Below are 55,966 nucleotides of genomic sequence, written 5' to 3'. Positions count from 1 at the left end.
CCGCGCGGGCCCCGGCTTGCATGAAACTGCCGGATCACGGGTTGCGAAGGCGCGGAAATATGGTATCCGGGCGGTGTGGAGAGGTGGCCGAGCGGTCGAAGGCGCTCCCCTGCTAAGGGAGTATACCGGAAACGGTATCGAGGGTTCGAATCCCTTCCTCTCCGCCAGAACCAATCTAAGTCATTGATTTCACTTTACACTCTCTAGCGCAAGGGTTTCGCAATCGCCGCGTGGTACACAAAGGTGGTACACATGGTGTTGCGTACGGCTCGTCCCCGGAAGCATCCGAAGAGCGGTGTCTACTGTCTTCGCGGCCGCGTCCCGGGCGATCTCGTCGGCTTGGTCGGACGGACGCTGGAGAAGCAGTCGCTGCGGAGAAAAGACGTCGGCGAAGCCCGGGTGAGACTTCCGAGGCCGATGGCCGAGCTCGCCGATCGATGGTCGAATCTTCGCCAGGGGCTCGTTCGTCCAAGCTACGAGCAGATGAACGCTTAATGCTCGGATTTCTTTCAGACCTACTGCGGGAAGTTCGAGGGTGGGCAGTGGTCACCGTTTTGGGACGACGCCTTCGGAGCGATTGCCGGCCAATTCGTTGAGAAGCCTGACGATGCAGGCGCACTTCGGGAATTCCGCCCGAATTGCGGTCAACAGATCGACGCGTACTTCCTCAGCCGCGGAATTCGGATCGCTCCGGAGACGCAAGGGGCCGTCGATCTTCGGATCGCAAGAGTGATTGTCGATGCGATTGGGGTCCGGACGACAGGTGTCGTCGAGAATGACTGCGCGACCGGTCCGACCGAAGCCGAGTAGCAGCGTCTCGCAGCAGCCACGGGCGCGACTTGAGGGCCGACTGGGCCCTGGACTTCAACACACAGCGGCCGCACTGCTCGCTCGGCTACCTAACCCCCGACTGACTTCGCCGGGACCATCGCTGCAACCGGCTCCGACGCTTCGCTATTGCAAGGATCTGCACCTACGCCGCTTGCTCCACCAGCGCCCTACGGCGCAACACAAAGCCTGATCGGGCAGAGCGGCTCGAAAGCCTGCCCATCCACGACGTTCAGGCTGCATCCGGGCTCATTCGACGAGTGTCACCGCGGCGACCGAGATGATGTCGCGGCCGCCATTCGCGGTGCAGTTCGAGGCAAGCGAGGAATTGCCGCTGAGATCGATCGTGTTCGCGACGATCTGGGTGCATCCGTTGGCGCCCGAAGAATTGCCGCGATACTTGATGTCCGAGCCAGGCAGATAGATCGCTCCGTCGAGGACCGAATCCGATGTCCCGGCGATGGTGTGACCGAGATCGAGCTGGTCGCGGCCTCCGAAGAAAAGAAGACCGGCGTAAGGTCCCGAGGTCGGCGCCGCGAGGTCGAGCGAGGCGTTGCCGGTGAACTTGACCTCCGCTCCGGCGGTGAGGAAGAAGGTCACGCCTTCCCCCGTCACCTTCGCGGAATCGCCGTTCACCGTGAGGGTGCCCCCCTCGATGATGTAAAGGCCCGGGTCGAAATGCGTGTCACCCTTGATCTGCAGCCCGCTGCAGAAGCGCATGGCGGTGATTCCACTCGGATGATTCTCGCCCGGGGTGAGGGTCGTCAGGTTCTTGGTGTTGCCGACATTCTTGCCGATGCAGGTGCCCTGCACCGCAGGCTCCACCACGTCGCGGTAGGGGTCGGCGATGAGAGGCGCATTCTCCTTGGGAGCGGCGCATTCATTGAGGGTCAGCGCGCTGGTCGTCGCTGCCTCGCCCACCGTCACGACGCAGCCCGTTTCGACGGCCGCATCGCCGCCCATGGCGAAGGCGTCGGCGGCGTTCGAGTTGGAGGCGATGTCGCAGCCGTCGAGCGCGACGGAGGTCGAGCCCGAGGCCGTCACGGCGCCCGAACTCGTCGTGTCGAGCGCGAGAATGCAGGCTTTCGACGCTTCGCTGATCTTGGCGACCGCCCGGCCGCTGAAGGTCAGGGGATCGGATGAGATGATGGCTGAAAACAGACGGGGCTGGTCGATGGTCATTTTCACCTCGACCATGCCGGCAATGCCCTGGTTCGGTCCGCTCGTCGGCGGATCGTTGACGATGAAGGCGTCGTTGGTGCCCGTATAACCGCTCTCGCTCGCCACGAAGAGCGCGGCGTTGCGCATGGTCTGGTAGGAAGCGCCGGAGCGTTTGCGCACGGCGGCGGCATGCGCGCCGACATCGGCGGCATGCTGAATCAGGCGTTGCTTGTAGTACCATATGCCGGTTTCCGCTCCGAAACCGAGGCCGATCACCGCAACCGGCAGAACGATGCCGGCGATGATGCTGACCGAGCCCTGACGGTCGGCGGCAAGACTTTTGAGCCACGCCGGAATGGTGGCTTCGTTGTTCGCCCTCATTGCGACAATGCCTGGACCGCAACCGGTCCGAGAATGACCACGAACAGGACCGGCAGGAAGAACACGATCATCGGGACGGTGAGCTTCGGCGGCAGGGCTGCCGCCTTCTTCTCGGCTTCCGCCATGCGCATGTCGCGGGTTTCCTGAGCGAGAACGCGCATCGCCTGGCCGACCGGCGTGCCATAGCGCTCGGCCTGGATAAGAGCCGTGACGACCGCCCGCACACCCTCGACATCGGTGCGCGCGCCGAGATTTTCGAGCGCCTTGCGCCGATCCTGCAGATAGGAGAGCTCGGCGGTCGTCAGATTGAGCTCTTCGGCGAGTTCGACCGACTGGACGGCGATTTCCCCCGAGACCTTGCGGAACGCTGCCTCGACGCTCATCCCCGCCTCGACGCAGATCAGCATCAGGTCAAGCGCCTCGGGCCAGGCGCGCCGGATCGAGGTCTGGCGCTTCTGAACCCGGTTCTTCATCGCAACGACCGGTACGAAATAGCCGAGCGCCCCGCAGAAGATCACCGATACCAGCACGATCGACGGCGGCTGGCCGGCGACGAGCGAAAGATACAACGGGCCGGCGATCATCATCGTCGCGGCGGAGATGACACGGGCGGCGAGAAACTTCACCACCTGGCCGCTGCCGCGATAGCCGGCCTGCTGCAGAAGGCGCGCCATGGTCGCATCATCCGCCTTGGCACCGAGATTGAGCTGCTTGACGATCAACTGATAGAGCCGCTTCGGAGGGGCTCGCGTCAGCGCATCCCGGCGATCCAGGAGGGCCGCGCGTTCGCGGCGACGGATGCCATCGGTCTCCTCCGCGATCTGGCGCATGCGCGCGGCGAGGCGATCGGACCCCAGATAAGGCCAGGCGACCACGACGATCGCAAGCGCGACGCTCGCTCCGGCGATAAGCTGCGTCACCAGTTCGGTGTCGAAGGGAAAGCCGTTCATCGGGTCCACCTAGAAGTCGAAACTGATCATCTTGCGCATCACCAGCACACCGAAGGTCATCCAGACGCCGCAGCCGGCAAGAAGGATGTTGCCGGTGGTCTCGGTGAACAGCAGACCGATGAAATCGGGGCTGGTGAAATAGGTGATCGCGCAGACGAAGAACGGAAGCGCTGCGATGATCGCGCCGGAGGTCTTCGCTTCCTGGCTCATCGCACGGATCTTAGCTTCCATCTGCTTGCGGTCGCGCAGAACCTTGGAAAGATTGGCGAGAACCTCCGAGAGATTGCCGCCCGTGCGCGACTGGATCGCGATGACGATGGCGAAGAAATTGACCTCGGGCATCTGCATGCGCTCGCTCATGCGCTCTACGGCCTCGGCGATGGGAAGCCCGATCGTCTGATCCTCGATCACGAGCTTGAACTCGCCGCGCACCGGCTCCGGCGCTTCGGAGGCGATCATCTTCAGGCAGTCGACCAGCGGAAGCCCGGACTTGATGCCGCGCACGATGACGTCGACGGCTCCAGGAAAAGCGTTGGAGAACTGCTTGCGGCGGCGGCTGCAGCGAAAGTTCACGAAGAGATGCGGCAGGAGCAGGCCGCCGGCGAGCCCGAAACCGGTGGCGACAAGCAGGCTGAAGCCGAAGAAGACAAAGAGCTGACCGCTGAAAAGCCCGACGAGCAGGCAGACGATCACGTAGGTCCGCTTGCTCCAGCTGATGTCCGCCTGGCGCATCCGCCGAACGAGGGTCGGGCGCGCCGACTTCTTCTTCGTCTGCGCCTTCTGTTTTTCCTCGATCTCGCGAAGGGTTTCGTCGATCGAGCGCTTGCGCCGGCCGCCTTCTCGCTTTTCGGGGACCAGTACTGCGGTAGAACTCTCTGCGATGGACGCAAAGCGCATCTGATAGGGGTTCTGGCGCCGCAACGCCGGAGCGATCGCAATCAGCACTCCAGCGACGGAAAACGCCCCGAGAAGGAAGACGACAAGTTGCTGTGGCAGATCGGGAAGCAGCGTCATCAGGCCGCCATGTCCTTCGGCGCGGCGGCGTCGAGCGCGGCGGCGAGGCGCTTTTCCTCGCCATAATAGCGGGCCCGCTCCCAGAAGGCGGGACGCCCGACTCCAGTCGAGCGATGTTCGCCGAGCACCTTGCCGTCCGGCCCCTCGCCCGACATGTCGTAGACGAAGAGGTCCTGGGTGGTGATGACGTCGCCCTCCATGCCGAGGACTTCGGTGATGTGGGTGATGCGGCGCGAACCATCGCGCAGCCGCGTCGCCTGGATGATGACGTCGACCGAGCCGACGATGATCTCGCGCACGGTGGCCGCCGGCAGGGTGAAGCCGCCCATCGCGATCATCGACTCCATGCGCTTCAGGCATTCGCGTGGGCTGTTGGCGTGGATCGTGCCCATCGAACCGTCATGGCCGGTATTCATGGCCTGGAGGAGGTCGAACACCTCCGGGCCGCGCACCTCGCCGACGATGATGCGCTCGGGACGCATGCGTAGACAGTTCTTGACGAGGGCGCGCATGGTGATCTCGCCCTCACCCTCCAGATTGGGCGGACGCGTTTCGAGGCTCACGACATGGCGCTGCTGAAGCTGCAACTCGGCGGAATCCTCGCAGGTGATGATGCGCTCTTCCGGGTCGATATAGCGGGTCAGGCAGTTCAGAAGCGTCGTCTTGCCCGAGCCGGTGCCGCCCGAGATGACGACGTTGCAACGCACCCGGCCGATGATCTTGAGGATCTCCGCCCCTTCCGGCGAGATCGCGCCGAACTGGACGAGCTGATCGAGGGTCAGCTTGTCCTTCTTGAACTTGCGGATCGTCAGCGTCGGTCCGTGGATCGCGAGCGGCGGTGCGATCACGTTGACGCGGCTGCCGTCTTCCAGACGCGCGTCGCAGATCGGGCTCGACTCGTCGACGCGGCGCCCGACTTTCGAGACGATGCGCTGGCACACGTTGAGAAGCTGCTCGTTGGAATGAAAGGCGATGTCGGTTTCCTGGACGCGACCGCCGACTTCGATGAAGATCGGGTCGCAGCCATTGACCATGATGTCGGCAATGTCGTCGCGGGCGAGAAGCTGCTCGAGCGGCCCATAACCCAGCACATCGTCGCAGATCTCGCCGACGAGGCGCTCCTGCTCGGGCACCGAAATCTGGATCTTGCGCGCCCCGATGATGGCGTTGACGACCTGGATGATCTCCTCGCGCGCCTCGCCGGGATCCATTTCCGAAATCAGCGAGACGTCGATCGCATCGATCAGCGCGTCGAAGACCTGGCGCTTGACCTCGTGATGCCGGTCGAGTTCGTCCTTCGGGCCTTCTCGCTTCGGCCGGGAGATCTCGGCGGGCGGTTGGGGCCTGACCTCGGCCGAAGGCTGAACTGCGATTTCGTCCAGGGCGACATCGGAGGGGACTTCGTCGTCATGCTTCTTGCCGAACATCGAACCTCCCCTCTCCTTCCTGGCCCTCACACCCGCGTCCCGGGCGTTTCGTGAATGATCCGAGGAGTTTAGGAGACGGAATTTTCGGCGCCGTGAAAGCGATGGAGCAAAGTTTAATCAACTTGCCGAAAAAGCGGCGTAACGGCGGACAGGCAGGCTTCTGGCGCCCTCACCCGGTCGGCACACGCCGCGAAACGCCGAGCGTGATCACGTCGTCCATGACGATCGGAACGACGGAACTGAACGGATAGGTCACATCGAGCGTGCGGAAGACCAACGTGCCTTCGCTCTCGGTCCCGACGCTCACCTCAAGGAGGCTCGCATCGCCTCCCTCGAATGCGCCGCGGATCTGACTTTCCACCATCGCGTCACTCAAGGCGGGATCGATGAGGAGGGCACGGCTCGCCACCCCTGCGGCATAGGCGATGTTGTTGCGCGTCTGGAAGGCGCGGCCGAATTCGAAGACACCGAAGAAGACGAGCATCAGGGGCAGGCAGACCATTGCGAACTCGACCGCCGTCGCGCCCCTGCGATCGCGGAGAAAGCTGCGCGAACCGCTCATCGGATCTGCACCACGACCTGCGCGCCGACGTCCATCTGTGGCAGCAGATAGCCCGTATAGCCTTTGGAGGCTTCCAGGCGGTAGAGGATCGAGGTGGGCTGGCCGCCGGCGCAGGTCGCGTTGATCGCGACCTCGGTATCCGGTGCCTCGGCGCAGACGCCGTAGCGTCGCACCGACAACGCCACCTCCCCTGTCTGCGGCGTGGCTTCCGACGCCGCCACCGCGAGTTCGGGGGCCGCGGTCAGGCGAACGGCCTCGTACAGCCCCGCTTCGGCCGGGTCCTCGATGGCGAGTTGCGCCGCCGAACGCAGCATCTGGTCGAGCGCCATCTTCTCGAACAGCATGAAGCCCACATCTACCATGCCGAGAACGGCGACGACGAACACCGGCATGACGAGGCCGAACTCCAAAGCCGCGACGCCGCGGTCGCATTCGGCGAAACCGCGGACCGTCCTGGCGCTCTTTTCACACGCTGGACGCAACGCCGGAAACCGTAGCAAGCCGTAGCGAGGCGGAACTACCATTTCAGGAAGCGGGACAGCGTGGTCCGCCCCTTCCCGGCGGGCGCGGCCTTTGCTTCGAACAAGTGGCTCGCCAGATCCGAGACGGCGCGGGCCGGCACCGCACGGGCCGAGATCTCGGACAGCATCTGGCCATTGTTGGCCGCCTTTCCGAAGAGGCTTGGATCGAACGGAATCGTGGCGACCGGCTCGCATCCGGTCGCCTTGGCGAAATCGGCGAGCTTGATTTCCGGACGCTTGGAGACGCCGGTCTGGCTGAGCACGAGATGCGGCTTGCGATCGTTCTGGCGGATGGAATTCAAGACATTGAGGATATTCTTGACGTTGCGCATGTTGGCAAGGTCCGGCATCGCCGTGACGACGATCTCGTCGGCATCCGCCAGAAGGCTCTGCAGCCAGGGAGCCCACAGATGCGGAAGATCGAGGACCGTCACGCCGGCGCTTGCCCGGGCGGTATCGATGAGCTTTTCCAGCCCGTTCGCCGGAATCTCCATTTCGTCCGAAAGGTTCAGCGAGGGCGTCAGGATGTTGAGCCGCTCGCCCTGCTTGGCGACGATTCGCTCCAGAAGCACGTCATCGAGGCGGTCGGGATCGCGCAATGCGTCGAGAATGCTCTTCGAAGCCTCGATGTTGAAGTCGAGGCCGCAGGTTCCGAAAGGCAGATCGAAATCCAGAAGCAGCGTTTCACTCTTGTGGTCTTCGGCGATCGACCAGGCAGTGTTGTGGGCGATGGTGGAGGAGCCGACGCCGCCGCGTGCGCCGAAGAATGCCCAGATCTTGCCTTGCGCCGGGGCCTGCGGATCGCGGTAAAGCCGCGCGACGCCGGCGATCAGCCCCATCGCATCGACGGGCATCGGCAGATATTCGCTTACCCCATGGTCGATCAGGCTGCGATAAAGATGGATGTCGTTGCGTCGGCCGATGACGATGACCTTGGTACGACGCAGGCAGACCTCGGCGAGGTCGGCGAGTTCGCGCAGCAGATCGTCCCCCTCCGCCAGGGTCTCGACAATCAAGAGATCCGGCGTGCGGGATTTGCGGAAGGTGGCGATGGCAGCCGGCAGGCCGCCGTTCTCGACCACCGCCCGCGCCCGGCGCATGCGGCGATCCGACAGCGCCGCCCTGGCGCTCCTTTCGAATTCCGGGGTGGCGTGGAACAGCGCGATGTCGAGGCGAGGCAGCGGCGGCGGCGCGCTCGCGCCATTCGGCATCGCTGCAGCGTCCGACTGCGGCTGTGTGACCGTTCCGCCCTCGTCCTCCAGCATCAGCGAGTCCTCCCCATCATCGCGCCGGACCCGTGAGGCGCGACTTCAACGACATCGCGCTCGCCCTTGCGGTGCACCGTGACGGTGGTCCTCTGCTCTTCGCGGCGCGGCTCGGACCGTGGTTGGGGCGTGATACTGTGGTCGGCAGCCGAACGCAGTGCCAGGGTCAACGTGCCGGACGCCTGGGCCGCCGTCACGATCTCGACTTCGGCGAGATCGAGGGCAAGCGTCGCGGTCTGGCCGAGAACGCTCGTCTGCGGTTCCTTCGCATCGATGGTGTTCTGGCTCTGATCGATCGCCATGACGGAAATGTTCTGCAGAATGACCGCGCTTCGCGGCTGCGGCATGCCGCCGTTCTCGGCGGGCGGTGTCACGGTATGGACGACGTCCACACGGTCGTTGGGGAGCACGAAACCGCCGGCCGTCGACTCGGCCGAAATGCGAACGGCAACGGCCCGTTTTCCGGGCGGCAGAAGCGCCGACATCAATCCGCTCGCCCGCGTCGTGAGCTGGCTTTCGATGATCGGATCGTTGGTGGTCAGGGGACCACGGGTGAGAGCACCGCTCAGGCTGGCGATCGCTTCCGGCCGTTCGCTGCGTCTGACGAAATTCGAGGCCACTGCATTGGCCGGCCAGGGCGACCATCGCAGATTACCCTCGCTCAAGCCGGTTCCGGGGGCAATGTCGCCGGCGGCCACCAGAACGTCGACCGTTTCGGCGGGCGTCGGGGCGGGCGAAACGATGACGGGCTCGGGCTCCGTCGCCGTCGTCATCCAGACCGCCACGCCGCCCGACCCGACTGCCGCCGCCAGGATCAAATACCGGATCACGCGAACACTCAGCCTTTCATCTCTCGAATTGACACGCCATATCGATTTGCCGTTTTCTTTCCTTTACTGGGAATTCGGCAATTGTAACGAAGGAGTTGCACGATCCGTTTCTTGCTGCAGACACTCGAGACATCGCATCAGCCGATCCAATTCTTCATGCGACAATCAAGATTCGGACGCCACTCCGCCATGAGGGCGCCCCCTCCTATTCAGCGGGGACGGCAGCCGGAGCAGAAGCGGGCGCGGCCACTGGCAGCGCACCGCGCCGATATCGCTTCTGGGCGTTCAGCGCGGCCTGCCCGTCCATCCGGATGACGGTGTTGTATCGGTAGGCCGCCTGGGGGTCGGCGACATGCATCCGCAAATTCGTTGCCACCGCCTGGCCGGCCGTCGGCGAGATCGTGTCGCGCTGGCTGACATATTCCGTGCAGCCGCCCAGCCAGAGGCAGGCGGCGACTACGAGCAGAGGAGGGTGCAGATGGGTCATCACCGCCTCACTCGTCGAAATCGAGGAAATGGCCGTAGGGCGCTTGCGAATGGGCCCCCGAGGTCGCACCGACCGGACGGCGATCAAGGGGAAGGTTGTCGACTTCCGTCACCCCGAGGCCGAACAACTCGATGTCGTTGGATGGCCGCGTGGCGTCGAGGGGCGAGGAGAGCATCGCGACGTCGGCCACCGGCTGGACCAGACGGGGCGTCACGACAATCACGAGATCGGTCTCCTGCTTCTGGAAACTGGTCGATCGAAACAGCGCGCCGAGGATCGGAATATTGCCGATCCAGGGCATCTGCTCGATCGTCTTGGCATTGACCGTCTGCAGCAGGCCGGCCATGGCGAAGCTCTGGCCGTCGCGAAGCTCGATCACCGCTTCCGCCTTGCGGGAGGTGAAGCCCGGATTGCCGTTGACGACGACCGAACCGTCGATTTCGCTGACTTCCGTCATGATCTTCAGGTTCACCAGCCCATCGTCGAGGACGGTCGGCAGAAACTCAAGGCGCACGCCATAGGGGCGATAATCGGTCTGCGTGGCGGTCGAACCGTTGGCCGCCGAAAAGGCCGCCTGGATCGGCACTTCGCCGCCGGCATGAAAACTCGCTGTTTCGCCGCTGATCGTCGTGAGGTTCGGTTGCGCCAGCCGGCGCGCAAGACCCTTTTTCTCCAGAGCGTTGATCACGACGTCGATCTGGATGCCGGCGCTCTGCAGAACCTGTGCGACCAGAGAACCGAACGGCGTGCCCTGCGAATTGCGGCCGCCATCATTGACCAGATAGCTGGTCGGCTCCCCGTCCTCATTGGCGTTCAGCAACAACCGCGAGCCGCTCACGCCGATCCCGCGGGCGCCGACACCTCTCAGATTGACGCCGAGATCCCGCCCCGCCGACCGACGCGCTTCAAGGACGCGCACCTCCAGAGACACCTGCTGGGCACTGCTGACGGCAAGGGCATTGATGACCGGCTCGTCGGAGTATTGCTGTGCCACCTCGACGACCCGCGCGACGTCCGGGGCACTCTTCACCGTTCCGGAAAGATGGATCCGGTTGTTGAAGTTGCGCACATGGACCGTCGCGCTCGGCACCGCAGCGCGGACCGCCTCCGACACTTCGCTCATGTCCAGGCGAACACGTGTATCGACCACCCCGAGGAGGCGGTCGGAGCCGTCATAGATCGAGATATTCGTCACGCCGGTCGCGACGGCCTGGATGTAGAACGTGCGGTCGGAAAGAGGCACGACATCGGCGATCCCCACATCGCCGACCACCAGATTGGCAAAGGGTCTCGTGGTGGTAATCGTCAGCGTCGAACTCGGACGTACGGTGACGTTCGTGACATTGCCGCTGCCGATCGCAATCGTGCGCTGCTGGGCCGAAGCGGGCGGCGTCGGGACAAATGCAAGGATGAAGGTCGCGACCAGCATTGCCACGAGCCGGCATACCGAAACACCAGACCGTCTGGGCTGGTGCTCCGATTTCTGCAGTGTCGTTGGCCTTGGCCAGGTCATATGAAGCCGTTCCCCAAGGGACCTCGTTTCGCGCTTCGCAGAGACTCGTCCCGATTCCCGCGCCAATGCGGCAGGAAGCCCGACACTGGGGGAACCGCATTAAGCCTTGGTAAATTCGTCGCGATTTCAATTTGTTATAGAAGTATAGCGTGCTCCGCCGCCACGCGATCACGCATCAGCGCCGGGCTAGCGCATTCGGCGGTAAGAAACCGAACCGTCTGCCAGCGTCACCCGCTCAAAGCGTGCGGCGTCCGATGAGGGAGCGCCGGTCAAACTATTGAGCGTACCCTCCCCGCCCTCGGCGATCTCTGGCGCGGCGACGCGTCTTGCCGCCTTTCCGGAGACGGGCGGACGGGTCTCGGCTGGTTTCGCCTCGGCCAGGTCGGAAATGGCGATGAGCACGCGCATGTAGCTTTCGTCGGCATGCGCGCTCTGGCTCTCGATCGCCCTCACACCGTCTTCGAGACCGGTCCTCAACTCGCCGAGCCCGGAGGATATTCCCGCCAGTTTCTCGTCGGTCTCGTCGAGGCGCTCGGCGATGGTCTTGCTGGTCCGATCGCTGGCCGCCTCGATCTGCTCGTTCAGCCGCGCTTCGCTGCCACGCATGCGCAGCAATTCCTCATGCATCTCGGTCAGCATCGCCACCGGCTGCTTGACGAAGAAGAAGCCGGCCGCAAGGCTCAAGGTTGTCGCGAGCAGGGCCCCATTCGCCACCAGGGCGATCGCCGGCCAACGCGAAGGCCCCGACACGGGTTCATCACCCGTGACCGGACTGGCCGTGATGCCGTCGTCGTCTTCCTTGTCGGCCATCTCGACCGCTGACGGATCATCGGGCGCAGCCATGAACGGCTTCAAGGTCGCAGGCGTATCCTCCACGTCACTCGCGAGCTTCGGTTGCGCGGATGGAGACAGGGGCGGAGCTTCGATTGTTTCAGCGCAGAGCGCTTCAAAGGGAAGCTCGATCAGACGGTTGAGAGGATCATGGCCAAGGCGGATCACCGGCCTGCGTTCATTGACCAGGACCATCAGTTTGACTCCTTGGCCGAATTAGCGCGGCGCGCCTGCAAGATCTTGATATTGTTGGAGATGACCGAGCTCAACGGGGCGAGTTGCCGGGCCGTCTCGAGATGACGGGAGGCATTCTGCAGATCACCCCGCAACAAATGTGAATAGCCGACATTATTGTGGACCTGCGCACTGCGCGGCCTGAGCCTGAAAAGCTGTCCATAGGCCGCGTCAGCCGTCCTGAAACGGCCGAGCTGATCGGCTGCGGCGGCATAACCGAGCCATGCCTCGGCATTGTCGGGTGCACGGCGGGCGAGCCCTTCGTAGAGACGGTAGGCGTCCTCGTATTGCCCGGATCGGAAAGCCGACTTGGCGTCCGTCATCGCATCGCCGGACCCAGCGGCCGCCTGCGGGAAGCCGAACAGATTGTCCGTTTCGTTCTCCCCACGGTTCGACTGGCAAGCCGCAAGGAAGATCATTGTCAGAATGATGATACTGGACGCAGTTTTCCGCATGAAGACAGATGACCGACTCAAGCACAGTGTTTTTATGGTTAAGATGCTGTCGGAAACTTCTCTTCAAAACGTAAATATCCGCTGAAAAATCAGGCAATAAGCCCAGCTGGCGCGCAGAACAGGCGCGACATGGCGTCGCGCAGCCCGGTTGCTCCGACGAGCCTGATCCAGAAAGGCAATCACCTTCTGCCCCGCTGCATGCGCGATTGTGCCGAAGCAACAGAGGCTTGATGCAAAGGCGTCACCTCGGCCGGCATATGCCGTTTCAACGCTGAGCTGCTCCAAGTATTTTCAGGCGAACGAGGTGCCCCGGGGATTCTCGAACAGCGGGATAAGGGGATTGTCTGCCTGACGCCGGCCAGGGTGGCCATGCTCGCAGGCATGCCCTGAACGGGCGCCAGCCGCGACACGATCGACGACATGTCAATCAGCTTGGAATTCTCCATGCTGAAACACCAACGGGCGACGATCCGCCAGCGCTTCGGTCGGTCGGACGGTGACGCCATCGCATATCCCATCAAGGCGCATTGCCATGTGGGAAAAGGGCCCACGGTCGGCCCACCTGCGATGCCATACAATCATGCATTAAATTGCTCAGTTTGTATACACAAACTCCGATTTGGCGGCTTTCGAGCGCGACATAATGCAGCTTTCTTCACTTGGCACACATCCTGCTCTTCGGTTCGGGGACACCCGTCGGCCCGCCCGACACCCCGAAAGCTGAAGGAGAAAAGACTTGGAACGACGTCGATTTCTCGCCGGTGCCGCGATCGCCGCATCGGCCCCGCTTGCCGCTCCCGCCATCGCCAGGGCCCAGGAGAGCTTTTCCTGGAAAATGACCAACGCCTATGGGCCCGGATCGCCCTACTACGTCGAGGGGCCGGGCAGTCCGACGGATTTCTGCAAGAAGGTTGAGGCACTTTCCGGCGGGCGGTTGAAGATCCAGCATTTCGCCGCCGGCGAGCTGATCCCGGCGTTGGAAGGTTTCGACGCGGTACAGAACGGCATCGTGGAGATGAACGCCGCCAATGCCTATTTCTGGGCAGGCAAATTGCCCGCCGCGCAATATTTCACGACCGTCCCCTTCGGCATGGACGTGAAAGGCACCAATGCCTGGCTCTATAATGGCGGGGGCATCGAGCTGTGGCACGAGCTCTACGAACCGCTCGGCATGCTGGCCTTCCCGATGGGCAATACCGGTGTTCAGATGACCGGCTGGTTCCGCAAGGAAATCAACTCCATCGAAGATTTCAATGGCCTGAACATGCGCATTCCCGGCCTTGCCGGAAAAGTCTACGCCAAGCTTGGCGTCAATGTGCAGCTCCTGCCAGGCGGCGAGATCTTCCCGGCGCTGGAGCGCGGCGTCATCGACGCGGCCGAGTTCGTCGGCCCCTTCCAGGACCGCCGCCTTGGTCTGCAGAAGGCCGCGAAATACTATTATACGACCGGCTGGCACGAGCCGAACAACGTCACGGAACTGCTGATCAACAAGGCGGCGTGGGACAGCTTGCCCACCGACCTTCAGGAAATCGTCAAGATCGCGGCCATGGCCTGCAATGTCGAGAGCAATGCCTGGTGTGACGCGACCAACGCCGAGGCGATGGACGATCTAGTGACGAACTTCGATGTGAAGGCCATGCCGCTGCCGGACGAGATCGTGGCAAAGCTCCGTGAGCTGACGGCCGAGACGCTCGAGGAAGGGGCCGCCGCCGACGAGAAGACACGGAAGGTGCACGACGCCTATTTCGCCTTCAAGGAGCAGTATGGCGATTGGGCCGGCATCTCGGCGGAGCCTCTCCTGCCGGTGCTCTACAAGTCCTGACACCGGTGCCCTTGCTCTTGAAGATCGCGAACGGAGCCGATGGCTTCGTTCGCATCGTGGGTCAGCTCGTCGCCTGGACGGGCCTCGCCATGGTGCTGGTCATCGCCTTCAACGTGATCGCTCGCTACGGATTTTCGTTCGGTGCGGTGGCGATGCAGGAGGCCGAATGGCATCTGATGGCCATCGGGGCGCTGTTTGGCGTTCCTTATGCCCTGAACCGGGGCGAGGAGGTGCGGGTCGACATTCTGTACGGCTCGTTTCCGCCGCGTCTGAAGCGCGCGGTCGACGCCTTCGGCACGTTGTGCCTCGCCCTCGCCGCCGCCCTCATCGCATGGCTCGCCCTCGGCTTTGTCTCGCAATCCTACATGCTGGGGGAAGGCTCGGCCGATCCCGGCGGACTGCCCGCACGCTGGCTCTTGAAGGCGTGCATTCCCGCCGCATTCGCGCTTCTCGCCCTCCAGGCCTTCGCGCGTTTCATCTTCGACGTCGCCGCGCTCACGGGCCACAGGCCGGCATCCGTCTCTGGGGAAGGCTGATCGATGCCGGTCAATGAAATGCTCGCGCTTGCGATGATCGGAGCGTTCTTTGTGCTGCTCCTCGGCGGCCTGCCGGTGCCGATCTGTCTCGCCATCACCGGCTTCGGCTTCGGCTACATGGGGTTCGGCGGTCTGTTGTTCGGGCTCCTTCCCGCCCGCATCTTCGGCGTCGTCACCAATTACACCCTGCTCGCCCTGCCGCTCTTCATCTTCATGGGCATCATGCTCGAACGCTCGAAGATGGCCGAAGATCTGCTCGACGTCATCGGGCTCGCCATGGGGGGCCTCAAGGGCGGCATGGCGCTGGCGATCATTCTCGTCGGCGTTCTCATGGGTGCGGCCTCCGGCGTCGTCGGGGCGACGGTCGTGACGGTCGGGCTGATTGCGCTCAATCCCTTGATCAGTCGCGGCTATGACAAGGGCGTCGCCGCCGGCGTCATATGCGCCTCGGGAACCCTCGGCCAGATCATCCCGCCGAGCCTCGTTCTCATCCTCCTGGCCGACATCCTCGGTGAATCCGTTGGAACGCTGTTTGCCGCGGCGCTCATTCCCGGTCTCGTTCTCGCCGGGCTCTTCGTTCTTTACGTGATCGGTCTTGGCTTCCTTTTGCCCGGCCGCGTCCCCGCGATCCCCCTGCACGAGCGTCAGGCCGTCTCCGGCAGGACGCTGGCCTTCAAGCTTCTGACCGTCGTGGTCCCGCCCCTTGCGCTGATCTTCCTCGTCCTCGGCTCGATCATCGGCGGCGTTGCAGCCCCGACGGAGGCCGCCGGAATGGGCGCCTTCGGCTCGATCCTGCTTGCTTTCTTCTCGGGCCGCATGAATCTGAAACTGATGACGGAAGTCATGCGTGGCGCCCTTGTCACCAGCGCGATGGTCTTCTTCATCCTGATTTTCTCGCAGGTGTTTTCTCTGGCCTTTCGCGGGTTGGGCGGGGATCGGCTGGTGCAGGACGCCTTCGCCTATGTTCCGGGCGGCCTCGACGGGCAGCTCCTGTTTCTCATGGCCATTCTCTTCATCCTCGGCTTCTTTCTGGAATGGATCGAGATCTCCTACATCGCCCTGCCGCTGTTCCTGCCGATCCTGCACCAGTCTGGCGTCGACCTGGCCTGGGTCGCCATTCTCGTTGGCGTCAATCTCCAGACCTCCTTCCTGACACCGCCCTTCGGCTGGGCCCTGTTCTTTCTGAAAGGGGTCGCACCACCGGAACTCAGGACCAGCGACATCTATCGGGGCGTTGTTCCCTTCATCGCAATCCAGCTCGTCGGCCTCGGCCTGGTCTACACCTTTCCCGGTCTCGCGCTCTGGCTGCCCGATGCCATCGGCTGGTAGGACGGCAGCGGGCGGAAAAGTGGAGGAGAGCGTGTTCATGTCCCGTGACAACAAACAGGATGCGCCGCGCGGCGTGCTGAGCGAGGTGATTGCCGAACATCTCGAGAAGGAGATCGTCGAAGGTCTTCTCTCCTCGGGCGCCAAGCTCGACGAAACGGCGATCGCCAAGCGCTTCGAGGTCTCGCGCACCCCGGTTCGCGAGGCCTTCATGCTGCTTGTCTCGCGCGCGCTCGCCGAACGCATCCCCTATCGCGGCGTCGTCGTCTGCGACCTTTCGATCGAGCGGATCGAGCAGATGTTCGAGGCGATGGGCGAGATCGAGGGGCTCTGCGGGCGGCTGGCCGCCGGGCGAATGTCGGCCAGCGAGCGGGCCGATCTGCTGGATCGGCACAAGGCCATGCAAAGGCTAGCGGCGGCGGGAGACTTCCAGACCTATGAGCGGCTGAACACCGAGTTGCACGATCAGATCTATGCCGGCACGCACAATGCCGACCTGATCGAGATCGCGCATCAGATGCGCCTCAAACTCGCGCCCTTCCGCCGCTCGCAACTCCTCAACATGGAACGCGTCGAACAGTCCAATGCCGAGCATGAGGAGATCGTGCAGGGGATCATCGAACGCGATGCCGTCACCGCTGAACGCCGGCTTCGCCTTCATCTGATCTCCTCCGCCCAAACCTACATCACCGCGTTGAAAGCCCGGGTCGTGGAGCAGGCATCCAAGCGTGGCACCGACCAGGGTATTCTGGCCGCGAACGACGCCCGGGCAGCCAGTGCCAGAGCGAAGGGACTGCGATGAAGTTTCCGGCGGGTCTTGCGAACGTCGCACGGGAGCGGCTCGTTCTCTGGCCAGGGAAGCGCGCCTGATGTGGCGACCGAAGCTCGATATGTTCGTCGTGGCCCTGGCGCTTGCCGTGGGCCTCGCCATCCTGTGGCCGGAGGGTGGGCGAACGGGCGGCCTCCTCCACTGGGAGTATGTCACGACCTACGGCGTTTGCGGCGTCTTTTTCCTCTACGGGTTGACGCTGGCGCCGGAGCGCATGCGCGAGGGGATGACCAAGTGGAAGGCCCATATTGCCGTGGTGCTCACCACGTTCGGTCTGTTTCCCGCCGTCGTTCTGGTCGTCTTGCAGGCCTTTCCGGACGCCCTGCCCCCGGCCGCCGCAATCGGCTTCTTTTATGTCGCCGCGCTACCGTCGACGGTCTCTTCGGCGGTCGCGATGGTGTCGCTCGCCCGCGGCGACGTACCGGTCGCGATCTTCAATGCCACGCTTTCGAGCCTTCTCGGCGTCTTCATCACGCCAACCTTGATGGCGTGGTATCTGCAGTCGAGCGGTGCGGGTGTGCCGCTTCTCCCGACGATTCTCAAAGTGGTGCTGCTCGTGCTTCTGCCGATTGTCGTCGGGCAGGTCGCGCGGCGCTGGCTCGCTGGCTGGGCGAAGAAGCATTCGCGCTTCGTCAAGCTCGCCGACCGTGGAATCATCCTGGCGATCGTCTACGGCGCCTTTTCCAATTCCATGGCAGAGGGAATTTGGAGCCAGCACGATCCGACGATCGTGATCGAGATCGCGCTGGGCGCGATCCTTTTGTTCTTCGTCGTCTACGGCCTCACCATCCTTCTCGCCCGCGCGCTGCGGCTTGGGCGTGAAGAGCGGATCGCTGTTCAGTTCTGCGGCTCGAAGAAGTCCCTGGCGACGGGTGTGCCCCTTGCACCGGTCATCTTCTCCGGGCGCGCAGAACTCGGTCTCATCATCCTGCCGATCATGCTGTTTCACTTCTTCCAGCTTCTGATCGTGAGCTTTCTCGCCACACGCCTCGCCAACGAGGCAGAAGCGGCTTCGAATGCGCAGGAGCTTCGGGAGTCCGATGCATGACGGGGTGACAGACCTTGGGGGGGGGGCATTCATCCCCAATGCTCTTCTACAGCCGGACGAATGGTTTGGCACGAAGAGTCAATCCGCGTCCGGCGGACGACTGAAACGCCGCTCGGATTGCCGCCGGTATCACCCCATGGGTGAACGTGGTCGTTTCATGAGCGTGCGCGGACTGAGTGCCCGTGACATCGGCGGGTGCTTGCTCCGGAGCGCAGCATGCAGCCGGCTTCGCCCTACTTTCAAGGCTTGACGATCGTGTAGCCGTCCTCGTGCAGCCGCATGAGCTCGGCGACGCCGGCCTGCACGACCCGCGCGTAGGGCACGATCTCGGGGCGCGTGCCTTCCTTCGCTTCCAGCGTGTCGAGCGTGTTGCCGCAGGCGACAAAGCTGACATTCGGCATCGACTGGCTGAAAGCCTTCAGGCGTTCCATGACCGGAGAACGGTCTGGCCGCAGCATCTCCATGCCCGGGCCATAGACGACGATCGCAATCGCCACACCCTCGGCCTTTTCGGAATAGTCGCGAGAGACATTGGCAGCGATGTCGAGCGCTGAGCGCATGGTCGCCTCGTCCCCGTCCGAAATCTGCAGGGCGAGCTTGTGGTCGACGAAACTCAGGTCGTCGTCGCCATTTTCCTGGGCGAAGGCAGAGGAAATGCGGGAAAGGCTGGCCACGTCGAGAGCGAACGAAGCCATGAGCGCAACCGCTACAATCGTGATCATTCGCATGACAGCCTCCCTAGAATCACGGCCCGGACCAGCGAGCCGCCAAACGTCGCCTCAAACGCAATATCTCAATCGACATTGCCTCCGCCCGGGCCTTCCTCGCCGCCGGCATCGGGCGTCACGTCGAGCACCTGGGCGTGCATCGTCACCTCAACCGGACCCGACTTGCAGTCCTTCATGCAGGGGTCGCGATCGTCCTTGTAATGCTGTTCCTCGGCGCGGTTGTCGGCAACGAATTCCCCGGCATTGGGCATGGTGATCGTCGTGAAGTTCTTCTTAGAGAGTTCGAAGTCTTCGTCGGTCTCGATGTCGTTCAGATACAGGATATAGGCCGCCAGCGCGTAGACGTCGTCATTCGACAGAGACTGGGAATTGCCGAAGGGCATCGCCCTGTGAACGTAGTCATAGACGGTCGAGAGATAAGGCCAGTAGGAACCGACGGTCTTCACCGGCCTTTCCCGAGTGAGCGTGTCGAAGCCACCGGCAAGCTGCGGCCAGCGATCGCGGCCTTCACCGAAATCGCCGTGGCAGACGGCGCATTGCTCGGTGAAGATTTCCTCGCCTCGGGCCACCGTGCCACTGCCCTCGGGCAGGCCCTCGCCGTCTGGCCGAACGTCGATGTTCCAGGCGGCGATCTCCTCCTGCGTCGCCTCGCGGCCAAGCCCGAAATGCTCGCCGGCGCCCTCGCCGGAAGGCACGGAGGCAGACTCTACCCCCTTCATCCTCGTGGAATCCCCGGCAATCGCCGGGAGAGCGAGAGCGGCCGAAACCAGCGCGACCGTGAAAGCGCGATCAAGAAACTTCGACATTTTCGAGCGCTCCGTCCGCCTTCAGATACCAGGTCTGGATGCCATTGTTGTGGTAGATCGAGTTCGTTCCGCGAGCGGCCCGAAGCTCGTTCTTGGTGGGCTGCACGAACCCTTGTTCGTCCATCGCCCGTGACTGGAGATAAAGCTCCGATCCATCCCAATCGAAATCATGGTAGAAGCGGTGAACCGCCTTCGAGAGGGACGGACCATCGAGCCGGGCGGTCTGCCAGTTGCGGCCGCCATCGATCGAGACATCGACCCGCTTGATCGTGCCGTTGCCGGACCAGGCAAGGCCGGTGATCACCGTGCGGCCCCTGCCATGGGTGATCGGCGCCTGGGGACTTGGATTGGTGATGACCGATTTGACCTCCATCGCCCAGGTAAATTTCCGCGCCTTTCCGTCGGCGAGAAGATCGGTGTATTTCGACGTCTCCTCGCGCTGCTCCCAGGGGGCATCGCCGACTTCCAGCCGGCGCAGCCACTTGACCCACATGTTGCCTTCCCAGCCGGGCACGACGAGGCGAACGGGGTAGCCCTGCTCTGGCCGCAGCGCCTCGCCATTCATCTTCCAGACGACCATGCAGTCTTCGAGCGCCTTTTCCATCGGGATCGAGCGGGTCATGGTCGAGGCGTCCGCGCCCTCCGCAAGAAGCCATTTGCCCGCGGTCTTGACGCCCGCCTCGTTCAAGAGATGCTTCAGCGGCGTGCCCGTATACATCACGCAATGAACCATGCCGTGAGTGTACTGGCAGCCATTGAGCTGGGCGCCGCGCCACTCCATGCCCGAGTTCGCCGCACATTCGAGGAAGTAGACCCGGTTTTCGCGCGGGAAGCGCTGGAGGTCTTCCATGGTGAAGACCAGCGGCTTGTCCACCAGTCCATGGATCATCAGCCGGTGATCCTGCGGCGGGATCACCGCGACGCCGCCATGGTGACGCTCGAAGCACAGGCCGTTCGGCGTGATGATACCGTCGAGGGCGTGGAGCGGGGTGAAATTGACCGAACTCGTCGCATCCGCCGTCAACCAGGGCACGCTGCGTCGTACGACATCCTTCTCGAATTCCGAGGGCATGCCATAAGGCGCCGCGTCGACGCCCACGCCGAGATAGCGGTTCCAATCCTGAATCTCGGTGATCAGGGGATCGCCTGCGGCTTGAGCGGCGCGAATGCCGGCCGTACCCGCGAGCCCCGCGCCCCCCAGCGCCAGCGTCGATTTCAGGAAGCTCCGACGCGAGGCACCGCCATGATCCGCCTTGGCCTTCGCCGTCCCATCGCGGCCCGATGTCGATTCACTGTCCATGGATCGTCATCCCTTTCGTTTCGAATGTCCCGCCATGCGCAAGAACAGGCGCTCAGGATTTCACCGTCACGCTGCGGTTTTCGCGCGGCGTGTAGACCGGGTTTGCCTTCAGGTAATTCTCGACCACGTCCCAGATCGGTGGCCCTTCGGTGTCCTCGTTCACCGAGGCCCAGCCGGCGACCACATAGTCGCGGGCGATGTCGATCGGCTCGCCGGTCTTCAGGATCGTCATGTCGGAGATGCGCGAGCCGATTTCCCTGGTCGGGTCGATGCCGAAGCCCATGCCGCCGACGCGGACCATGTCGCCGCCCTGCTGGTAGTATGGGTCGGCGTTGAACAGATTGTCGGCGACGTCTTCGAGAACGAGCCTCAGCATGTCGCCCGACATCTTGCTGCGATAGGCCGCCGGATAGGTCATGGCGCAGGCATTGTGGAGGTCTTCGACGGTGATGTCGCTTCCGGCAGGCAGGGAGGTCCCCCACCGAAAGCCCGGCGACAGGGCAATCTCGGCGTCGCGTTCGGCAAGAAGCGCGTCACAGATCAGGTCGTCCCAGGTGCCGTTGAAATTGCCGCGTCGGTAGAGAAGACCTTCGGTCTGGCCTATGACCTGGGCGAGCTTTGCCTCATAGGGCGCACGAACCTCGTCGATCTTGGCGCTCATCTCGGTGTCCGGCGCAATCACGTCGGAGAAGACCGGTATAAGGCGATAGCGCAGATCCTTGAGTTCCCCCTTGCCGATATCGAGATCGAGCCGGCTCAGGAACTTGCCGTTGGAGCCCGATGCGATCAGGACCGTCTTGCCGACCTTCACAGGCTCCGGCAGCGCGTCGTGGGTGTGACCGGTCAGGATGATGTCGATGCCCGGCACACGCGCGGCGAGCGCCCGGTCGACGTCGAAGCCGTTGTGGGAGAGGAGAACGACGACGTCCGCGCCCGCCTCCCTCGCCGCCTCGACGTGCCTGGCCACCTCCTCCTCGCGGATGCCGAACGACCAGTCCGGGATCAGCCAGCGTGGATTGGCGATCGGCGTATAGGGAAAGGCCTGGCCGATCACCGCCACCCTGGAGCCGCCGCGTTCGAACATCTGCCAGGCGTCAAAAGCCGGCTCGTCCCACTCCGCATCGAAGACGTTGGAGCCGAGGAACGGAAACGGCAGCGCCTCCTTCGCCTCGTTCACCCGGTCCGTCCCGTAGGTGAATTCCCAATGGCCGGTCATGGCGTCGGGCTTCAGGAGGTTCATGCAGGCGATCATGTCCGCGCCGGCGGTCTCGTTCGCCGTGAAGCTGCCCTGCCAGGTATCGCCGCCGTCGAGCAGGATGACATTGCCGTCGCCGCGCTCGGCGCGGGCGCGGCGGACGATGGTCGCGATCCGGTCCAGTCCGCCCATCCTGCCATATTGACTCGCAAGCGCGCCGAAATCCTCGGATGTGAGGGCATAGGCCTCGGGCGAACCGGGCTCGATGTCATAGAGCTTGAGGAAATCCGCGCCGGTCACATGGGGCGGCAACCCGGCCACCGCGCCGACGCCGATATTCACCGCCGGTTCGCGGAAATAGACGGGCTTCAGCTGGGCATGAATGTCGGTGACATGCAGAAGCGTCAGATTGCCGAAATCCGAGGCGCCGAGCAGATCGTCCTCGGTCATCCGCTGCTGGGCTGCGGCCCGCGACCAGCGGCCTGAAAGACCCGAGCCGGTGATCGATGCCAGGGCGACGGTCGCCGCTAGGAATTCTCGTCTCGAAAACATGCCGAATTTTCCAAATCGAGGCGTACCCACCGACGACAGAGGCCGCAGGGTCGCCTGTGGCGACCATGAGCCATGGGACGCCCGGGACATTTCGATGATGAGGCGACCTCGCCGACCGATGACGAGGTCGCGATTGTCCGCGCTACTGCCGCACGGCCGGTGTCTCGACCGACAGGCCGCCACCGCGCCAGGCCGTGTAAACCTCGAGCGCCATCAGCTCGTCGGAAAACGCCTTTGGCTGTTCGGCCCTCGTGTCTCGGATACAGCCCCGGAAGCGGTTATGCAGCGAGACGAGATTGCCCTGCTTCAGACGGTAGGTCGGAAAGCCGTTGGTATTGCCCTGGCTCAAGTGATCCGCCCGGAGGTAGAGGCCGTTGTTCGCCTCGTGGCAGGTGGCACAGGCGAGATTCAGCTGGCCGGTGCGCAGGTAATAGCGCTCCTTTCCCTTCTCCCACCAACTCATCATGTCGCCCGCCGAGAGATCGACCTCGACGGGCATGCCCAGAGACTGGTGCTTGATGTAGGCGGACAGATCCTTCTGGTCCTGCGCGTCGAACTTGTAAGGCTCGGCCTTCATCTGGTTCTCGCGACAGGCATTGATCTGCAGCTCGATATTGATGGGCTTGCCGGCATTGGCATTCCATTTGGGATAATGGGCGCCGACGCCCTTCATCGACTCCGAGGCCTCGTTGTGACACGACGCGCAGGACTTGCCGGCTTCGCCCTCGACGGTGTTCCAGATCTCTTCACCCCGCTCGACATTCAGCATGCCGGGGTTCTCGAAGGAATCCATTTCCATCGACCGCGTTTCCGGCTCGCGATAGAGCCAGCCGGATTTGACGACCTCGAAGGGATGGCCCGCCGGCTCCTTGGGGGCCGGCGCCTCGGTAATCATCGCCTGACCGTCGATTTCCAGACTGTCCGAAACCGGGTCCGCCAAGGCTGACGCTCCGAGCGGTTGCGCCGTCACGGCCATCAGAGCGATCCATGCGATTGTGCTTTTCTTCACGCCTTTCCCTCCCAAGAATGACGACGCCGTTGACGAAGCGAGGGTTCGCGGCGATGCAGGCCGGATCTCCGGCCCGCATTGCGCGCCCGGCCGCTATTCCACGGTGATCTTCTGCTCTTCGGTGTAGACCGAGCCGTTGTCGTCGACCCAGGTGAACTTGAAGGTTCCGCTTTCGGGCACCTTGGCGCTGAACTCGAAATAGGGGTTCGCGGCCACTGCCGGCTCCAGGTCGCATTCGAAGACCTTGGTGCCGTTGAACTCGCAGGTGAACTTGTTGATGATCTCCCGCGGGATGACGTTGCCATCCTTATCCTTGCGCTGGCCCGATTCCATGTCGTGACTGATCAGCGTCTTGATGGTGATGGTCTCGCCGGCCGAGGCTTTCTTCGGCACCTTCACGCGAGGCTTGGGCGTTGCCATTTGGGTCTATCCTCCCCTTGGGCGGCGGATCCTCGAGGACCGCCGTTCGGTTTCGATCGATGGGCGCTTCGCGCGGTCTCAGCCGCCGCAGCCGCCGATCGTCACCTTGACTTCCTTCTGATCCGAATAGACCGAGCCGTCGCTCATCTTGGCGATGGCCATGACGTTCTGGGTCTTGGCGAGCCGGATACGCGTCGTGGCGGCAGCCGCTCCGCTCATCGGGGTGAAGTGAAAGGTCGCGACTTCCGGATTCGGATTGCCGTCGGCGAGGATCGTGACCGACGCCACGTAGTCACCCTCGGTCATCGGACTGTCGACCTCGACCGTGACGGGAACCGAATTGCCGTTTTCGGCGATTTCCGGTGCCGTCAGCGTGATCTTGCCGGTTTCGGGCTTCTTGCCCCCGGTGAAGGCGTCGACCGCCTCTTGTGCGGCCTCGGTGCTGGCCCAGGCAGGGCGGGCGAGGAGGCCCAGACCGGCAATAGCTGCAAGGCTCGCCGTCCCGGACAGAAGCGTGCGGCGCGTTATCCTCGTCATCATGATCCTCATTCGCTCTTCAGCGTTTCGAGATAGGCGACGACATCCTCGACCTGTTGGGCGCTGAGGATCGTCTTGCCCTTGAACTTCTCGGCGACATCGACGCCGACATCGAGGGTGTAAAAGCCGGGCATGATCGTCTGGTCTCCGAACACCTTCTTGGCGTTGACGACGATCGCCCGAAGCTGTGCCGGCTCCCACCGCCCCGCGACGCCGTCCATCGCGGGCCCGACATTGCCTTGGAAAAGCTCGCCCTTCAGGTCGGCGTTGACGTGGCAGGCGAGACAATTGCCGAGGCCACGATCGGCAAAGACCTTGCGACCTTCGGCCGGATCACCGCGCTCCTCGGCAATCGGCTCCGCCACCATCATGTCATCGACCTTGACGTCGCCCGGCCTGGTCTCCGCGATCGCGGGCGCCGTGGCGAACACGGCGATCAAGGCAAGACTTTGCTTGAAAGCTCGGTTCATAGCGAAATTTTCCTCCCAATCCCGGCAAGGATGCGATGATCTTTGCAGGTTGGAATCAACCTAACCAAACCGCCGATAAATGCAAGCATATAATTTTTTGAATGTTTTGCAGTGCAATACATCCAGTCTCATCGAAAAGAGCGGCAATGCTGGACACGACCCGGTTTCCAGAGCTTCCCGGCGCAGTCCAGCCCTTGCGCTCCCGGCAAAGACCGACCGGCCCGAGGCGCTCTACTCCGCGCCCGTATCGCCCTCTTCGGCGAGCTTTCGGGCGTGATATTTCTGGAAATGCTCCTCGCCCTCATAGCCCTTTTCCGCCACCCATTCGAACATGTGAAGAAAGGTCTTCTTGCCGAAGGCACCTGGCATGGTCGCGACGGCGGCCTGGACTGCCGTACCCTCCTCCGGCACATCGTCGGGCATGAACAGGATCGTCGGCGTGAAGACCACGCCCCAGCGCCGGGCGGCGGTTTTCTCGCTCAAGGTCTCGCCGTCGAGATCGGTCACCTCCTCGTCACCGAAGAGATTGTACTGAACCATCTTGAAGTGGTCGCGCACATAGTTGCGGATCTTCGGATCGGCGAGCAGTTCCTCGTGCATCTTCCTGCAATAGATGCAGCCGCGCTGCTCGAACACGATGGCGAGTCGCTTGCCCTCTTCCTTCGCGGCCGCGATGTCCTCGCCGACATCCTTGAAGGTGATTGAGAACCAGTCTTCCTTATGCAGCCCGTCATCGCCGAGTTCGGCCGCAGAGGCAAAGCCGATCACCGACGCGAAGAACACCAGGCCCAAAACCAGTCGCCGCATGAACATTTTTCATCCTCCCTTGGTTGGTTTTCAGCCGATCTCGGAAAAGACCGGAAATGTTTCGAGCAGCCAGTTGGAGATTTCCGCCATCTGGCCCGTGACGAAGAGAAGGCCCGTCAGCACCAGCGCCCCGCCCATCACCTTCTCGACGGTCGCCATATGCCGGCGAAAGCGGGCGGCGAAATCGAGAAAGCGCGCCGCGAAGACCGCCGCGAGGATGAACGGGACACCGATCCCGAGCGAATAGGTGAGCAGAAGGCCGGCACCGCGGAGCGCGGTATCCTGCGAGGCCGCGACGAACAGGATCGCCGCGAGGACCGGACCGACGCAGGGCGTCCAGCCGAAGGCGAAGGCAAGGCCCATCACATAGGCGCCGAGCGGGCCGGCAGGCTTCTTCGCGACATTGACCCGCGCCTCGCGATAGAGGAGCGCCAGCTTGAAGACGCCGAGAAAATGCAGTCCCATGATGATGATGATCACGCCGGCCACGACCGACAGGACGTCGAACCACTGTGCGATTGCCTGTCCGACGACGCTCGCCGTCGCTCCGAGAGCCACGAACACCGTGGTGAAGCCCAGGACGAAGGCGACGGAGGCGAGCACGATCCGGCGGCCTGTCGCGGCCTCGGCCCCCTCCGTTCGGATCTGGTCGAAGCTCAGCCCCGCGAGATAGGCGAGGTAGGGCGGAACGATCGGCAGGACGCAGGGCGAGACGAATGAGATCGCACCAGCCAGCAACGCCGCGCCGAAGCCGACATCGAGCATGAGGACGTTTCCGTGGCGAGTTCGTCTTCCAGCCTTCTTGCATCTCGCCAGATCGATGCGAAAGCCTTATAGATAGAAGAATGCATATGTTTGTATCTATTGGCAAGCGGTCGGCAGGATCGACCGGCATGGCGGGGCTGGCAGGGTTGATTCTGGGCCTGGCCCTGAGCTCGCTGGCGCCGGGCGCGATCGCGCTTGGCGCCGAACTCGTGATGCTGGAGCAGCCGGGTTGTCCCTGGTGCAAGCGTTTCAACGAGGAGATCGCACCGGCCTACGCCAGGACCGAGGAAGGAAGGCGCGCGCCGCTGAGGCGCGTGGACATCACCGAGCCGTGGCCCGAAGACCTCGAAACGATTGCCCGCGAAAGATTGACGCCGACCTTCATTCTGGTCGACGAAGGGCTGGAAATCGGCCGTCTGCGCGGCTATCCCGGTGATGCATTCTTCTGGGGACTTCTCGGCGAAATGCTGGCAAAGCTGCCGCAGGCCCCCACATCCGGGACATCGGTCAACCAAGGTCAGGCCCAGTGAGTACGACGACCGCCCTTGCGATCCCGAAATTCGACCCCTCGACCTCGCCGGAAGAGCGGGCGGCTTTCTTCGAACAGGCAAAAAAGGCGAGCGACCTGTTGAAGGCGATGTCGCACGAGATGCGCCTCGTCATCCTCTGCCTCCTGTCGGAGGGCGAGCGATCGGTCGGCGAGATCGAAACGATCCTCGACATGCCGCAGGCGGCCGTCTCCCAACAGCTGGCAAGGCTGCGCTTCGACCGGCTGGTCGCGACCCGCCGCGAAGGTCGGACGATCTATTACAGCCTTGCAAACAGCGAAGTGACCGGGGTGATCGGCACACTCTATTCGCTGTTCTGCGCGCCGGTTCGCAGTCACCAGCCGGGCGACTGAGGCAGGCGCGCAGCCTCCTGCGATCCTTCAACACACTTCGATGTGCACTTGCAGCCGACGCCCCGCGGGCATAGCGTCGGCCCGAAGCGCCTCGTTCAAGAAGGCGCCGGGAGGCACCGTTCATGATCCTCGAAAGCGGCTTCGCGCCGCTGATCGCGGGCGTTTGCGCAGGCGTCGTCCTGGGCTACGTCGCCCGCCGTCGGCATTTCTGCACCATGACGTCGCTGGAGCGGCACTGGTATGCCGGGGACTCCACCGGCCTTCGAACCTGGGGGCTCGCGATCCTCGCGGCGATCGTCTTGACCCAGGTCCTGATCGGCTTCGGCCTGTTCGATCCGGCCGACAGCTTCTACACGACCACGTCATTCGGATGGACCGGGGCAATCCTCGGCGGTCTCGCCTTCGGTTTTGGTATGGCACTGGTCGGCACCTGCGGCTTCGGCGCCCTCGTCCGCCTCGGCGGCGGTTCGCTGCGCGGTCTGATCGTGGTCCTCGTTCTCGGGCTCTCGGCACTCGCCGCGCAGCGCGGAATACTCGCGCTCGGCCGCGTCGCCATCGTCGACGAGGTCGCCTTCGATTTCGCACGCCTCGGCGCACCGGACCAAACCCTGCCAGGCCTGGTTCGGGCATTGACCGGCCTCGATCTCGGACCGGTCGTCGTCACAGCGGTCTGCCTTGCCCTGGCGCTCTGGCTATGGCGGGATTCGTCCTTTCGCCACGACCGCGGTCACAACCTCACCGGGCTTGCGATCGGTGGCGTCATCGCCTTCGGCTGGATGGCGACATCGCTGATAGCCCGGGCTTCCTTCGATCCGGTGCAGATCGAAAGCGCCTCCTTCGTCGTGCCGCCCGGCGATCTCATTCTCAATGCGATCACCTATACCGGCGCCCTGCCCGACTACGGGGTCGGCGTTGTCGCCGGCGTCGTGATCGGTGCGGCGGTCGCGGCATGGCAGCGGCGCGAAGTGCGCTGGGAGGCCTGCGACGACGCTCGCGAGCTGTCGCGTCATCTCCTCGGAGCGGTGCTGATGGGAGTCGGCGGCGTGTTCTCGCTCGGCTGTACGATCGGCCAGGGCATTTCCGCAGCTTCGCTTCTGACGATCTCCGCCCCTGTCGTTCTCCTGTCCATCGGGATCGGCGCCCGTCTCGGCCTCGCCTACATTCTGGAAGGCTCGATACGGCACGCCTTCACGCGAGCCGAGCGCTTCCCGGCCGAATAGATCAGGCGCTGACAAAGCGATAGGCGGTCCCCTTGCGCTCGACATGGCCGATCCCGCCGTTCGGCAGATGGAAGCCGACGATCTTCACCCCCTCGCCTGCCGCGCGATCGAGGAGCCGCATACGCGTTTCGGCGCCCTTGTCCGGGTCCTGATCGGCGCCCCAGGCAAGGTCGGGGCGCAGGAAGGAGATCGGTTCGTTCGAGATCGCGTCGCCAACGATCATCGCCGGCTCGGCGCCATGAACGATGAAGGCCATATGCCCGGGTGTGTGGCCGAACGCTGCCATCGCCTCGACGCCCGGCACGGGTTCGTCGCCGGGCTTGAACAGCGCGACCGTGTCCTCGATCGCACCGAACCGATTGCGCGCACCGGCAACGAAGGAATGGCGCTCCTCGGGCAACTCCGTCAGCGCCCGCTCCGATCGCCAGAAGTCCCATTCATCCGAGGCGACATGATGGGTCGCGTTGGCAAACAGCGGATCGTCGAAATCGTCCACGACACCCCAGATGTGATCCGGGTGGGCATGGGTGAACACGACGTCGGTCACATCGCCCGGATCGATTCCCGCGGCGTCAAGACTGGCCGGCAGCCGCCCCGCCGTCGGCATGAAGTTCGGCCCCGAGCCGGCATCGAACAGGACAAGCCGATCTCCCGAGCGCAGGAGGGTGACATTGCAGGCCGGGGTCAGTGTCTCACCGATATCGACGCCGAGCGCGGCAAGCTCCGAACGTGCTGGCTTCGGCACCAGAAAGGACGCGGGCAGTTCCAGATGGCCATCGCTCAGCGTCGAAAACGTATCCTTCTCGGCCGCGCGTGACAGGCGGGGCACGGCGGTCATCCCAGCGACCCCCGCAAGGGTCAACAGTCCGAATTTTCTGCGGTTCAGCATCGGATCCTCCTCATACATATAAAAAACTATATGTATTTGAAGAAAGCCGCAAGCTGCGATCGATCATTGCGGGCGAAGCGATCGATGCCGGCCGAAAGGCCCGCATGGCGAGACTATCTCAGGAACAATGTCGCCGTTTCCGGCACGGCGATGATGACGCCGAGCACGAAGAGCATGACGGCGATAAACGGCAAGGTCGCGAGGAAGATCGATTCGACCGAGGTCCCCGGGTCGTTGAGCGTGTTGTGAACGGTAAAGACCGAGATGCCGAAGGGCGGCGTCAGAAGACCGATCTCGACGGCGATGACGGTGATGATGCCGAAATGAAAGAGGTCGAAGCCGAGCCCCTGGGCGATGGGGGCTGCGATCGGGACGACGATCAGGAGGATCGACGTCGAGTCGAGGATCATTCCCATCAGGAACACGACCAGGACATAGACGAAGATGAAGCCCCAATGGCCGAAACCGCTTTCGACGACGAGCGTCTCGATGGCATTCGGCAGGCCGGCGATCGAGAGCATGCGCGAATAGAAGCTGGCGGCGACGAGCAGAAGCAGGATGGAGACCGAGACGGTGCCGGTCTGCTTCATCACCTGCCAGAGCCGGCGGCGGTCGAGCGTGCGCCGCCCGATGGCGATGAGAAGCGCTCCGAATGCGCCGATACCGCCAGCCTCCGTGGGCGTGAAGTAGCCGGTGTAGAGGCCGCCCAGCACCAGAACGATGAGGAGGACGATCGGCACGAGCTTCCAGATGATCTCGCCGAGCGACAGGTGGATACCGGCTTCGGCCCGGCGTTCCTGGGCGGCCTTTGGATCGGCGAACACGAACCGTGGCGCCAGACCCGCCAGCGCCATCAACATGGCCACGAAGCCGAGCGCGAGCATCACGCCCGGCACGATGCCGGCGATGAACATGCTGCCGATCGAGACCTCGGCGAGGACCCCGTAGATGATGAGTAGGAGGCTCGGCGGGATCAGCATGCCGAGCACCGAGGAGCCCGCGACCGTGCCGGAACTGAAGGATGCCTTATAGCCGTGGCGCGTCATCTCGGGGACGGCGACCCGGGTGAAGACGGCGGCCGATGCGATCGAGACGCCGGTGACCGCCGCAAAGACCGTGTTGGCGGCGACCGTCGCCACGCCGAGCCCGCACAACATGCGCTTCAGAAGGGCCTCGGCCACTTCGAATGTATCGCGTCCGACATTGGAGACGGAGACGAGCAGCCCCATCAGCACGAAGAGCGGGATGGTGGCGAAGAGATAGTCCGAAATGCCGCTATAGGCGGTGAGTTCCAGCATGCGGAACGACAGATCGAGACTGCCGCGGATCATCCAGATGCCCAGAAAGGCAACGCCGAGGAGCGCATAGGCGATGTGCATCCCGAAGAGGACGAGACCGACGAGGAGGCCGATAAGGAGGAAGCCGATTTCTAACGAAGTCATTGCTCAGGGCCGGTCGGAAGCGGGGTGCGGTGAATGGCGCGATAAAGAGCGGCGAGTGCCGCCACGATCGAGCCACCGACGATGATCGCCCGAAACGGCCAGGTCGGTACGGTGAAGACGCCCTGGACGCCGAAGAACTCCGCCCTGAGATAGGCCGCGATCATCTTGTCCCATGAGGCCCAGGCGATGAGAGCGAAGACCACGGCACCCGCAAGGCAGAAGAGACTCTCCATCGCGGCCGCACTCGATTCGCTGCGACCGGCGATGCGGCGGAAGAGGAAATCGGCCCGGGTGAGTCGCCCCTGCATGATGGCGGCGGCCGTTTGCAGGAAGACGATCGCGACGACGGAATGGCCGGCGATTTCGGCGACGCCGGTGATCGGCGCATCGAAGAAGTTCCGGCCGATCACGTCGGCGACGATCAGCGCCATCAGCGCGCCGATCCAGAGCGTACCGACCGAGGACAGAACGGCCGTCACGGTTCCGAGGACGAAGCCGACCGGCGCCTCGCCGAAGGGAGGAATGACCTCGCCCTCGGCTTGCTGCGGTTCCTGGATGCTGGATTCGCTCATGTTCGCCTGTTTTCGGCATAGGGAGGAAGACCGCCTGGAGCCGAGCCCGGGCGGTCAGGCGATAGGCCGGATCAGCGGCCCTCGTCCCAATTGCGCAAGGGTGTCGCACCACGCTCGCGCAGCGCGGAGAAATAGGCGGCGAGCACCGCCTTGCCGGCGTCGCCGGTCTGATCGAGCCACGGCTGGACGATGTCCGGCAGCCCTTCGACCCATTTCTGCTTCTCGGCGTCGGAAAGCTCATGGACCGTGAGGCCCGCAGCCTGCATCTCGTCCATTGCCTTCGCGGCGAGCTCGGCGACATATTCGCCGTGGGCCTTCGACGTCGCCTTGCCGGCCTCGCGGAAGGCTTCCTGCACCGGCTCCGGCAGCCCGTCGAAGAAGTCCTTGTTGGCGGCGAGTTCCCCGAAATACATCGAGCCGATCCCGACGCGGGTCAGTTCGGGCGCGACCTCATAGACCCGGGTCGGCAGAATGCCCGACGCGAAGGACAGGGTGCCCTCGGTCACGCCGGTCTGAATGTTGGTGTAGTAGGTGGTCAGGGCGCCATCGACCGGCGTCGCGCCGGTGCCCTGCAGCCAGTTGGCCGAGGTGCCGGGGGCATTGAGCTTGCGGTTCTGCAGATCCGACATCGCGTTTACCGGGAAGGTGGCATAGACGTCGTAGCTGTCGGTGATCAGAGAGGACAGCGGCACCATGTTGCTGTCTTCCCAGCTCTTGGCGAGGTCCGGCTGATTGACGTTCAGATCGTCGAAGATCTCGATGATCATCTTGTGGTCGGCGGTCGCGAAAGGCGTGAAGTAGGTCACGTTCTGCAGCGGCATGGTCGAGCCTTCCCACACCGTGCCGACCATGCCGACATCGACGATGCCGTCCTGAACGGCCTCGCGCGTGTCGGTGTATTTGTAGAGCGTGCCGCCATAGGCCTCGGACCAGTCGATCTCGTATTCGCCCGCCTCGGCGAGGATCTTGTCGACCGTCGGCTGGAAGGTGTTCTTCATCGCGTAGACCCAGATGTTCTGTTCCGGGTGCGAGGAGCCGATATTGACGGTGATCGATTCCTGCGCCAGCGCGGCGCCGGTGGCCAGAAGCGCGACCGAGACGGTCGATGCCAGAAGCATTGCCTTCATCTTATTCCTCCCAATTGCGGCCGTCCACGGCGGCCGATCCGTATTCAGTCCGTGATTGTGCCGAGCGCCCGCAGGATGCGCTCCGGCGTGAACGGCATGTGGGTTACGGTGCCGCCGAGCGGGCGGATCGCGTCGTTGATCGCGTTCATGATGGCGGCTGGCGCGCCGGCGGTGCCGGCCTCTCCCGCGCCCTTCGCGCCGAGCGCGCTTTCCGCTGTCGGGGTCTCCACATGGCGGATCACCATGTCCGGCATTTCGGCCGACATGGGCACGAGATAGTCGGCCATGGTGCCGTTCAGCATCTGGCCGCTCGCGTCGTAGCAGACCTCCTCGAACAGAGCGGCGCCGATTCCCTGGACGATGCCGCCCCGGATCTGCTCGTCGACGAGAAGCGGGTTTATGATCCGCCCGCAATCCTCCACGCACCAGTGCTTCAGGAGCTTCACGAAGCCGGTGTCGGTATCGACCTCGACATAGGAGGCCTGAACGCCGTTGGTGAAGGCGTAAGGATAGTCCGAGGTGATGAAGTGCCGGGTCTGCATCAGCTCGCGCGGCAGCCCCTTGGGCAAAGTGTCGCCGCGAAAATAGACGATGCGCCCCACCTCGGCGAGCGTCAGCCGCTCCTCGCCCGAGCGGGCGTCGACGATGATCCCGTCGCGGACGTCGAGATCGCCCGCCTTCGCCTGGAGCATGGCGGCGGCGACCTCGAGCGCCTGTTGCCGCACGGCGCGGCCCGCCTGAAGCGCCGCCTCGCCACCGATACCGGCACCGCGCGAGGCCCAGGTGCCGCCGCCGAAGGGCGTCACCCGCGTATCCCCGGTGACGACACGCACCAGGTCCGGCGAGACGCCGACCGCCTCCGCGACGATCTGGGCCATGATCGCCTCGGTGCCCTGGCCCTGCTCGGTCACACCGGTCAAGGCGACGACGGAACCGTCCGGGTCCATGCGCACCGTGCAGCCGTCCTGCGCCGAGATGCGCGCGCCACCGATCCCGTACATGAAGGGAGACGGGTTGGTGAGCTCGATGAAGCTCGCAATGCCGATACCCCGATGGACGCCTTTTTCGCGCAGGTCCTTCTGCTCGGCGCGCAGGCCCTCGTAATCCATCGCCTCGATCAACGAGTCGAGGCTCTTGTGGTGGGACAGGCCCTCGAGCTTGAGGCCGGCCGCCGTGGTCTTCGGATAATCGTCGTCGGCGATGAGATTGCGTCGGCGGATCTCGATCGGATCGATGCCCATCTCGGCGGCGGCCTTGTCGACAAGGCCTTCGGTAATGGCGACGGCGACGGGATGGCCGACCGCCCGATACTGCGCGCAGATGCCCTTGTTCTGGAAAACCACCGAGGTGCGGCAGCGATAGTGATCGAAGGCATAAGGGCCGCCGATGAGATTGGTCACCTGCAGCCCCTCGACGGCGGAGGTGCGCGGATAGATCGAATAGGGCCCGATGCCGGTCCAGTCGTCGACGTCGAAGCCGAGGATCATGCCGTTCTCGTCGAGCGCGATCCGTCCGGTCGCTTCGTGGTCGCGGGCATGGATGTCGCTGGTGAAGGCTTCGACGCGGTCCGAGGCGAACTTCACCGGCCGCCCCATGATCTTGGCGATGGCCGCCGTCGCGACCTCGTCGGGATAGACATGCACCTTGAGACCGAAGGAACCGCCGACATCGCCGCAGATCACGTGGACACGGCTTTCGGGAATGTCGAGATGGCCGGCGAGCAGCACCTGCAGCATGTGCGGCGCCTGGTTGGAGACATGGGCCGTCAGCTGCCCGTCGGCGCCGTTCCAGTCGGTGATGATGACGCGCGGCTCAAGGGTCACGCCGGTATGGCGCGCGGTCTTGAAGGTCGCCTCGACCACGCGGGGGGCCTCGGCAAAGACACGGTCGACCTCGCCGGCCTCGTTCGACTTGCGGAAGCACAGATTGTCGCCGAGTGCTTCGTGGAGCACCGGCGTTCCCTTATCGAGCGCGGTGCGGATGTCGGTGACGGCGGGAAGCGGCTCGAAGTCGATCTCGACCAGCGCTGCGCCGGCTTCGGCTTCGGCCCGCGTGCGGCCGACGACGGCGACCACCGGCTCGCCGACCCAGCAGGCGCGCTCGACGGCCAGCGGATGCTGCGGCGGCGTCTTCATGCCCTGCAGATGGGCGAGCTTGCCCTCCCAGGGCGTACAGATCTCTGCGAGATCCTTGCCGGTAAATACCTTCAAAACGCCCTTTTCAGCCAGCGCGGCGCCGGTCTCGATCGCGCCGATGCGGGCATGGGGATGGGGGCTGCGCACGAAGGCGACGTGAACCATTCGCGGCAGCACGATGTCGTCCACATAGCGCCCGCGTCCGGCGACCAGCTTGCCGGCATTGGGGCGGGGGACGGTGCGGCCGATATAGCTGTTAGGACGGTTCGGATCTTCGAAGCGGATCGTCATCGGACCTTTGCCTCCACGCGCGCCTCTACCCCAGCCCGTGTCCTGGCCACGGTTTCGATCGCGTCGACGATCGCCTCGTAGCCGGTGCAGCGACAGTAGTTTCCGGACATGTGCTCGCGGATCGCCTCGCGGCTCGGTACGCTTCCGCTCTCGACCAGCGTCTTGGCGGAAGCGAGCATGCCGGGTGTGCAATAGCCGCATTGGAGCGCGTTGCGTTCGACGAAGGCCGCCTGCAGATCGGCGATCGCGCCCGACTCGGTCAATCCCTCGACTGTCCAGATTTCCGCCCCGTCGAGCTGGGCCGCGAGCGTCAGGCAGCCGCGCACGGTCTGGCCGTCGACGAGCACCGTGCAGGCACCACAGACGCCATGTTCGCACCCCGCATGGGAGCCGGTGAGTTCCAGATCGAGGCGCAGGACATCGATGAGATGGCGCCCGGCGGGCACGGTCAGTTCGACCGCTTCGCCATTGACGGTGAATTCCAGATCGATGCGGGAACGAAAGTGCTCGCTCACTGTGCCTCTCCCAGTTCGGCCGCGATGCGCCGCAGGAGCACGCCTGCGAGATGGCGGCGGTAGGACGCGCTCGCCTGGGTGTCGCTCGGCGGGTCGATATCCTTCGCAAGAGCGGCGATCATTCCGTCCACGTCGCCGGCGTCCCATTTCGCCATGGCACCCGCACACAGGACCGGACGATCGTCGAGACCAAAGGCCCCGATCCGATGGCGGCCCTCCCGCCGGACGACGGCAAGGCCCGCCAGGGCGTAGTCGCCCGCCCGGCGCGCCGCCTCGCGGATGACATGACGATCCCCCGGCCTTGCGCAGGGAATGAGGATCGCGGTGAGGATTTCCTCGTCGGCACGAGCGGTTTCGAAGAGACCCAGGAAGAAGTCCTCGGCCGCGACTTCCCGCCTGCCAGCCGGGCCTTCGAGAACGAGGGTCGCATCGAGTGCGAGAACGCAGGCCGGATACTCCGCGGCCGGATCGGCATGGGCGAGAGATCCGCCGATGGTGCCGCGATTGCGGATCGCATCGTGCGCGATGAGCGGCGCGGCTGCCGCCAGGAGCGGCGCATGTTCGGCAATCAACGGATCGCGGGCAATGTCGCCATGTCGCGTCAGTGCGCCGATCACCAGCCGGTCGCCATCGAGCGTCGCGCCGCGCAGCGTCTCGATGCCGGTGATGTCGACCAGCATGTCGCCGGCGCTCACGCCAAGATTGAGGGCGGCGATCAGGCTCTGGCCGCCGGCCAGAATGCGGCCGACCCCATCGGCCTCGCCCAGGAGCGACAGGGCGTGCGGCACGGATTCGGCGCGGGCGTAGCCTCCGATGGAAGCTTTCATCTGTGTCTCCTCCCAAAGGCCCTCCCAGGCCTTAATGATCGAACGATCTTGTTCATCGATCGATCATTAAGCTACGTATAACGCCGGAATCGTCTATCGATCAAGTCCAGGGTCGCGCATTCGAAGGGAGAAACTTGCGATGGAGGCAGCATCGAGCCGGGTGGCGCGTGTCGAGATCGATCGCCGCCGGCTGCCGCCGGAGGAGCGTCAGCAGCAGATCGTCGACGAGGCCGTCCGCTTCTTTGCCGAGGTCGGACTCGACGGCACGAGCCGCGAACTGGCGAACCGGCTCGGCGTCACGCAATCGCTGATCTTCAAGTATTTCGAGACCAAGCAAGACCTGATCGAGGCGGTCTATGGCCGGGTCTATCTGGAGCGCATCTCGCCCGACTGGCCGGCGCTGATCCGCGATCGGTCACGACCGATCGGCGAACGCATGTCGATCTTCTATCGCGACTACGGCAGCCGGATCTTCGATCACGACTGGATGCGCATCTTCATGTTTTCCGGCCTCGCCGGGGCCGAGCTCAACAAGCGCTATCTGAATCATCTGCGCCAGACATTGCTCGAACCGATGCTGGAGGAGGTCCGCCAGGCCTCTGACCGCAGGACGGTGCCGACGATGGAGGACATCTGGTCACTTCATGGCGGCATCGTCTATATCGGCATCCGCCAGCACATCTATCGGATGCCGACCCCCGACGAGCCGCAACACGAGATCGACCGGGCGATCACCCGCTTCCTTGGATCGTTCGGCATCAAGGGCCCAGCGTGAAGATGAGACGCAGCGGACTCGGACCGAGCATTCAGACCAATCGTCTGAGCTGTCTGACTTTGCGAATAGGGACCCGGATCGACCACGCCCCAAGGAAAACCAGTGATGCCATGCTCCCGAGGCATGGGGCGGCGAGAGGAGCGGGCAACCAATCGACCTGACAAGCCCTGGCCGATCAGCGTAGCGGGATCCGATGCGCTTGACGCTGATCTGCGATCCGCATAGCCTCCGTCCCGTCCAAGGGGAGTTCCGCCAAGGAACTGAGAGGCCGCTACAGATGCGCGGCGACCCGTTGAACCTGATCCAGTTCATACTGGCGTAGGGATGGAAGATGGCCGCGCAACGGCCGCTCGCGAGGCCAACCCCTCGAAGGCGGCAAGAGGTCGAAAGCGAAGGCGGGGCTCCGGGTAAAACCGGGAATCAACCCAGTTCGCTGAACGACAGACAGATCGCGGCAGCTTTTCGATCACCGATCGACAGGACTGGATCTCCAACGCTCGTCGAAGGAGTTCCACCATGAATGCCGTTACACCCATCGTCACCGCCGGGCCGCTTCAGGCTTCCCGCAAGATCTATCTCTCCGGCACCGCCTATCCCGAAATCGCCGTCCCTCTGCGGGAGATCGCCGTTCATCCGACGGCGGGCGAGCCGCCGGTGACGGTCTATGACTCCTCCGGTCCCTACACGGACCCGAACGCCGAGATCGACATCGCCAGGGGCCTGCCCCGCCATCGCCGGGACTGGGCGCTAAAGCGCGGCGACGTCGAGGAATATGACGGCCGGACGCTGAAGCCGGAAGACAACGGCAATCTGCCGGCCGAGAAGATGACCCCCGCCTTTCCGCTGGCGCACAGGCCGCTCCGCGCCAAGGGCGGCCAGGCGGTAACGCAACTCGCCTATGCCCGCGCCGGCATCGTGACGCCCGAGATGGAATTCGTCGCGATCCGGGAGAATCTCGGCCGTGAGGCCGCGCAGAATGCTGCGCCCCGCGACGGCGAGCCGTTCGAGGCCGAGATCCCGGACTTCATCACACCCGAATGGGTGCGCGACGAGGTCGCGTCCGGCCGGGCGATCATCCCGGCCAACATCAACCATCCCGAACTCGAGCCGATGGCGATCGGCCGCAATTTCCTGACCAAGATCAACGCCAATATCGGCAACTCGGCGGTGACGTCCTCCATGGCCGAAGAGGTGGAGAAGATGGTCTGGGCGATCCGCTGGGGTGCGGATACGGTCATGGATCTTTCGACCGGCCGCAACATCCACAACATCCGCGACTGGATCATCCGCAACGCCCCGGTGCCCATCGGCACCGTCCCGATCTATCAGGCGCTGGAGAAGGTCGACGGGGTTGCCGAGAACCTCACCTGGGAAGTCTTCCGAGACACGCTGATCGAGCAGGCCGAACAGGGCGTCGATTATTTCACCATCCATGCCGGCGTGCGGCTGCACCACATTCCGCTCACGGTCGACCGGGTTACCGGTATCGTCAGCCGGGGCGGCTCGATCATGGCGAAATGGTGCCTCCACCATCATCGCGAGTCGTTTCTCTACGAGCATTTCAACGAGATCTGCGACATCTGCAGGGCTTACGACGTGTCGTTCTCGCTGGGCGACGGCTTGCGCCCTGGCTCGATCGCCGATGCCAACGACCGGGCGCAGTTCGCCGAACTGGAGACCCTCGGGGAACTCACCAAGATCGCCCGCGCCAAGGATTGCCAGGTGATGATCGAAGGCCCCGGCCACGTGCCAATGCACAAGATCAAGGTGAACGTTCAGAAGCAGCAGCAGCTTTGCGGCGACGCGCCCTTCTATACGCTCGGCCCCCTCGTCACCGACATCGCGCCGGGCTACGACCACATCACGAGCGGAATCGGCGCCGCGATGATCGGCTGGTTCGGCACGGCGATGCTCTGCTACGTCACGCCGAAGGAGCATCTGGGCCTGCCCGACCGTGACGATGTGAAGGTGGGTGTCATCACCTACAAGATCGCCGCCCACGCCGCCGATCTCGCCAAGGGCCATCCGGCCGCGCAGGTCCGCGACGACGCGCTGTCCCGCGCGCGGTTCGAGTTCCGCTGGGAGGATCAGTTCAACCTCTCGCTCGATCCCGAGACCGCACAGAATTTCCACGACGAGACGCTGCCGAAGGAGGCGCACAAGGTGGCGCATTTCTGCTCCATGTGCGGCCCGAAATTCTGCTCCATGCGGATTTCTCACGACATCCGTGCCGAAGCCCAGAAGGAGGGCATGGAGGCGATGGCCCGCAAATATCGCGAGGGGGGCGATCTCTACATGCCGGCCGAGGAGGTGGCGGAGAAAAGCGAGCCGGCGGAGTAGGGGAGATGGATAGCTCTGGATTGCAGGCGGATACGCCGTGCCGAGCCCTCGTGCTTCGACAGGCTCAGCATGAGGGCTGCGGGGAGGGGCGGAAACGCCCCCACCAGACCTGGCGCCGGCAGCCATTCGCCCGGAGACGGGAATGGGCGGGCATGACAGGCAACACCTCGGCGGTCCCCAGATCGGCCGGCACCACCTCAGCGGTCTTCACATCAGCGGCCGCCACCTCAGCCGTTCCCACCTCAGCGGTCCTCATCCTGAGCCTGTCGAAGGGCGAGGACCCGGCACCACGGAGGAGCGCATGAGCAGCTCGGCGACCACGGGCAAGATGAGCGGCAACACGCCTCGCATCACCGTCGTCGGGGCCGGGGTCGCCGGCCTCGCGACCGCGGTCACGCTCGCCGAACGGGGCGGCCGGGTGACAGTCCATGAGCGTGCCGACAGCTTGGGAGGCGAAGCCGCCTCCTGGCTCGCCGGCGGCATGCTCGCCCCCTTTTGCGAAGCGGAAACGGCGGATCCTGCGATCATTGCGCCGGGTCTCGCCGCGATCGACTGGTGGGGGGATCGTGTGCCCGGCGTCTCACGCGGCGGCACGCTCGTCGTCGCGGCGGGCCGCGATGCCGGCGAAATTCGGCGCTTCGCCCGGCGGATCGATGGGGCGGAGCCGGTCGACGCCAGCGGCATCGCCAGGCTGGAACCAGACCTTGCCGAGCGCTTTCGGCAGGGGCTGCACGTCGCGGCGGAAGCCCATCTCGATCCGCGTGAAGCCCTTCGCGCGCTTGCCGAACGGCTCCGGTCCTTCGGCGGAACGATCCGCCTGTCCTCGACCGTCGACCCTGCGGCCGTCGACGGCGACGTCGTCATCGACTGCCGGGGCATCGCCGACGACGATCCCGCGCTTCGCAGCGTTCGCGGCGAAATGCTGATCCTGCGGACAGACGAGCTGCTTCTGTCGCGGCCCGTGCGGCTCCTTCATCCGCGCATCCCGATCTATGTAGTGCCGCGCGCCGACGGCCACTTCATGGTCGGGGCCACCATGGTCGAGAGCGATGCGCCGGGCGGGGTGACCCTGCGTTCGGCGGTCGATCTGATGAACGCAGCTTACGCGCTGCATCCGGCCTTTGCCGAGGCCGAGATCATTGAAATCAAGGCGGGGCTCAGGCCCGCCTTTCCCGACAATCTGCCGAGGGTGACGCGGAACGGCCGGATCGTCTCGGTCAACGGTCTCTATCGCCACGGCTTTCTGCTCGCGCCGGACTGCGCGGCGAGAGCCGCCGCCCTTACGTTGGAACACCATGAGGAGATCGCCGCATGAAGATCGTGGTGAATGGCGAGCTGGTCGAGGTCGATGCCGCGACCCTCGAAGCTGCGCTGATCGAGCTCGGCTATGGCGACGCGTTGATCGCCACGGCCGTCAACCGGGATTTCGTGCCCAAGACCGAGCGCTCGAATCTCGCTCTCAACCAGGGTGATGTGATCGAGATCATCGCTCCGATGCAGGGAGGGTGAGAGGATGGAGATCTATGGCGAAACGATCGGAAGCCGGCTGATGCTCGGCACCGCGCGCTATCCCTCACCCGAGATTCTCAAGGAGGCGATCCGGGCCTCGGGAGCCGAAATCGTCACGGTCTCGCTTCGCCGGGAGGCTGCGGGCGAACGCGCCGGCCAAAAATTCTGGGACATCATCCGCGAGACCGGCGTGCGCGTCCTGCCCAACACCGCAGGCTGCCACTCCGTGCGCCAAGCGGTGACGACGGCGCAGATGGCCCGGGAAGTCTTCGGCACGAACTGGATCAAGCTCGAAGTGATCGGCGACGAGGACACGCTGCAGCCCGACCTCTTCGGCCTCGTCGAGGCGACGCGCATCCTTTCGGACGAGGGGTTTCAGGTGCTCGCCTATACGACGGAAGACCTCGTCGCCGCCGATCGGCTGGTCGAGGTGGGCTGCCGGGTGCTGATGCCCTGGGGCTCGCCCATCGGCTCGGCGCGAGGCCTCAACAATGTCTATGGGCTCCGCGCCATGCGGGCGCGCTTTCCCGAACTGACCCTGATCGTCGATGCCGGCATCGGCGTTCCCTCCCATGCTGCGCAGGCGATGGAGCTCGGCTATGAAGGCGTGCTTCTGTCGTCCGCCGTGGCGCTTGCCGGCGATCCGGTTGCGATGGCGCGCGCCTTCAAGCTTTCGGTCGAGGCGGGGCGACTTGCCTTCGGCGCCGATCCGCTCGAGCCCCGCGACATGGCCGAGCCGTCAACGCCGGTCCTTGGCCAGGCGGTGCTCGCGTGAGGCCGGCCCTCGATCCGTTCTACCTGATCGTCGACAGCGCCGACTGGATCGACCGGCTGGTGCCGCTCGGTGTGAAGCTCGTGCAGCTTCGGGTGAAGGACCTGCCCGAGCCGGAGCTGCGCGCCGAAATCCGCCGCGCCCGCGACACCTGCCAACGCAACGGCTGCCAGCTCATCGTCAACGACTATTGGCGGCTGGCGATCGAAGAGGGCTGTGATTTCGTGCATCTCGGGCAAGAGGACCTCCTGGAAGCCGATCTCGACGCGATCCGGCGGGCCGGGCTCTGGCTCGGCGTCTCCACCCATGACGAGACCGAGCTTGAAACCGCCCTTCAGGCCGAGCCCGACTATGTGGCGCTCGGCCCCATCTGGCCGACGATCCTGAAGGCCATGAAATGGGCCCCGCAAACACCGGCGCGGATCGCGGCGTGGAAGCGGGCAATCGGTGGCCTGCCCTTGGTGGCCATTGGCGGTGTCACGGTCGAGCGCTTGCCGGAAGTCTTCCAGAACGGTGCGGATATCGCCGCCGTCGTCACGGACATCACCAGGAACGCCGATCCGGAAGCGCGCACCCACGAATGGCTCGCCGCCACGCGGCAATATCTCGCGCCTCGAACAACTGGGCCAACTCCCGCCGGATGACTCGACCGACCATCCTCGCGATCGGTGGAACCGACTCTTCCGGAGGCGCCGGACTTGCCGCCGATATCCGCGCGGCCTCGGCCTTGGACGTCACCGCCCGTCTTGCCGCGACGGCCGTGACCGCCCAGAGCGACGCCGGCGTCGGAACGGTCTGCCAGATGACGCAGGAGCTTGTGGCCGAACAGATCGCTCTGGCGATGGCCGACGGCCATGTCGCGGCCGTGAAGATCGGAATGCTCGGTGATGCCGCGACCATTGAAGCCGTGGAAAGCGCGCTCGCACGGTTCGAGGGACCGATCGTGCTTGATCCGGTGATCGCGGCAAGCGCGGGCGGACTCCTGCTGGATAGGGCGGGGCTTGAACGACTGATCGAGCGATTGCTGCCGCGAACTCACCTTGTCACGCCCAACCTGCCGGAACTCGACCTCATGGCGGAAAGGCTTGGCCTTCCGCCCGGAGCGTCGATCGAGGACAAGGCGGGGTACATTCTGGATCGCGGTGCGAGGGCTGTTCTGGTGAAGGGCGGCCACGCCGACGGCTCGGTCGCGACCGACATCCTCTTTTGCCGGGACTGTCCGCCCGTCCGCTTCGAAACGTCCCGTGTACCCGTTCGACTACGTGGAACCGGCTGCATGCTGGCAACTGCGATCGCGGCCGGCCTCGCTCAGGGGCAGCCACTGGTGGCCGCCTGCGAGCAGGCGAAGGCTCATCTCCAGGCCGAGTTCAACGTCGCCCAGCGGCGGATGCAGGTTTCGATCGGCTGACCAGCGATGCAAGGGGCGGATTGCAGGCTCCATCGAACGTTTGCGAAGGATGAGCCCGTTCTTTTCCAGTTTCCGCGGTCGCTCAGAGCGAAGAGACGAGATGTCCGCCGTCGACGGCAAGCTCTGCGCCGGTGATGTAGGCGCCGGCATCGGAGCACAACAGCAGGAGCGCGCCGTCGAGGTCGCTTTCCTGGCCCAGTCGACGCTGGGGAATCCGTTTGATCATCGCCTTGCCGGCATCGGTCGCGAAGAAATCGGCATTGAGCGGGGTCTCGATATAGCCGGGGCAGAGCGCATTGACGCGGATGCCGAACCGCGCCCATTCGAGCGCCGTCGCCCGCGTCATCTGCACAAGACCCGCCTTGGAAACCGCATAGGGCATGAGTCCGGCCGCAACACGCAGACCGAGAATGGACGCGATGTTGACGATGGCGCCGCCTTTGCCGGCGGCCTTCAGGGCTTTCGCGGCGGCCTGCGCGACCAGGAACGCGCCCTTGAGATTCGTGTCGAGGATCTTGTCCCACTCGTCTTCCGAAAGATCGATCGCAAAAGTCGTCGCGGTGACGCCGGCATTGTTGATGACGATGTCGAAGGCCTCGCCCGCGAAGGCTGCCTCGACGCTTTTTGCATCCGTCACGTCGAGCGAAATTGCACGTGCCGTTCCGCCCTCCCCTTCGATGCTCTCCACCACCTCGGACAAGGCGCCCTCGCGGCGGGCACCGAGCGTGACGGCTGCCCCAGCCATCGCCAGAACCCGCGCGGCGTGGGCACCCAGGCCGCCGGAAGCGCCGGTAACCAGGGCCGTTTTCCCGGATAGATCGAAATGCATGGGGGTCTTCTCCTGTGCTCGCGACACCCAGCAACCTATGGCGATTGCGACATTCGTCGCGGTCGCCATTTCGCAAGAGCCGACTAGTGGTGTGACCGAGACATTTGGTCCCCGTTTGTGCCAGGCGCCGAACCAAATGTCTCGGTTAAGACACCACTGGGTAGATTATTGAGGCTAGTGGATTTTTCGAATTTGACATTCGATGCGACGCTCGAAACCAAGAGGGTGTCGAATGTCAAATTCGATCCACTAGTTTGCCATTCGCAAGGCTCACATGCGAAGAGAACGCTCTTCCGAAAGCCGAGAGACGACAGGATGCGTTGGGAGGCGCTTCTTGCAGACCAGATCGAAATTCCGACAGCAATCCGTTCCCATGTCCCGCAGCTTCGAAAGCGCGGAATGCCCGACGTGCGTGCTCGCTCCCGCCTTCGGCAACGAGGACGCCTGAGCCATGGACTTCACGATACCGGCCGAACTCGAAGCCATTCGATCGCGCATTGCCGCCTTCGTCGAAACCGAGATCATGCCGCACGAGGCCGACCCGGCGGCCTATGACAGCCATGGAAACATCGTCGAACCGCTGCTTCACGAGCTTCGCGAAAAAGCCAGGGAGCGAGGTCTCTGGTGCCTGCAACTGAAGCCCGAGAGCGGCGGCGGTGGTCTCGGCAAGATGGGCATGGCGGTCAGTTACGAGACCATGAACCGCTCGATCTTCGGCCCCGTCGTATTCAATTCGGCTGCACCCGACGACGGCAACATGATGGTGCTCGAAGCGCTGGGAACGCCCGAGCAGAAAGAGCGCTGGCTGAAGCCGATCGTCGGAGGCAAGGTGCGCTCGGCCTTCGCAATGACCGAGCCCGCGCCCGGCGGCGGCTCGGATCCGGGCATGATGCTGACGCGGGCCGTGCGTGATGGCGACGAATGGGTCGTTTCGGGCCGCAAATGGTTCATCACCGGGGCGGAGGCAGCCGAACATTTCCTGCTGCTCGCCCGCACCAGCGACGACAAGCGGCGCGGCCACACCTGCTTCCTGTTCCACCGCGACCAACCTGGCTGGCGCATTCTCCGCCGCATCCCGATCATGGGACCGGAGGAACATGGCGGCCACTGCGAGCTGGAATTCGACGGTTTGCGCATCCCGAACGAGAACATCCTTCTGGAGGAAGGACGCGGACTCAAGGTCGTGCAGACGCGGCTCGGTCCGGCGCGTCTCACCCATTGCATGCGCTGGCTCGGCCTTGCCAAGCGCTGCGTCGAGATCGGCTCGGACTATGCGGCACGGCGCGAGGGCTTCGGCATCAAACTCGCCGACCGGGAAAGCGTGCAATTGATGCTCGGCGATCTCGCCATGCAGATCGAGATCGGGCGCATGCTGGTCATGAAGGCGGCCTGGGAGATCGATCGCGGAGGCTATGCCCAGAAGGAGGTGTCGATGGCGAAGATCCATGTCGCCAACCTCCTGCACACGGCAGCGGACCGGGCGATCCAGATCAATGGCGCGCGCGGCTATTCCAGGGATACGCCGCTCGAATGGATCTACCGCTACGCCCGCCAAGCCCGGCTGGTGGACGGCGCGGACGAAGTCCATCAAATGGTGCTCAACCGCCATCTGAACGAGCAGGGGACGGATTTCTGGCGCTGGGATGTCGCGGGAGAGGCCGGCAATGCGTCTTGAGCCGCATCTGGCGCCTCGCTCGGCGAATTTCCGACCGCTGACGCCGCTCGACTTTCTGGAGCGGGCCGTTTCAACCTATCCTGATCGGCCAGCGGTCATCTGGCGTGATCGTTCCTGGACATGGAGCGAGTTTCACGGCGCGGTCCTGCGGCTGGCGGCTCATCTGAGACAGCGCGGCGTCGCGCCGGGCGACGTCGTTTCCATCATGTGCCCGAACCGTCCGGAAATGCTTGCCGCCCACTACGCGGTGCCGGCGGTCGGTGCCGTCCTGAACTCGATCAATACGCGGATCGACCGGGCGGCCGTCGCCTTCATTCTGGGCCATGCCGAAAGCCGGCTTATCCTGGCAGATCCGACCTGTGCATCCGTCGCCACCGGGGCCGCCGAGGATACGGGTGTTCCGATCGAGACGTTCGCGGAGAATGGTGAAACCGGCCAAGGCCTGACGCTGCTTGCCGGGGAACCCGCGCCTGAGTTCGATCTGACCGCCGCCGTTACCGACGAGTGGCAGCCCATCGCGCTGAACTATACGTCCGGTACGACCGGCAACCCGAAGGGCGTCGTGCTCCACCATCGGGGCGCCTATCTCAACGCCATTGGCAACGTCATGGCGCTTGGTTTCGACCGCGCCACGGCCTATCTGTGGACGCTGCCGATGTTCCACTGCAATGGCTGGTGCCACACTTGGGCGGTCACGGCGGCGGGCGGTACCCATATCTGCCTCGACAAGGTCGAGCCGCAGGCGATCTTCGAGGCGATCGCGAAACATGGCACGACCCACCTCTCCTGCGCGCCCGTCGTTCTCTACATGCTGATCAATCATCCGGCGAAGGAGACGCGCGATCCGACCGCACGGCTCACGGTGGCGACCGGCGGCGCAGCACCGACAGCGGGCCTCATCCAGCAGATGGACGCGCTCGGCTTCGACTTCATTCATCTCTACGGTCTGACCGAATGCTACGGCCCGACCTCGCTGCGCGAGCTCGCCGAGGCCGAAACCGGGCTCGCCGTCGAGGAGCGTGCCGAGCTGCTTGCCCGACAGGGCATCCGCCATCCGACCGCCAACCGCATCCGCGTCGTGGACGAGCATGGCGCCGATGTCCCGAAGGACGGGACCACGATCGGGGAGATCCTCCTGTCCGGCAACACGCTTCTCGCCGGCTATTACCGCAACCCGGAGGCGACCGAGGAAGCCTTTTCGGGCGGCGGCTTTCACACCGGCGACCTCGCCGTCATGCATCCGGACGGCCATGTCGAGATCAAGGATCGGGCCAAGGACGTGATCATCACCGGCGGCGAGAACGTGTCCTCGCTGGAGGTCGAAAGCGTGCTTTCGCGCCATCCGGATGTTGTGATGGCGGCGGTTGTTGCCCGGCCGGACGAGAAATGGGGAGAGATCCCGATGGCCTTCGTGGAGGTGAAGCCGGGCACCCGGCCCGACGAAGCCGCCTATACGGCGTTCTGCCGGGAGCATCTTCCGGGCTTCAAGATCCCGCGCGCCTGGGCCTTCTGCGAACTGCCGAAGACGGCGACGGGGAAGATCCAGAAATTCGTGCTGCGCGAGGAAGCCGGTAGATCGAAAGGCGCAGGCGATGAGTGACACGCGCAGGAACGTGGACGAGAAACCGGGACCGGACCCGGCCCTCGGCATCGATGCGGACGCCTTCTTCGCCTTTCTCGACGAGCGGTTCGGGCATTCCGATCAGCGAGAAATCGAACGCATCGGCGGCGGGCAGTCCAACCCGACCTACTTCGTCAGCCACGGCGCCCGCCGCATGGTTCTGCGCAAGCAGCCGCCGGGCGAGCTCCTGAAGGGCGCGCATGCGGTCGATCGCGAATATCGCGTGCTCGAAGCGCTGTCGAAGACCGATGTGCCGGTGCCCCGGACGATCCTCTATCACGACGATCCGGCGCTTCTCGGCACGCCCTTCTATCTGATGGAGCGCGTCGACGGCCGCGTTTTCATGGAAGCGGCGATGGACGAAGCTTCGCCGGACGAGCGTCGCCAGATGTATTTTTCGATCGCCGAGACGCTGGCGAAGCTCCATGCCGTCAACCACGAGGCCGTTGGCCTTGGCGACTTCGGCAAGCCCGGAGACTATTTCGCCCGGCAGATCAGCCGCTGGAGCCGGGCGCTGGCCGCGTCGACCGGCAAGCCGATTCCGCGGCTTCAGAAGCTCGGCGAGTGGCTGGAGGCGAACCAGCCGCCGGACGATGGGCGCGCCGGGATCGCCCATGGCGATTTCCGGGTCGGCAATCTGCTCTTTCATCCGAGCGAACCGAAGGTCGCGGCAGTCCTCGACTGGGAGCTCTCGACCATCGGTCACCCTCTGGCCGATCTCGCCTTCTGCTGCATGCCATGGCACACGGCGCCGGACGAATATGGCGGCATTCTCGGCCTCGACCGCGAATCGCTTGGCATTCCGAGCGAGGCCGAGTTCGTCGACCGCTATCGGCAGACATTGCCGGGCATGCCGGCCCCGACGCCGTTCCATCTCGCCTTTTCGCTGTTTCGCTTCGCTGTCATCTTCGTCGGCATTGCCGATCGCGCGCGGGCCGGCAATGCCGCCGATCCCCAGGCCGCGCGATACGGCCCGCTGGCCGAACGTTTCGCCGAACGGGGATGGGAGGTCATTGAAGGTCGATAGCCAGCTGGATCACGGAAACTGGGATAAATCGTCCCGCTTCATGATTTTCTTTGACGTTAACGTCGCACTCCTGTTGGATCACCTCCAACCGACCTGCGATCCGGGCAACTCTGTGGGAGGAGCACTTGCCGAAAACGGATTACGCGATCGAAACGCGTGATTTGACGAAATCCTTCAAAGGCTTCACGGCTGTCGACGGCGTGTCTCTGCATGTCGAGCGAGGGACCATACATGCCTTGATCGGCCCGAACGGCGCCGGCAAGAGCACGATGTTCAACCTGATCACCAAGTTTCTCGAACCGACGAGCGGGTCGATCCATCTCGATGGCGTCGACATCACCGGGGAGAAGCCGGCGCAGATCGCGCGGCGCGGTGCGATTCGCAGCTTTCAGATCTCCTCGGTGTTTCCGCATCTGACGCTGCTCGAGAACATCCGCGTCGCCCTGCAGCGGCGGATGCACAATTCCTACCACTTCTGGAAGCCCGAATCGGACCTCGACGTGCTCAACGACGACGCGCGCGCGATCCTCGCCGATGTCGGCCTCGAAGGCTCCGAGAAGAGCCTGGCGAGCGAGCTTCCCTATGGCCGCAAGCGGCTTCTGGAGCTCGCCACGACGCTTGCCATGGACCCGAAGGTCCTGATGCTGGACGAACCGATGGCCGGCATGGGCACGGGCGACGTCGCGCGCGTGGCGGAGATCATCCGCCGGGTGGCGAAGGGACGCACCGTCCTGATGGTCGAACACAATCTGAATGTCGTCGCCGATCTGTCCGATCGGATCACGGTTCTCCAACTCGGCGCCGTGCTCGCCGAGGGGACCTATGACGAGGTCAGCAACAATCGCGAGGTCCGGTCGGCCTATATGGGTGAAGTGTATGGCTGAGCCGCTTCTTGTCGTCGACCAACTGCAGAGCTGGTACGGCGAAAGCCATATCCTCCACGGCATGAGCTTCGAGGTCGGCAAGGGCGAGATCGTCACGCTGCTGGGCCGCAACGGCGCCGGCAAGACGACGACGCTTCGTTCGATCATGGGGCTGGTGAAGCAGCGGAGCGGATCGGTCCGCTACGAGGGCAAAGAGACCATCAAGCTCTCGGCGAATCAGATCGCGCGCTCCGGCATCGCCTTCTGCCCGGAGGAGCGGGGTATCTTTTCCTCGCTCACCGTGAAGGAAAACCTGCTCCTGCCGCCGGAAATCGCCCAGGGCGGAATGAGCACGGAGCGGGTCTACGAGCTCTTCCCGATCCTGAAGACCCGTGGAAACAGCCAGGGGACCAAGCTCTCCGGCGGCGAACAGCAGATGCTGGCCATCGCCCGGATCCTGAGAACCGGCGCGCGGCTTCTGCTTCTCGACGAGCCGACGGAAGGGCTTGCCCCCGTCATCGTCGAGAAGATCGGTGAGATTATCACCAAGCTTCGGGAGGAAGGCTTCACGATCCTTCTGGTCGAGCAGAACTTCCGTTTTGCCGAGCGGGTGGGAGACCGCCACTATGTTGTCGAGCATGGCGAGGTCGTCGACCGCTTCGAGCGGGACGAGGTTGCCGCCAACAGGGAGAAGATTACCGGCTATCTCGGCGTCTGAATGACGATGCCGGAAGGCTCATGACGTCTTCGATGGCGTCATGTCGACAAACAGGGAGTTGGAGCAGGTCCTGCAATTCAACATGCTGGCATCCTGCTCTAGAGTTCGGACTTCGGTTCGACGGATGAACCTTCAAGGGAGGAAACACATGAAACTGATGAAGACGATTCTCATGGCCGGCGCCGCGACTGCGCTCGCCACGGCCGCCAACGCCCAGGACGGCGGCGGAATCAGCAATGACGCGGTGAAGATCGGCATGATCCTCGACATGTCGGGTGCCTATTCGGCCCTCGACGGACAGGGCTCCGTCGCAGCCGTCGAAATGGCGATCGAGGAAATGGGCGGCGAGGTGAATGGCGCACCGGTCGAACTCGTCTCCGCCGACCATCAGAACAAGGCGGATATCGGCTCCAACATTGCCCGGGAATGGGCGGACCAGGAGAATGTCGACCTCATTCTCGGCGGCGCGAATTCCGGCGTCGGCATCGCGCTCCAGGAGATCACCAGCGAGAAGGGCGTCGCCTACATCAACAATGGTGCGGCGTCGAACAGCCTGACCAATGAGAGTTGCGCGCCCGAGACCGGCCTGCACTGGACCTACGACACCGATGCGCTGTCGAACGGCACCGCCGTCGCCATGGTGAAGGAGGGCAACGAGTCCTGGTACTTCATCACCGCCGACTACACCTTCGGGCATAATCTCCAGAAGACGGCCGAGAATGCGGTGAAGGAGAATGGCGGCGAAGTCGTCGGCAGTGTCGCAGCGCCCTTCCCGACCCAGGACTTTTCGTCCTTCCTCCTGCAGGCGCAGGGCTCCGGCGCGCAGGTGATCGGCTTGGCCAATGCCGGCACCGACACCCAGAACTCGGTCAAGCAGGCGCAGGAATTCGGCATCGTCCAGGGCGGCCAGAAGCTCGCCTCGCTGCTTCTCTTCCTGACCGATGTCGACGCCCTCGGCCTCGACGCGGCGCAGGGCCTGACCCTGACAACCGGTTTCTACTGGGACCAGGACGAACAGGCGCGCGAGTGGAGCGCGAAGTTCGAGGAGAAGACCGGCTCGAAGCCCACCATGGTGCAGGCGGGCATGTATTCTTCCGCGCTTCAGTACCTCAAGGCGGTCGAGGCGGCCGGGACGGACGATTCCAAACAGGTCATCGCCCAGCTCAAGACCATGCCGATCGAGGATGCCTTCGCCCGGAATGGCAAGGTGCGCGCCGACGGCCTGATGGAGCACGACATGTTCCTCGCTCAGGTGAAGACCCCGGACGAGAGCGAAGGCAAGTGGGACTACTACAACATCATCCGCACCATTCCGGGTGATCAGGCCTTCCAGTCGATCGAGGACGGCTCCTGCGAGGCGGCCAAGGAAATGGCCTCCGGCGGCGAGCAGAGCAACTAGGCCTTCGGGCCAGAACCCGAAGGACCGGACCGGTCCGGTCGGCGGCGAGGCGACACGATAATCCGCCCGCCGCCGCCCCTTTCGAAGGACATGACCTGACGCATGGACTTTCTCGGCATTCCCCTGCCCGTCTTCATGGGCCAGTTGCTGATCGGCCTGATCAACGGCGCGTTCTACGCGGTGCTCAGCCTCGGGCTCGCCCTGATCTTCGGGCTTCTCAACATCGTCAATTTCGCCCATGGCGCGCTCTACATGGTCGGCGCCTTCGTGGCCTTCCTGCTGCTCGACTATGTGGGCATCGGCTACTGGCCGGCGCTCATCCTGTCGCCGCTGATCGTCGGCGCCTTCGGCATGGTGATCGAGCGCTTTCTGCTCAGGCCGATCGCCGATCTCGACCATCTCTACGGCCTGCTCCTCACCTTCGGCCTCGCGCTTCTGCTCGAAGGCATCTTCCGCCAGGTCTACGGCGTTTCCGGCGAGACCTATGCCATCCCCGCCTCGCTCCAGGGCGGCTTCAATCTCGGCTTCATGTTCCTGCCGACCTACCGCGCCTGGGTGATCGTCGCCGCGGTGATCGTCTGCGGCGCGACCTGGTTCCTGATCGAACAGACGCGGCTCGGCGCGACCATGCGCGCGGCCGTGGAGAACGCCGATCTGGTGCGCGCCTTCGGCGTCAATGTTCCGCTGCTCGTCACCCTCACCTACGGGCTGGGCGTCGGACTCGCGGCCTTCGCCGGCGTGCTCGCGGCGCCGATCTACTCGGTGAACCCGCTGATGGGGTCGAACATCATCATCGTCGTCTTCGCCATCGTCGTCATCGGCGGTCTCGGCTCGATCAAGGGCGCCATCGCCTCCGGCTTCATGCTCGGTCTGTTCGAAGGCCTGACGCGCGTCTTCTACCCGGAGGCCTCCAACATCATCATCTTCGTGGTCATGGCCGTGGTGCTCATCGTGCGCCCCGCCGGCCTGTTCGGAAAGGCGGCCTGACGCCATGAGCGAGACCTCCGTCAAACGATCCGGCGAATTGTCCGATGCGGGGAACGCGGAAGCACAGTCTCGGACGCCGCTGATTGCCGACCTCAGGCTCTGGGCGCTGATCGGACTCGTTTTCCTGCTCGTGATCCCCCATTTCGTCTATCCGGTGATGGTCGCGAAGGTCTTGTGCTTCGCGCTCTTCGCCGCCGCCTTCAACCTGCTGCTCGGCTTTGCCGGGCTTCTCTCCTTCGGCCACGCCGCCTTCTTCGGCTTCTCGGCCTACGTCACCGGCTATTGCCTGCAGTCGCTCGGGCTGACGGCCGAACTCGGCATCCTCGTCGGAACTGCGACTGCAGCTCTCCTCGGCCTCGTCATGGGGCTTCTGGCGATCCGCCGGCAGGGCATCTATTTCGCGATGATCACGCTGGCGCTTTCGCAGATGGTGTATTTCGCCTGCATCCAGCTCGAATTCACCGGCGGCGAGGACGGCATGCAGGGAATTCCCCGGCGCCCGCTCTTCGGCCTGATCGACATGTCGAGCAATATGAGCGTCTATTATCTGGTGCTGGCGGTCTTCTGTATCGGCGTCTTCATCGTCTATCGCGCCGTTCACTCGCCCTTCGGCCAGGTGCTGAAGTCGATCCGCGAGAACGAGCCCCGTGCCATCTCGCTCGGCTACGACGCCGACCGCTACAAGCTGCTCGCCTTCGTGCTTTCGGCGGCGCTTGCCGGTCTGGCCGGCTCGACCAAGGTGATGGTGTTCCAACTCGCCTCGCTGACCGACGTGCAATGGCAGATGAGCGGCGAAGTCGTCCTGATGGCCGTTCTCGGCGGCATCGGCACGATGCTCGGGCCCATTGTCGGCGCGTCGATCATCGTCATCCTGCAGAACGAACTCGCGCAGATCGGCTCGATCTCCACCATCGTGCAGGGCGGGGTCTTCGTCTTCTGCGTTCTCCTGTTCCGGCGCGGGATCGTCGGCGAGATCGGCTATCGCTGGAAAAGCTGGCGCGGCCGGTCCTGATCCGGGATAATCGCGGCATCATTTCGAACGAGACCAGCGTGACCGACATGAACCCTTTCGCCTTCCATACGCCGCACGCCATCGTGTTCCGGCCCGGTGCGTCGGCGGATCTCGCAACGGTCGCCGGCCCGCGTCTCGGCGAGCGGGTCCTTCTCGTCACCGATCCCGGCATCTGCAAGCTCGGGCTCTGCAATCCGGCCATAGCGGCACTCGAGGCGGCAGGAACAGTCGTCACGGTGTTCGATACGGTGGAAGCCGATCCCTCGCATGCCACGCTGATGGGCGCGATCGAAGCAGGTCGGTCGGCTGACGTCACAGGCGTTGTCGGTTTCGGCGGCGGATCCTCGCTCGACGTGGCGAAGCTCGCTGCGCTGCTCCTCGGATCGGGCGAGGATCTCGACGGAGCCTGGGGCGTCGGCAACGCCAGGGGCCCGCGCCTGCCACTGGTTCTCATCCCGACCACGTCAGGCACCGGGTCCGAGGTGACGCCGGTCTCGATCATCACCATGGGCGAGAACGAGAAGCGCGGCGTTTCGAGCCCCGTCATAATGCCGGACATTGCGGTGCTTGATCCGGATCTGACGCTCGGCCTGCCGCCCGCCATCACCGCGGCGACCGGCGTCGACGCCATGGTGCATGCGATCGAGGCCTATGCGTCGACCAGCCCCAACAACAATCCACTGTCGCGCACCCTTGCGCGCGAGGCATTGCGGCTTCTCGGCGCCCATATCGAGACGGCGGTCCATGACGGCGCCAACCGCGAGGCGCGCGGCGCGATGCTGCTCGGCTCGATGCTCGCCGGCCAGGCCTTCGCCAATTCGCCGGTCGCCGCCGTCCATGCGCTGGCCTATCCGGTCGGGGGCATCTTCCACATTCCGCACGGGCTTTCGAACGCGCTCGTCCTGCCGGCGGTGCTGCGCTTCAACCTGCCAGAAGCGGCCGGCACCTATGCCGAGATCGCGGCGGACGCCTTTCCGAAGCTCGGAGAGATCGGCACCCAGGCCCGCGCCGACGCCTTCATCGGCGAACTCGAGGCACTGCGCATCAGGCTTTCGATGCCCACCCGCCTGCGCGACGTCGACATTCCCGAAGACGCGCTCCCCCGCATGGCGGCGGATGCGATGAAACAGACGCGCCTCCTCGTCAACAATCCGCGCGAGGTAAGCGAGGCTGACGCCCTGGCGATCTACAAGGAGGCTTGGTGAGGCAGTCGCGGTCTTGAAGAGACAAGGTCCTTGCGTTGGGGGCCTCGCCGCCTCTCGAACAACTGCGTTCGCATCCGGATTTGCCTGAACCCGCGCGATTCCTTCTCGCGCTTGAAGCACGCGTAAAGAAGGCTGGGGAGCCTGCGACTTCGTGGGCCGGCCGCGAGACGAAGCGAGATCGAGCCGCGGGGTTTCGACCCGCCATGCTTCGAGCAGTCATACCTCGATACAAGATCAGCGTGAGCTGCCAGAAAAATAGGCTTGCACAAAATCTGACGTGTGGCACATTGGTAAACGGGTTTACTAAACCGCTTTACAAATGGAGCCGTCGAGAGCCGCATGATCGGTGGACCGAAGACAACGGGAGCCGCGAACGCACCGCAGATGTCCGGTGACGCTTCGACCACCAAGCTCGCCGGCACGAAGCGGCTCGCCAATCTCCGCGACGTGGCAAAGGCCGCGGGTGTCTCGGTCGCCACCGTTTCGCGCCATCTCAACCGGTCACTTACGCTGCCCGATGCAACGGTTGCCCGGATCGAAGCGGCGATCGCAGAGCTCGGCTACCGGCCGAACCCCCATGCCAGGCGCCTCAGCCTCGGCCGCTCCGACACGATCGGACTGGTGATCCCCGACATCGCCAATCCCTTCTTCGCGACCCTTGCGGCAGCGGTGGAAGAGGAGGCGGACGCACGCGGCCTCGGCGTCGCACTGCGTTCCAGTCTCAACCGGCCGGGGCGCGAGCTCAAATATCTCGACCAGTTGCGCCATAACGAGGTCGACGGGCTGATCTTCGTCACCAACCATATCGACCAGACCGGCGCGCTCGCCGCCGAGATCGACCGCGTCGAGCGGGTGGTCGTGCTCGACGAGGACGTTCCCGGAGTGGGCGTTCCGAAGATCTACTGCGACAACGAGGCGGCCGGGCGTCTTGCGGCCGAAGCCTTTCTCGCCAGCGGGCATCGTCATGTCGGTTTCGTCGGTAGCGATGCGGCGATGATCTCCACCTCCGGGCGCCTCGGCGGCTTTGCGCGGCAGATCTGCGATGGCGGCGGCCAGGTCTCCTTCGTCAGCCATGGGGATTACACCCGCGCCTTCGGCCGCAGGGCGGCCGCCGAGTTCATCGAGCGCGGCCTGCCGGCCACGGCGCTCTTCGCTGCCTCCGACGAGATCGCACTCGGCCTTCTCGAAGTCTTCCGAGACGCCGGGATCCGGGTTCCGGCCGAACTTTCGCTCATCGGCTTCGACGACACCGGGCCGCTGCACCTCATCGACCCGCCGCTGACCACGATCCGCCAGCC

General features: G+C 64.2%; 57 protein-coding genes, 1 tRNA gene and 1 riboswitch (1 of these 59 running past the window's edge). Of the genes, 28 read left to right on the top strand and 30 right to left on the bottom strand.

All coding sequences use genetic code 11. From position 1 onward, the window contains the following. Window positions 1-77 precede the first annotated feature (77 nt). The 3 genes from MF134_RS16910 to MF134_RS24215 all read left to right on the top strand — a co-directional run bounded on the left by MF134_RS16910 (window position 78) and on the right by MF134_RS24215 (window position 914). Window positions 78-167 (top strand) — tRNA-Ser (locus MF134_RS16910). 85 nt (window positions 168-252) lie between these two features. Continuing rightward, window positions 253-495: a DUF6538 domain-containing protein gene (locus MF134_RS24080; protein WP_369695435.1), complete on the top strand. Its 243-nt coding sequence runs from the start codon at window positions 253-255 to the stop codon at window positions 493-495. A gap of 284 nt (window positions 496-779) precedes the next feature. Next, complete coding sequence (locus tag MF134_RS24215; protein ID WP_457590018.1) at window positions 780-914, top strand: integrase core domain-containing protein; 135 nt, start codon at window positions 780-782, stop codon at window positions 912-914. Between the two features lie 163 nt (window positions 915-1,077). Here MF134_RS24215 and MF134_RS16900 read toward each other — a convergent pair whose 3' ends face one another. The 12 genes from MF134_RS16900 to MF134_RS16845 form a co-directional block, all read right to left on the bottom strand. Then, window positions 1,078-2,370 (bottom strand): hypothetical protein, encoded by a 1,293-nt coding sequence (locus MF134_RS16900; protein ID WP_255340644.1) that lies wholly within the window; start codon window positions 2,368-2,370, stop codon window positions 1,078-1,080. Continuing rightward, the gene (locus MF134_RS16895) at window positions 2,367-3,320 is read right to left on the bottom strand and encodes a type II secretion system F family protein (protein ID WP_255340643.1); all 954 of its coding nucleotides are present in this window, start codon (window positions 3,318-3,320) and stop codon (window positions 2,367-2,369) included. Before MF134_RS16895 ends, MF134_RS16900 begins: the two co-directional genes overlap by 4 nt. Window positions 3,321-3,329: 9 nt before the next feature. Further along, a complete protein-coding gene (locus MF134_RS16890) occupies window positions 3,330-4,334 on the bottom strand; it encodes a type II secretion system F family protein (protein ID WP_255340642.1) in 1,005 nt (334 codons plus the stop codon). Then, window positions 4,334-5,761: a CpaF family protein gene (locus MF134_RS16885; RefSeq protein ID WP_255340641.1), complete on the bottom strand. Its 1,428-nt coding sequence runs from the start codon at window positions 5,759-5,761 to the stop codon at window positions 4,334-4,336. Before MF134_RS16885 ends, MF134_RS16890 begins: the two co-directional genes overlap by 1 nt. Before the next feature lie 169 nt (window positions 5,762-5,930). Continuing rightward, window positions 5,931-6,323 (bottom strand): TadE/TadG family type IV pilus assembly protein, encoded by a 393-nt coding sequence (locus tag MF134_RS16880; protein ID WP_255340640.1) that lies wholly within the window; start codon window positions 6,321-6,323, stop codon window positions 5,931-5,933. Further along, window positions 6,320-6,847, bottom strand: coding sequence for a TadE/TadG family type IV pilus assembly protein (locus tag MF134_RS16875; RefSeq protein ID WP_255340639.1), 528 nt, complete (start codon window positions 6,845-6,847; stop codon window positions 6,320-6,322). Before MF134_RS16875 ends, MF134_RS16880 begins: the two co-directional genes overlap by 4 nt. Beyond that, the gene (locus MF134_RS16870) at window positions 6,841-8,109 is read right to left on the bottom strand and encodes an AAA family ATPase (protein ID WP_255340638.1); all 1,269 of its coding nucleotides are present in this window, start codon (window positions 8,107-8,109) and stop codon (window positions 6,841-6,843) included. The genes MF134_RS16875 and MF134_RS16870 overlap by 7 nt, the downstream gene beginning before the upstream one ends. Further along, the gene (gene cpaB / locus MF134_RS16865; protein WP_255340637.1) at window positions 8,109-8,939 is read right to left on the bottom strand and encodes a Flp pilus assembly protein CpaB; all 831 of its coding nucleotides are present in this window, start codon (window positions 8,937-8,939) and stop codon (window positions 8,109-8,111) included. The genes MF134_RS16870 and cpaB overlap by 1 nt, the downstream gene beginning before the upstream one ends. A 205-nt stretch (window positions 8,940-9,144) precedes the next feature. Then, complete coding sequence (locus MF134_RS16860; protein WP_255340636.1) at window positions 9,145-9,426, bottom strand: pilus assembly protein; 282 nt, start codon at window positions 9,424-9,426, stop codon at window positions 9,145-9,147. Between the two features lie 7 nt (window positions 9,427-9,433). Further along, window positions 9,434-10,855: a type II and III secretion system protein family protein gene (locus MF134_RS16855; protein WP_255340635.1), complete on the bottom strand. Its 1,422-nt coding sequence runs from the start codon at window positions 10,853-10,855 to the stop codon at window positions 9,434-9,436. A gap of 270 nt (window positions 10,856-11,125) precedes the next feature. Next, window positions 11,126-11,965 carry a hypothetical protein gene (locus MF134_RS16850; RefSeq protein ID WP_255340634.1) on the bottom strand — a complete coding sequence of 280 codons (840 nt, stop codon included), beginning with the start codon at window positions 11,963-11,965 and terminating at the stop codon, window positions 11,126-11,128. Further along, entirely contained in the window at window positions 11,965-12,459 is a 495-nt protein-coding gene (locus tag MF134_RS16845; protein ID WP_255340633.1) for a tetratricopeptide repeat protein, read from the bottom strand. Before MF134_RS16845 ends, MF134_RS16850 begins: the two co-directional genes overlap by 1 nt. Before the next feature lie 736 nt (window positions 12,460-13,195). Here MF134_RS16845 and MF134_RS16840 point away from each other — a divergent pair. From MF134_RS16840 to MF134_RS16820, 5 genes are all read left to right on the top strand, one after another. Next, the gene (locus MF134_RS16840; protein ID WP_255340632.1) at window positions 13,196-14,281 is read left to right on the top strand and encodes a TRAP transporter substrate-binding protein; all 1,086 of its coding nucleotides are present in this window, start codon (window positions 13,196-13,198) and stop codon (window positions 14,279-14,281) included. A gap of 17 nt (window positions 14,282-14,298) precedes the next feature. Continuing rightward, window positions 14,299-14,817, top strand: coding sequence for a TRAP transporter small permease subunit (locus MF134_RS16835; protein WP_255340631.1), 519 nt, complete (start codon window positions 14,299-14,301; stop codon window positions 14,815-14,817). A 3-nt stretch (window positions 14,818-14,820) separates the two neighbouring features. Beyond that, window positions 14,821-16,146 carry a TRAP transporter large permease gene (locus tag MF134_RS16830; RefSeq protein ID WP_255340630.1) on the top strand — a complete coding sequence of 442 codons (1,326 nt, stop codon included), beginning with the start codon at window positions 14,821-14,823 and terminating at the stop codon, window positions 16,144-16,146. 37 nt (window positions 16,147-16,183) lie between these two features. Then, window positions 16,184-16,945 carry a GntR family transcriptional regulator gene (locus tag MF134_RS16825; protein ID WP_255340629.1) on the top strand — a complete coding sequence of 254 codons (762 nt, stop codon included), beginning with the start codon at window positions 16,184-16,186 and terminating at the stop codon, window positions 16,943-16,945. Window positions 16,946-17,012: 67 nt separating this feature from the next. Then, the gene (locus MF134_RS16820; RefSeq protein WP_255340628.1) at window positions 17,013-18,020 is read left to right on the top strand and encodes a bile acid:sodium symporter family protein; all 1,008 of its coding nucleotides are present in this window, start codon (window positions 17,013-17,015) and stop codon (window positions 18,018-18,020) included. A 239-nt stretch (window positions 18,021-18,259) separates the two neighbouring features. Here MF134_RS16820 and MF134_RS16815 read toward each other — a convergent pair whose 3' ends face one another. The 10 genes from MF134_RS16815 to MF134_RS16770 all read right to left on the bottom strand — a co-directional run bounded on the left by MF134_RS16815 (window position 18,260) and on the right by MF134_RS16770 (window position 26,609). After that, on the bottom strand, window positions 18,260-18,742 hold the full coding sequence (locus tag MF134_RS16815; protein WP_255340627.1) for a DsrE family protein: 483 nt from the start codon (window positions 18,740-18,742) through the stop codon (window positions 18,260-18,262). A gap of 71 nt (window positions 18,743-18,813) precedes the next feature. Then, window positions 18,814-19,554: a c-type cytochrome gene (locus tag MF134_RS16810; RefSeq protein WP_255340626.1), complete on the bottom strand. Its 741-nt coding sequence runs from the start codon at window positions 19,552-19,554 to the stop codon at window positions 18,814-18,816. Beyond that, complete coding sequence (gene soxC / locus MF134_RS16805) at window positions 19,538-20,854, bottom strand: sulfite dehydrogenase (protein ID WP_255340625.1); 1,317 nt, start codon at window positions 20,852-20,854, stop codon at window positions 19,538-19,540. The genes MF134_RS16810 and soxC overlap by 17 nt, the downstream gene beginning before the upstream one ends. A 52-nt stretch (window positions 20,855-20,906) precedes the next feature. After that, on the bottom strand, window positions 20,907-22,601 hold the full coding sequence (soxB, locus tag MF134_RS16800; protein ID WP_255340624.1) for a thiosulfohydrolase SoxB: 1,695 nt from the start codon (window positions 22,599-22,601) through the stop codon (window positions 20,907-20,909). A gap of 142 nt (window positions 22,602-22,743) precedes the next feature. Continuing rightward, window positions 22,744-23,577: a sulfur oxidation c-type cytochrome SoxA gene (gene soxA / locus MF134_RS16795; RefSeq protein WP_255340741.1), complete on the bottom strand. Its 834-nt coding sequence runs from the start codon at window positions 23,575-23,577 to the stop codon at window positions 22,744-22,746. Window positions 23,578-23,703: 126 nt separating this feature from the next. After that, window positions 23,704-24,030: a thiosulfate oxidation carrier complex protein SoxZ gene (gene soxZ / locus MF134_RS16790; RefSeq protein WP_255340623.1), complete on the bottom strand. Its 327-nt coding sequence runs from the start codon at window positions 24,028-24,030 to the stop codon at window positions 23,704-23,706. 78 nt (window positions 24,031-24,108) lie between these two features. Next, window positions 24,109-24,567: a thiosulfate oxidation carrier protein SoxY gene (gene soxY / locus MF134_RS16785; RefSeq protein WP_255340740.1), complete on the bottom strand. Its 459-nt coding sequence runs from the start codon at window positions 24,565-24,567 to the stop codon at window positions 24,109-24,111. A gap of 8 nt (window positions 24,568-24,575) precedes the next feature. Further along, the gene (soxX, locus tag MF134_RS16780) at window positions 24,576-25,037 is read right to left on the bottom strand and encodes a sulfur oxidation c-type cytochrome SoxX (protein WP_255340622.1); all 462 of its coding nucleotides are present in this window, start codon (window positions 25,035-25,037) and stop codon (window positions 24,576-24,578) included. Between the two features lie 231 nt (window positions 25,038-25,268). Continuing rightward, window positions 25,269-25,844, bottom strand: a complete 576-nt coding sequence (locus MF134_RS16775) for a thioredoxin family protein (protein WP_255340621.1) — start codon at window positions 25,842-25,844, stop codon at window positions 25,269-25,271. Window positions 25,845-25,874: 30 nt separating this feature from the next. Beyond that, on the bottom strand, window positions 25,875-26,609 hold the full coding sequence (locus MF134_RS16770) for a cytochrome c biogenesis CcdA family protein (RefSeq protein ID WP_255340620.1): 735 nt from the start codon (window positions 26,607-26,609) through the stop codon (window positions 25,875-25,877). 86 nt (window positions 26,610-26,695) lie between these two features. Between MF134_RS16770 and MF134_RS16765 the strand changes: the two genes are divergently transcribed. From MF134_RS16765 to MF134_RS16755, 3 genes are all read left to right on the top strand, one after another. Beyond that, on the top strand, window positions 26,696-27,139 hold the full coding sequence (locus tag MF134_RS16765; protein WP_369695434.1) for a transcriptional regulator: 444 nt from the start codon (window positions 26,696-26,698) through the stop codon (window positions 27,137-27,139). 20 nt (window positions 27,140-27,159) lie between these two features. Further along, a complete protein-coding gene (locus tag MF134_RS16760) occupies window positions 27,160-27,510 on the top strand; it encodes an ArsR/SmtB family transcription factor (protein ID WP_255340738.1) in 351 nt (116 codons plus the stop codon). Between the two features lie 122 nt (window positions 27,511-27,632). Next, entirely contained in the window at window positions 27,633-28,730 is a 1,098-nt protein-coding gene (locus MF134_RS16755) for a YeeE/YedE family protein (protein ID WP_255340619.1), read from the top strand. A 1-nt stretch (window position 28,731) separates the two neighbouring features. Here the strand turns inward: MF134_RS16755 and MF134_RS16750 are convergent, their stop codons facing one another. The 7 genes from MF134_RS16750 to MF134_RS16720 all read right to left on the bottom strand — a co-directional run bounded on the left by MF134_RS16750 (window position 28,732) and on the right by MF134_RS16720 (window position 36,528). Continuing rightward, window positions 28,732-29,619, bottom strand: a complete 888-nt coding sequence (locus MF134_RS16750) for an MBL fold metallo-hydrolase (RefSeq protein ID WP_255340618.1) — start codon at window positions 29,617-29,619, stop codon at window positions 28,732-28,734. Between the two features lie 113 nt (window positions 29,620-29,732). Further along, a complete protein-coding gene (locus MF134_RS16745) occupies window positions 29,733-31,061 on the bottom strand; it encodes a TRAP transporter large permease (protein WP_255340617.1) in 1,329 nt (442 codons plus the stop codon). Continuing rightward, complete coding sequence (locus MF134_RS16740; RefSeq protein WP_255340616.1) at window positions 31,058-31,633, bottom strand: TRAP transporter small permease subunit; 576 nt, start codon at window positions 31,631-31,633, stop codon at window positions 31,058-31,060. The genes MF134_RS16745 and MF134_RS16740 overlap by 4 nt, the downstream gene beginning before the upstream one ends. Before the next feature lie 71 nt (window positions 31,634-31,704). After that, window positions 31,705-32,760 (bottom strand): C4-dicarboxylate TRAP transporter substrate-binding protein, encoded by a 1,056-nt coding sequence (locus MF134_RS16735; RefSeq protein ID WP_255340615.1) that lies wholly within the window; start codon window positions 32,758-32,760, stop codon window positions 31,705-31,707. Between the two features lie 44 nt (window positions 32,761-32,804). Next, window positions 32,805-35,186: a xanthine dehydrogenase family protein molybdopterin-binding subunit gene (locus tag MF134_RS16730; protein ID WP_255340614.1), complete on the bottom strand. Its 2,382-nt coding sequence runs from the start codon at window positions 35,184-35,186 to the stop codon at window positions 32,805-32,807. Then, on the bottom strand, window positions 35,183-35,701 hold the full coding sequence (locus tag MF134_RS16725) for a (2Fe-2S)-binding protein (protein WP_457590013.1): 519 nt from the start codon (window positions 35,699-35,701) through the stop codon (window positions 35,183-35,185). The genes MF134_RS16730 and MF134_RS16725 overlap by 4 nt, the downstream gene beginning before the upstream one ends. Further along, window positions 35,698-36,528: an FAD binding domain-containing protein gene (locus MF134_RS16720; protein ID WP_255340613.1), complete on the bottom strand. Its 831-nt coding sequence runs from the start codon at window positions 36,526-36,528 to the stop codon at window positions 35,698-35,700. The genes MF134_RS16725 and MF134_RS16720 overlap by 4 nt, the downstream gene beginning before the upstream one ends. 139 nt (window positions 36,529-36,667) lie before the next feature. Between MF134_RS16720 and MF134_RS16715 the strand changes: the two genes are divergently transcribed. From MF134_RS16715 to thiD, 7 genes are all read left to right on the top strand, one after another. Beyond that, window positions 36,668-37,303, top strand: coding sequence for a TetR/AcrR family transcriptional regulator (locus MF134_RS16715; protein WP_255340612.1), 636 nt, complete (start codon window positions 36,668-36,670; stop codon window positions 37,301-37,303). A gap of 230 nt (window positions 37,304-37,533) precedes the next feature. Next, window positions 37,534-37,645, top strand: a riboswitch (TPP riboswitch). A gap of 174 nt (window positions 37,646-37,819) precedes the next feature. After that, the gene (thiC, locus tag MF134_RS16710) at window positions 37,820-39,643 is read left to right on the top strand and encodes a phosphomethylpyrimidine synthase ThiC (protein WP_255340611.1); all 1,824 of its coding nucleotides are present in this window, start codon (window positions 37,820-37,822) and stop codon (window positions 39,641-39,643) included. Window positions 39,644-39,944: 301 nt separating this feature from the next. Then, the gene (thiO, locus tag MF134_RS16705) at window positions 39,945-40,958 is read left to right on the top strand and encodes a glycine oxidase ThiO (protein WP_255340610.1); all 1,014 of its coding nucleotides are present in this window, start codon (window positions 39,945-39,947) and stop codon (window positions 40,956-40,958) included. Further along, window positions 40,955-41,152 carry a sulfur carrier protein ThiS gene (thiS, locus tag MF134_RS16700; RefSeq protein ID WP_255340609.1) on the top strand — a complete coding sequence of 66 codons (198 nt, stop codon included), beginning with the start codon at window positions 40,955-40,957 and terminating at the stop codon, window positions 41,150-41,152. The genes thiO and thiS overlap by 4 nt, the downstream gene beginning before the upstream one ends. A gap of 4 nt (window positions 41,153-41,156) precedes the next feature. Then, window positions 41,157-41,927: a thiazole synthase gene (locus MF134_RS16695; protein WP_255340608.1), complete on the top strand. Its 771-nt coding sequence runs from the start codon at window positions 41,157-41,159 to the stop codon at window positions 41,925-41,927. Then, window positions 41,924-42,568: a thiamine phosphate synthase gene (locus MF134_RS16690; protein ID WP_255340607.1), complete on the top strand. Its 645-nt coding sequence runs from the start codon at window positions 41,924-41,926 to the stop codon at window positions 42,566-42,568. The genes MF134_RS16695 and MF134_RS16690 overlap by 4 nt, the downstream gene beginning before the upstream one ends. Then, entirely contained in the window at window positions 42,565-43,332 is a 768-nt protein-coding gene (thiD, locus tag MF134_RS16685; protein ID WP_255340606.1) for a bifunctional hydroxymethylpyrimidine kinase/phosphomethylpyrimidine kinase, read from the top strand. The genes MF134_RS16690 and thiD overlap by 4 nt, the downstream gene beginning before the upstream one ends. A gap of 82 nt (window positions 43,333-43,414) precedes the next feature. Here thiD and MF134_RS16680 read toward each other — a convergent pair whose 3' ends face one another. Then, on the bottom strand, window positions 43,415-44,161 hold the full coding sequence (locus MF134_RS16680) for an SDR family oxidoreductase (protein ID WP_255340605.1): 747 nt from the start codon (window positions 44,159-44,161) through the stop codon (window positions 43,415-43,417). 451 nt (window positions 44,162-44,612) lie between these two features. Between MF134_RS16680 and MF134_RS16675 the strand changes: the two genes are divergently transcribed. The 10 genes from MF134_RS16675 to MF134_RS16630 all read left to right on the top strand — a co-directional run. Then, window positions 44,613-45,836 (top strand): acyl-CoA dehydrogenase family protein, encoded by a 1,224-nt coding sequence (locus MF134_RS16675; protein WP_255340604.1) that lies wholly within the window; start codon window positions 44,613-44,615, stop codon window positions 45,834-45,836. Continuing rightward, entirely contained in the window at window positions 45,826-47,436 is a 1,611-nt protein-coding gene (locus MF134_RS16670) for an AMP-binding protein (RefSeq protein WP_255340603.1), read from the top strand. Before MF134_RS16675 ends, MF134_RS16670 begins: the two co-directional genes overlap by 11 nt. Next, window positions 47,429-48,484, top strand: a complete 1,056-nt coding sequence (locus MF134_RS16665) for a phosphotransferase family protein (RefSeq protein WP_255340602.1) — start codon at window positions 47,429-47,431, stop codon at window positions 48,482-48,484. Before MF134_RS16670 ends, MF134_RS16665 begins: the two co-directional genes overlap by 8 nt. Window positions 48,485-48,609: 125 nt before the next feature. After that, the gene (locus MF134_RS16660; RefSeq protein ID WP_255340601.1) at window positions 48,610-49,368 is read left to right on the top strand and encodes an ABC transporter ATP-binding protein; all 759 of its coding nucleotides are present in this window, start codon (window positions 48,610-48,612) and stop codon (window positions 49,366-49,368) included. Continuing rightward, window positions 49,361-50,065 carry an ABC transporter ATP-binding protein gene (locus MF134_RS16655; RefSeq protein ID WP_255340600.1) on the top strand — a complete coding sequence of 235 codons (705 nt, stop codon included), beginning with the start codon at window positions 49,361-49,363 and terminating at the stop codon, window positions 50,063-50,065. Before MF134_RS16660 ends, MF134_RS16655 begins: the two co-directional genes overlap by 8 nt. 148 nt (window positions 50,066-50,213) lie before the next feature. Further along, window positions 50,214-51,464 carry an ABC transporter substrate-binding protein gene (locus MF134_RS16650; protein ID WP_255340599.1) on the top strand — a complete coding sequence of 417 codons (1,251 nt, stop codon included), beginning with the start codon at window positions 50,214-50,216 and terminating at the stop codon, window positions 51,462-51,464. Between the two features lie 102 nt (window positions 51,465-51,566). Then, window positions 51,567-52,451, top strand: coding sequence for a branched-chain amino acid ABC transporter permease (locus tag MF134_RS16645; RefSeq protein ID WP_255340598.1), 885 nt, complete (start codon window positions 51,567-51,569; stop codon window positions 52,449-52,451). A 4-nt stretch (window positions 52,452-52,455) separates the two neighbouring features. Continuing rightward, window positions 52,456-53,463, top strand: coding sequence for a branched-chain amino acid ABC transporter permease (locus MF134_RS16640; protein WP_255340597.1), 1,008 nt, complete (start codon window positions 52,456-52,458; stop codon window positions 53,461-53,463). 47 nt (window positions 53,464-53,510) lie between these two features. Further along, a complete protein-coding gene (locus MF134_RS16635) occupies window positions 53,511-54,668 on the top strand; it encodes an iron-containing alcohol dehydrogenase (protein ID WP_255340736.1) in 1,158 nt (385 codons plus the stop codon). A gap of 384 nt (window positions 54,669-55,052) precedes the next feature. Continuing rightward, window positions 55,053-55,966 carry the 5' portion of a LacI family DNA-binding transcriptional regulator gene (locus MF134_RS16630; RefSeq protein WP_255340735.1) on the top strand. Its footprint extends 172 nt past the window's final position, so only the first 914 of its 1,086 coding nucleotides appear in the window; its start codon is at window positions 55,053-55,055; its stop codon lies off the right edge, out of view.

It is taken from the genome of Jiella marina (assembly GCF_024359545.1).
Lineage (GTDB): Bacteria > Pseudomonadota > Alphaproteobacteria > Rhizobiales > Rhizobiaceae > Jiella.
The sequence above is the reverse complement of the archived record's forward strand: the minus strand, read 5'-3'. Positions and strand labels throughout refer to the sequence as shown.

Coding starts and splice junctions, on each gene's coding strand:
- MF134_RS16770 (WP_255340620.1), bottom strand. CDS start 26,609: ATGCTCGATGTCGGCTTCGGCGCGGCGTTGCTGGCTGGTGCGATCTCA.
- MF134_RS16890 (WP_255340642.1), bottom strand. CDS start 4,334: ATGACGCTGCTTCCCGATCTGCCACAGCAACTTGTCGTCTTCCTTCTC.
- MF134_RS16740 (WP_255340616.1), bottom strand. CDS start 31,633: ATGAGCGAATCCAGCATCCAGGAACCGCAGCAAGCCGAGGGCGAGGTC.
- MF134_RS24080 (WP_369695435.1), top strand. CDS start 253: ATGGTGTTGCGTACGGCTCGTCCCCGGAAGCATCCGAAGAGCGGTGTC.
- MF134_RS16665 (WP_255340602.1), top strand. CDS start 47,429: ATGAGTGACACGCGCAGGAACGTGGACGAGAAACCGGGACCGGACCCG.
- MF134_RS16640 (WP_255340597.1), top strand. CDS start 52,456: ATGAGCGAGACCTCCGTCAAACGATCCGGCGAATTGTCCGATGCGGGG.
- MF134_RS16820 (WP_255340628.1), top strand. CDS start 17,013: ATGTGGCGACCGAAGCTCGATATGTTCGTCGTGGCCCTGGCGCTTGCC.
- MF134_RS16635 (WP_255340736.1), top strand. CDS start 53,511: ATGAACCCTTTCGCCTTCCATACGCCGCACGCCATCGTGTTCCGGCCC.
- MF134_RS16885 (WP_255340641.1), bottom strand. CDS start 5,761: ATGTTCGGCAAGAAGCATGACGACGAAGTCCCCTCCGATGTCGCCCTG.
- MF134_RS16900 (WP_255340644.1), bottom strand. CDS start 2,370: ATGAGGGCGAACAACGAAGCCACCATTCCGGCGTGGCTCAAAAGTCTT.
- MF134_RS16730 (WP_255340614.1), bottom strand. CDS start 35,186: ATGACGATCCGCTTCGAAGATCCGAACCGTCCTAACAGCTATATCGGC.
- MF134_RS16695 (WP_255340608.1), top strand. CDS start 41,157: ATGGAGATCTATGGCGAAACGATCGGAAGCCGGCTGATGCTCGGCACC.
- MF134_RS16855 (WP_255340635.1), bottom strand. CDS start 10,855: ATGCTGGTCGCGACCTTCATCCTTGCATTTGTCCCGACGCCGCCCGCT.
- MF134_RS16775 (WP_255340621.1), bottom strand. CDS start 25,844: ATGCGGCGACTGGTTTTGGGCCTGGTGTTCTTCGCGTCGGTGATCGGC.
- MF134_RS16735 (WP_255340615.1), bottom strand. CDS start 32,760: ATGAAGGCAATGCTTCTGGCATCGACCGTCTCGGTCGCGCTTCTGGCC.
- MF134_RS16680 (WP_255340605.1), bottom strand. CDS start 44,161: ATGCATTTCGATCTATCCGGGAAAACGGCCCTGGTTACCGGCGCTTCC.
- MF134_RS16870 (WP_255340638.1), bottom strand. CDS start 8,109: ATGCTGGAGGACGAGGGCGGAACGGTCACACAGCCGCAGTCGGACGCT.
- MF134_RS16745 (WP_255340617.1), bottom strand. CDS start 31,061: ATGACTTCGTTAGAAATCGGCTTCCTCCTTATCGGCCTCCTCGTCGGT.
- MF134_RS16875 (WP_255340639.1), bottom strand. CDS start 6,847: ATGGTAGTTCCGCCTCGCTACGGCTTGCTACGGTTTCCGGCGTTGCGT.
- MF134_RS16750 (WP_255340618.1), bottom strand. CDS start 29,619: ATGCTGAACCGCAGAAAATTCGGACTGTTGACCCTTGCGGGGGTCGCT.
- MF134_RS16830 (WP_255340630.1), top strand. CDS start 14,821: ATGCCGGTCAATGAAATGCTCGCGCTTGCGATGATCGGAGCGTTCTTT.
- MF134_RS16655 (WP_255340600.1), top strand. CDS start 49,361: ATGGCTGAGCCGCTTCTTGTCGTCGACCAACTGCAGAGCTGGTACGGC.
- soxX (WP_255340622.1), bottom strand. CDS start 25,037: ATGAACCGAGCTTTCAAGCAAAGTCTTGCCTTGATCGCCGTGTTCGCC.
- MF134_RS16675 (WP_255340604.1), top strand. CDS start 44,613: ATGGACTTCACGATACCGGCCGAACTCGAAGCCATTCGATCGCGCATT.
- MF134_RS16815 (WP_255340627.1), bottom strand. CDS start 18,742: ATGATCACGATTGTAGCGGTTGCGCTCATGGCTTCGTTCGCTCTCGAC.
- thiD (WP_255340606.1), top strand. CDS start 42,565: ATGACTCGACCGACCATCCTCGCGATCGGTGGAACCGACTCTTCCGGA.
- MF134_RS16720 (WP_255340613.1), bottom strand. CDS start 36,528: ATGAAAGCTTCCATCGGAGGCTACGCCCGCGCCGAATCCGTGCCGCAC.
- thiO (WP_255340610.1), top strand. CDS start 39,945: ATGAGCAGCTCGGCGACCACGGGCAAGATGAGCGGCAACACGCCTCGC.
- MF134_RS16715 (WP_255340612.1), top strand. CDS start 36,668: ATGGAGGCAGCATCGAGCCGGGTGGCGCGTGTCGAGATCGATCGCCGC.
- MF134_RS16860 (WP_255340636.1), bottom strand. CDS start 9,426: ATGACCCATCTGCACCCTCCTCTGCTCGTAGTCGCCGCCTGCCTCTGG.
- MF134_RS16845 (WP_255340633.1), bottom strand. CDS start 12,459: ATGCGGAAAACTGCGTCCAGTATCATCATTCTGACAATGATCTTCCTT.
- soxZ (WP_255340623.1), bottom strand. CDS start 24,030: ATGGCAACGCCCAAGCCTCGCGTGAAGGTGCCGAAGAAAGCCTCGGCC.
- MF134_RS16765 (WP_369695434.1), top strand. CDS start 26,696: ATGTTTGTATCTATTGGCAAGCGGTCGGCAGGATCGACCGGCATGGCG.
- MF134_RS16880 (WP_255340640.1), bottom strand. CDS start 6,323: ATGAGCGGTTCGCGCAGCTTTCTCCGCGATCGCAGGGGCGCGACGGCG.
- soxY (WP_255340740.1), bottom strand. CDS start 24,567: ATGACGAGGATAACGCGCCGCACGCTTCTGTCCGGGACGGCGAGCCTT.
- MF134_RS16895 (WP_255340643.1), bottom strand. CDS start 3,320: ATGAACGGCTTTCCCTTCGACACCGAACTGGTGACGCAGCTTATCGCC.
- thiS (WP_255340609.1), top strand. CDS start 40,955: ATGAAGATCGTGGTGAATGGCGAGCTGGTCGAGGTCGATGCCGCGACC.
- thiC (WP_255340611.1), top strand. CDS start 37,820: ATGAATGCCGTTACACCCATCGTCACCGCCGGGCCGCTTCAGGCTTCC.
- MF134_RS16650 (WP_255340599.1), top strand. CDS start 50,214: ATGAAACTGATGAAGACGATTCTCATGGCCGGCGCCGCGACTGCGCTC.
- MF134_RS16850 (WP_255340634.1), bottom strand. CDS start 11,965: ATGGTCCTGGTCAATGAACGCAGGCCGGTGATCCGCCTTGGCCATGAT.
- MF134_RS16755 (WP_255340619.1), top strand. CDS start 27,633: ATGATCCTCGAAAGCGGCTTCGCGCCGCTGATCGCGGGCGTTTGCGCA.
- MF134_RS16645 (WP_255340598.1), top strand. CDS start 51,567: ATGGACTTTCTCGGCATTCCCCTGCCCGTCTTCATGGGCCAGTTGCTG.
- MF134_RS16810 (WP_255340626.1), bottom strand. CDS start 19,554: ATGTCGAAGTTTCTTGATCGCGCTTTCACGGTCGCGCTGGTTTCGGCC.
- soxB (WP_255340624.1), bottom strand. CDS start 22,601: ATGTTTTCGAGACGAGAATTCCTAGCGGCGACCGTCGCCCTGGCATCG.
- soxA (WP_255340741.1), bottom strand. CDS start 23,577: ATGGCCGTGACGGCGCAACCGCTCGGAGCGTCAGCCTTGGCGGACCCG.
- MF134_RS16670 (WP_255340603.1), top strand. CDS start 45,826: ATGCGTCTTGAGCCGCATCTGGCGCCTCGCTCGGCGAATTTCCGACCG.
- soxC (WP_255340625.1), bottom strand. CDS start 20,854: ATGGACAGTGAATCGACATCGGGCCGCGATGGGACGGCGAAGGCCAAG.
- MF134_RS16825 (WP_255340629.1), top strand. CDS start 16,184: ATGTCCCGTGACAACAAACAGGATGCGCCGCGCGGCGTGCTGAGCGAG.